52 protein-coding genes and 1 pseudogene (1 of these 53 cut by a window edge) are annotated in these 57,274 nt (G+C 62.0%); 13 read left to right on the forward strand and 40 right to left on the reverse strand.

Annotated elements, in window-relative coordinates; translation table 11 throughout:
* The 3 genes and pseudogenes from M3I54_RS26530 to M3I54_RS26540 all read right to left on the reverse strand — a co-directional run.
* Positions 1–317, reverse strand: a pseudogene (locus tag M3I54_RS26530) (NAD(P)(+) transhydrogenase (Re/Si-specific) subunit beta); the annotation flags it as partial.
* Positions 318–373: 56 nt separating this feature from the next.
* Entirely contained in the window at positions 374–1,615 is a 1,242-nt protein-coding gene (locus M3I54_RS26535; RefSeq protein ID WP_254341422.1) for a CaiB/BaiF CoA-transferase family protein, read from the reverse strand.
* 48 nt (positions 1,616–1,663) lie between these two features.
* The gene (locus M3I54_RS26540) at positions 1,664–2,458 is read right to left on the reverse strand and encodes a crotonase/enoyl-CoA hydratase family protein (protein WP_254341607.1); all 795 of its coding nucleotides are present in this window, start codon (positions 2,456–2,458) and stop codon (positions 1,664–1,666) included.
* A gap of 220 nt (positions 2,459–2,678) precedes the next feature.
* On the opposite strand from M3I54_RS26540, the gene M3I54_RS26545 reads away from it, so the two are divergent.
* The 5 genes from M3I54_RS26545 (at position 2,679) to M3I54_RS26565 (ending at position 8,276) form a co-directional block, all read left to right on the forward strand.
* Positions 2,679–3,455: an enoyl-CoA hydratase gene (locus M3I54_RS26545; protein WP_254341424.1), complete on the forward strand. Its 777-nt coding sequence runs from the start codon at positions 2,679–2,681 to the stop codon at positions 3,453–3,455.
* A 105-nt stretch (positions 3,456–3,560) separates the two neighbouring features.
* Positions 3,561–4,547, forward strand: a complete 987-nt coding sequence (locus M3I54_RS26550) for a nitronate monooxygenase family protein (RefSeq protein ID WP_254341430.1) — start codon at positions 3,561–3,563, stop codon at positions 4,545–4,547.
* Entirely contained in the window at positions 4,544–5,740 is a 1,197-nt protein-coding gene (locus M3I54_RS26555) for a CaiB/BaiF CoA-transferase family protein (RefSeq protein WP_254341432.1), read from the forward strand. The genes M3I54_RS26550 and M3I54_RS26555 overlap by 4 nt, the downstream gene beginning before the upstream one ends.
* A 13-nt stretch (positions 5,741–5,753) precedes the next feature.
* Complete coding sequence (locus M3I54_RS26560) at positions 5,754–7,046, forward strand: acetyl-CoA hydrolase/transferase family protein (protein WP_254341434.1); 1,293 nt, start codon at positions 5,754–5,756, stop codon at positions 7,044–7,046.
* Positions 7,047–7,079: 33 nt separating this feature from the next.
* Positions 7,080–8,276: an acetyl-CoA C-acetyltransferase gene (locus M3I54_RS26565; protein ID WP_254341436.1), complete on the forward strand. Its 1,197-nt coding sequence runs from the start codon at positions 7,080–7,082 to the stop codon at positions 8,274–8,276.
* A gap of 49 nt (positions 8,277–8,325) precedes the next feature.
* Here M3I54_RS26565 and M3I54_RS26570 read toward each other — a convergent pair whose 3' ends face one another.
* Positions 8,326–8,496: a rubredoxin gene (locus M3I54_RS26570; protein ID WP_090870124.1), complete on the reverse strand. Its 171-nt coding sequence runs from the start codon at positions 8,494–8,496 to the stop codon at positions 8,326–8,328.
* Positions 8,497–8,529: 33 nt separating this feature from the next.
* Positions 8,530–9,732 (reverse strand): cytochrome P450, encoded by a 1,203-nt coding sequence (locus M3I54_RS26575; RefSeq protein WP_254341438.1) that lies wholly within the window; start codon positions 9,730–9,732, stop codon positions 8,530–8,532.
* Between the two features lie 154 nt (positions 9,733–9,886).
* Between M3I54_RS26575 and M3I54_RS26580 the strand changes: the two genes are divergently transcribed.
* Positions 9,887–10,792: an SDR family NAD(P)-dependent oxidoreductase gene (locus tag M3I54_RS26580; RefSeq protein WP_254341440.1), complete on the forward strand. Its 906-nt coding sequence runs from the start codon at positions 9,887–9,889 to the stop codon at positions 10,790–10,792.
* 75 nt (positions 10,793–10,867) lie between these two features.
* Here the strand turns inward: M3I54_RS26580 and M3I54_RS26585 are convergent, their stop codons facing one another.
* The 6 genes from M3I54_RS26585 to M3I54_RS26610 form a co-directional block, all read right to left on the reverse strand.
* On the reverse strand, positions 10,868–11,689 hold the full coding sequence (locus M3I54_RS26585) for a CoA ester lyase (RefSeq protein WP_254341443.1): 822 nt from the start codon (positions 11,687–11,689) through the stop codon (positions 10,868–10,870).
* A 64-nt stretch (positions 11,690–11,753) separates the two neighbouring features.
* Positions 11,754–12,611 (reverse strand): MaoC family dehydratase N-terminal domain-containing protein, encoded by an 858-nt coding sequence (locus tag M3I54_RS26590; RefSeq protein WP_254341444.1) that lies wholly within the window; start codon positions 12,609–12,611, stop codon positions 11,754–11,756.
* Between the two features lie 8 nt (positions 12,612–12,619).
* Complete coding sequence (locus tag M3I54_RS26595) at positions 12,620–13,786, reverse strand: serine hydrolase (protein WP_254341446.1); 1,167 nt, start codon at positions 13,784–13,786, stop codon at positions 12,620–12,622.
* Between the two features lie 38 nt (positions 13,787–13,824).
* Positions 13,825–14,010 carry a hypothetical protein gene (locus M3I54_RS26600; RefSeq protein WP_254341448.1) on the reverse strand — a complete coding sequence of 62 codons (186 nt, stop codon included), beginning with the start codon at positions 14,008–14,010 and terminating at the stop codon, positions 13,825–13,827.
* Positions 14,007–15,608 carry a GMC family oxidoreductase gene (locus M3I54_RS26605; protein ID WP_254341451.1) on the reverse strand — a complete coding sequence of 534 codons (1,602 nt, stop codon included), beginning with the start codon at positions 15,606–15,608 and terminating at the stop codon, positions 14,007–14,009. The genes M3I54_RS26600 and M3I54_RS26605 overlap by 4 nt, the downstream gene beginning before the upstream one ends.
* Before the next feature lie 114 nt (positions 15,609–15,722).
* Positions 15,723–16,967, reverse strand: a complete 1,245-nt coding sequence (locus M3I54_RS26610) for a cytochrome P450 (RefSeq protein ID WP_309249643.1) — start codon at positions 16,965–16,967, stop codon at positions 15,723–15,725.
* A 166-nt stretch (positions 16,968–17,133) separates the two neighbouring features.
* Here M3I54_RS26610 and M3I54_RS26615 point away from each other — a divergent pair, with 166 nt between their 5' ends.
* The 4 genes from M3I54_RS26615 to M3I54_RS26630 all read left to right on the forward strand — a co-directional run bounded on the left by M3I54_RS26615 (position 17,134) and on the right by M3I54_RS26630 (position 20,362).
* Positions 17,134–17,862: a TetR/AcrR family transcriptional regulator gene (locus tag M3I54_RS26615; RefSeq protein ID WP_254341455.1), complete on the forward strand. Its 729-nt coding sequence runs from the start codon at positions 17,134–17,136 to the stop codon at positions 17,860–17,862.
* A 113-nt stretch (positions 17,863–17,975) separates the two neighbouring features.
* The gene (locus M3I54_RS26620; protein WP_254341456.1) at positions 17,976–19,238 is read left to right on the forward strand and encodes an NAD(P)/FAD-dependent oxidoreductase; all 1,263 of its coding nucleotides are present in this window, start codon (positions 17,976–17,978) and stop codon (positions 19,236–19,238) included.
* A 21-nt stretch (positions 19,239–19,259) separates the two neighbouring features.
* Positions 19,260–19,580 carry a 2Fe-2S iron-sulfur cluster-binding protein gene (locus M3I54_RS26625; RefSeq protein WP_254341464.1) on the forward strand — a complete coding sequence of 107 codons (321 nt, stop codon included), beginning with the start codon at positions 19,260–19,262 and terminating at the stop codon, positions 19,578–19,580.
* Between the two features lie 5 nt (positions 19,581–19,585).
* A complete protein-coding gene (locus M3I54_RS26630; protein WP_254341466.1) occupies positions 19,586–20,362 on the forward strand; it encodes an SDR family oxidoreductase in 777 nt (258 codons plus the stop codon).
* A gap of 22 nt (positions 20,363–20,384) precedes the next feature.
* Here the strand turns inward: M3I54_RS26630 and M3I54_RS26635 are convergent, their stop codons facing one another.
* The 15 genes from M3I54_RS26635 to M3I54_RS26705 form a co-directional block, all read right to left on the reverse strand.
* Positions 20,385–20,963 carry a nuclear transport factor 2 family protein gene (locus tag M3I54_RS26635; protein WP_254341468.1) on the reverse strand — a complete coding sequence of 193 codons (579 nt, stop codon included), beginning with the start codon at positions 20,961–20,963 and terminating at the stop codon, positions 20,385–20,387.
* Positions 20,960–21,793, reverse strand: a complete 834-nt coding sequence (locus M3I54_RS26640) for an SDR family oxidoreductase (RefSeq protein WP_254341470.1) — start codon at positions 21,791–21,793, stop codon at positions 20,960–20,962. The genes M3I54_RS26635 and M3I54_RS26640 overlap by 4 nt, the downstream gene beginning before the upstream one ends.
* Before the next feature lie 17 nt (positions 21,794–21,810).
* Entirely contained in the window at positions 21,811–22,953 is a 1,143-nt protein-coding gene (locus M3I54_RS26645; protein WP_254341478.1) for an acyl-CoA dehydrogenase family protein, read from the reverse strand.
* A gap of 2 nt (positions 22,954–22,955) precedes the next feature.
* Entirely contained in the window at positions 22,956–24,158 is a 1,203-nt protein-coding gene (locus tag M3I54_RS26650) for an acyl-CoA dehydrogenase family protein (RefSeq protein ID WP_254341480.1), read from the reverse strand.
* 79 nt (positions 24,159–24,237) lie between these two features.
* Positions 24,238–25,065: an enoyl-CoA hydratase/isomerase family protein gene (locus M3I54_RS26655; RefSeq protein ID WP_254341482.1), complete on the reverse strand. Its 828-nt coding sequence runs from the start codon at positions 25,063–25,065 to the stop codon at positions 24,238–24,240.
* Complete coding sequence (locus tag M3I54_RS26660; protein ID WP_302059143.1) at positions 25,049–25,942, reverse strand: crotonase/enoyl-CoA hydratase family protein; 894 nt, start codon at positions 25,940–25,942, stop codon at positions 25,049–25,051. Before M3I54_RS26660 ends, M3I54_RS26655 begins: the two co-directional genes overlap by 17 nt.
* Before the next feature lie 36 nt (positions 25,943–25,978).
* A complete protein-coding gene (locus M3I54_RS26665) occupies positions 25,979–27,508 on the reverse strand; it encodes a class I adenylate-forming enzyme family protein (protein ID WP_254341486.1) in 1,530 nt (509 codons plus the stop codon).
* A 21-nt stretch (positions 27,509–27,529) separates the two neighbouring features.
* Positions 27,530–28,357 (reverse strand): 2-oxo acid dehydrogenase subunit E2, encoded by an 828-nt coding sequence (locus M3I54_RS26670; RefSeq protein ID WP_254341488.1) that lies wholly within the window; start codon positions 28,355–28,357, stop codon positions 27,530–27,532.
* Between the two features lie 49 nt (positions 28,358–28,406).
* Complete coding sequence (locus M3I54_RS26675) at positions 28,407–28,637, reverse strand: lipoyl domain-containing protein (RefSeq protein ID WP_254341490.1); 231 nt, start codon at positions 28,635–28,637, stop codon at positions 28,407–28,409.
* A 44-nt stretch (positions 28,638–28,681) separates the two neighbouring features.
* Positions 28,682–29,674, reverse strand: coding sequence for an alpha-ketoacid dehydrogenase subunit beta (locus M3I54_RS26680; protein WP_254341492.1), 993 nt, complete (start codon positions 29,672–29,674; stop codon positions 28,682–28,684).
* Complete coding sequence (locus M3I54_RS26685) at positions 29,671–30,657, reverse strand: thiamine pyrophosphate-dependent dehydrogenase E1 component subunit alpha (RefSeq protein ID WP_254341494.1); 987 nt, start codon at positions 30,655–30,657, stop codon at positions 29,671–29,673. Before M3I54_RS26685 ends, M3I54_RS26680 begins: the two co-directional genes overlap by 4 nt.
* 16 nt (positions 30,658–30,673) lie before the next feature.
* On the reverse strand, positions 30,674–32,383 hold the full coding sequence (locus M3I54_RS26690; protein ID WP_254341496.1) for an FAD-binding protein: 1,710 nt from the start codon (positions 32,381–32,383) through the stop codon (positions 30,674–30,676).
* Positions 32,383–33,741, reverse strand: coding sequence for an SRPBCC family protein (locus M3I54_RS26695; RefSeq protein WP_254341504.1), 1,359 nt, complete (start codon positions 33,739–33,741; stop codon positions 32,383–32,385). Before M3I54_RS26695 ends, M3I54_RS26690 begins: the two co-directional genes overlap by 1 nt.
* A 186-nt stretch (positions 33,742–33,927) precedes the next feature.
* Positions 33,928–34,860 carry an electron transfer flavoprotein subunit alpha/FixB family protein gene (locus M3I54_RS26700; RefSeq protein WP_254341506.1) on the reverse strand — a complete coding sequence of 311 codons (933 nt, stop codon included), beginning with the start codon at positions 34,858–34,860 and terminating at the stop codon, positions 33,928–33,930.
* A 2-nt stretch (positions 34,861–34,862) separates the two neighbouring features.
* Positions 34,863–35,612 (reverse strand): electron transfer flavoprotein subunit beta/FixA family protein, encoded by a 750-nt coding sequence (locus M3I54_RS26705; protein WP_254341508.1) that lies wholly within the window; start codon positions 35,610–35,612, stop codon positions 34,863–34,865.
* Between the two features lie 137 nt (positions 35,613–35,749).
* Here M3I54_RS26705 and M3I54_RS26710 point away from each other — a divergent pair, with 137 nt between their 5' ends.
* Together M3I54_RS26710 and M3I54_RS26715 are read left to right on the forward strand one after the other, a co-directional pair.
* Positions 35,750–36,775, forward strand: a complete 1,026-nt coding sequence (locus M3I54_RS26710; RefSeq protein ID WP_254341510.1) for an NAD(P)-dependent alcohol dehydrogenase — start codon at positions 35,750–35,752, stop codon at positions 36,773–36,775.
* Positions 36,776–36,792: 17 nt separating this feature from the next.
* Positions 36,793–37,575 (forward strand): SDR family oxidoreductase, encoded by a 783-nt coding sequence (locus tag M3I54_RS26715; RefSeq protein WP_254341512.1) that lies wholly within the window; start codon positions 36,793–36,795, stop codon positions 37,573–37,575.
* A gap of 129 nt (positions 37,576–37,704) precedes the next feature.
* On the opposite strand, the gene M3I54_RS26720 is transcribed toward M3I54_RS26715, so the two are convergent.
* From M3I54_RS26720 to M3I54_RS26740, 5 genes are all read right to left on the reverse strand, one after another.
* Positions 37,705–40,188, reverse strand: a complete 2,484-nt coding sequence (locus tag M3I54_RS26720) for an RND family transporter (RefSeq protein WP_254341515.1) — start codon at positions 40,186–40,188, stop codon at positions 37,705–37,707.
* A 12-nt stretch (positions 40,189–40,200) separates the two neighbouring features.
* On the reverse strand, positions 40,201–41,265 hold the full coding sequence (locus tag M3I54_RS26725) for a YCF48-related protein (protein WP_254341517.1): 1,065 nt from the start codon (positions 41,263–41,265) through the stop codon (positions 40,201–40,203).
* 125 nt (positions 41,266–41,390) lie between these two features.
* The gene (locus M3I54_RS26730) at positions 41,391–42,752 is read right to left on the reverse strand and encodes a DUF1329 domain-containing protein (RefSeq protein ID WP_309249642.1); all 1,362 of its coding nucleotides are present in this window, start codon (positions 42,750–42,752) and stop codon (positions 41,391–41,393) included.
* 144 nt (positions 42,753–42,896) lie between these two features.
* Positions 42,897–44,246, reverse strand: a complete 1,350-nt coding sequence (locus tag M3I54_RS26735) for a DUF1329 domain-containing protein (protein ID WP_254341527.1) — start codon at positions 44,244–44,246, stop codon at positions 42,897–42,899.
* Positions 44,247–44,263: 17 nt separating this feature from the next.
* The gene (locus M3I54_RS26740; RefSeq protein WP_254341529.1) at positions 44,264–45,961 is read right to left on the reverse strand and encodes a DUF1302 domain-containing protein; all 1,698 of its coding nucleotides are present in this window, start codon (positions 45,959–45,961) and stop codon (positions 44,264–44,266) included.
* A 1,370-nt stretch (positions 45,962–47,331) separates the two neighbouring features.
* Between M3I54_RS26740 and M3I54_RS26745 the strand changes: the two genes are divergently transcribed.
* Positions 47,332–47,991 carry a TetR/AcrR family transcriptional regulator gene (locus M3I54_RS26745; protein ID WP_254341531.1) on the forward strand — a complete coding sequence of 220 codons (660 nt, stop codon included), beginning with the start codon at positions 47,332–47,334 and terminating at the stop codon, positions 47,989–47,991.
* Positions 47,992–48,057: 66 nt separating this feature from the next.
* Here the strand turns inward: M3I54_RS26745 and M3I54_RS26750 are convergent, their stop codons facing one another.
* The 9 genes from M3I54_RS26750 to M3I54_RS26790 all read right to left on the reverse strand — a co-directional run.
* Positions 48,058–49,287 (reverse strand): cytochrome P450, encoded by a 1,230-nt coding sequence (locus M3I54_RS26750; protein ID WP_254341533.1) that lies wholly within the window; start codon positions 49,285–49,287, stop codon positions 48,058–48,060.
* A 75-nt stretch (positions 49,288–49,362) separates the two neighbouring features.
* Entirely contained in the window at positions 49,363–50,496 is a 1,134-nt protein-coding gene (locus tag M3I54_RS26755; protein ID WP_254341542.1) for an acyl-CoA dehydrogenase family protein, read from the reverse strand.
* A gap of 9 nt (positions 50,497–50,505) precedes the next feature.
* Positions 50,506–51,714, reverse strand: coding sequence for an acyl-CoA dehydrogenase family protein (locus M3I54_RS26760; protein WP_254341544.1), 1,209 nt, complete (start codon positions 51,712–51,714; stop codon positions 50,506–50,508).
* Positions 51,715–51,735: 21 nt separating this feature from the next.
* Complete coding sequence (locus M3I54_RS26765; RefSeq protein ID WP_254341547.1) at positions 51,736–52,605, reverse strand: MaoC/PaaZ C-terminal domain-containing protein; 870 nt, start codon at positions 52,603–52,605, stop codon at positions 51,736–51,738.
* A gap of 19 nt (positions 52,606–52,624) precedes the next feature.
* Positions 52,625–53,431: an enoyl-CoA hydratase gene (locus tag M3I54_RS26770; RefSeq protein ID WP_254341549.1), complete on the reverse strand. Its 807-nt coding sequence runs from the start codon at positions 53,429–53,431 to the stop codon at positions 52,625–52,627.
* Between the two features lie 17 nt (positions 53,432–53,448).
* Positions 53,449–54,615, reverse strand: coding sequence for an acyl-CoA dehydrogenase family protein (locus tag M3I54_RS26775; protein WP_254341551.1), 1,167 nt, complete (start codon positions 54,613–54,615; stop codon positions 53,449–53,451).
* 34 nt (positions 54,616–54,649) lie between these two features.
* Positions 54,650–55,804 carry an acyl-CoA dehydrogenase family protein gene (locus M3I54_RS26780; RefSeq protein WP_254341559.1) on the reverse strand — a complete coding sequence of 385 codons (1,155 nt, stop codon included), beginning with the start codon at positions 55,802–55,804 and terminating at the stop codon, positions 54,650–54,652.
* A 31-nt stretch (positions 55,805–55,835) separates the two neighbouring features.
* Positions 55,836–57,035, reverse strand: a complete 1,200-nt coding sequence (locus tag M3I54_RS26785) for an acyl-CoA dehydrogenase family protein (protein WP_254341561.1) — start codon at positions 57,033–57,035, stop codon at positions 55,836–55,838.
* Positions 57,036–57,078: 43 nt separating this feature from the next.
* A protein-coding gene (locus M3I54_RS26790; protein WP_254341563.1) for a CaiB/BaiF CoA-transferase family protein crosses the window boundary here: on the reverse strand, positions 57,079–57,274 show its 3' end. The gene runs 947 nt beyond the window's last position; 196 of the gene's 1,143 nt are visible here — the last part of the coding sequence; its start codon lies off the right edge, out of view; its stop codon occupies positions 57,079–57,081.

A 57,274-nucleotide genomic window follows, 5' to 3' on the forward strand; every position in this document is an offset into this window, starting at 1 on the left:
GCCGGATTCACCACGTCGTTCGCACCGAGCACGAGCACGACATCGGTCTGGCCGAACTCGTTGTTGATGTCCTCCATCTCGAACACCATGTCGTAGGGCACCTCGGCTTCCGCGAGCAGCACGTTCATGTGGCCCGGCATGCGGCCCGCCACCGGGTGGATCGCGTAGCGCACGTCCACGCCCTTCTCCACGAGCTTGTCGGTAAGCTCCTTCAGCGCATGCTGCGCGCGCGCCACCGCGAGGCCGTAGCCCGGCACGATCACGACGCTTTCCGCATTGCCGAGCATGAACGCGGCATCGTCAGCCGAACCCGACTCGGAAAACCATGAAAAAGCGAGCCCCGAAGGGCTGCGCTTCGCAAGATTCTCGCTTTCTACAGCACTTTCTTTTCGCGCAGGATATCGATTTCCGATTGCGACATGTCCAGCACATCGCGAAGCACCGCGTCCGTATGCTGACCGAGCATCGGCGGCGCTCCGTACGAATCGATAGGCGTGCCCGACATCTTCACCGGATTGGCGACCATACGAACCGCCTCGTCGGTGAGCGGATGCGCGACTTCAACACACATCGCGCGCGCCTGCACATGCGGATCGGCGAACACTTGCTCCAGATTGTTGATCGGCCCCGCCGGCACCCCAGCGGCGTCGAGAGCCGCCAGCAGTTCATCGCTTTGCCATTCGGCGATCAGCGGCTCGAACACTTCGCCAAGCGCGCGACGATTCTTCACTCGCAGTGCAATCTCGCTGAATCGCGGGTCGCCGGCGAGTTCAGGATGCCCGAGGACCTGACACATCCGCGCGTATTGTTCGTTGTTGCCCGCCACGATCATGATGTCGCGATCGGCACAGCGGAACATGCGCGACGGCATGCCGCCGTTCCCCTCTGTACCGCGCCGGCTCGGAACCTGACCTGAAACGAGGTACTGGCTTGCATAGTGCGATGTGGCGGCGATCATCGCGTCCAGCAGCGCCAGGTCGATGTACTGCCCCTCCCCGCTGCCGCCTTGCGCCGCGTCGCGATGATAGAGCGCGGCGATGATCGCGGACGCCGCGTACTGGCCACAAAGGATGTCCGCGAGACTGGGCCCGGTTTTCATCGGTCCGCCGCCCGGCACGTCGTCGCCGTTACCCGTGACGCTCATTAGACCGCCCATCGCCTGGAAAATCGAATCGTATCCGGGGCGCGGACTGTACGGTCCGGTTTGTCCGAACCCCGTTATCGAGCAGTAGATCAGGCGTGGATTGACGAGCTTGAGGCTCTCATAGTCGAGCCCATAGCGCTTGAGGTCGCCGACCTTATAGTTCTCGAGCAATACGTCGCACTGCGCCGCCAGCGAGCGGATCAGCGCCTGGCCGTCGGGCGTCGAAATATCGCATGTGATCGACTTCTTGCCGCGGTTCGCGCTGATAAAGAACGTCGACTCGCGCGTGACCTTGCCCTCCCGATCCATGAGAAACGGAGGGCCGAACTGCCGCGAATCGTCCCCTTTGCCCGGACGCTCTACCTTGATGACCTCCGCGCCGAGATCCGCCAGCATCTGAGCCCCCCAGGGCCCCGCGAGAATGCGGCTCAGGTCGAGTACGCGAACCCCCGTCAACGCGCCTTTTGTCATATCAAACTGTCCTCTTGAATTCATGCCGGCCGCGCCGTAAGCCATGCATCAGCGTCCGACGAACTTCGCCGTGCGTTTTTCGACGAAGGACTGAACGCCTTCCTTTGCGTCTTCCGTGTTGTAGAGAAACTGCTGGGTCGACTGAATCGTCGCGTAGGCATCCTGCCAGCCTTGCCCCAGTGAGACGCGCGCGTTCTGCATCGTGGCCTGAACGGCGAGCGGCGCCTGCGCGGCGATTCGCTCCGCGATAGCGAGCGCCCGGTCGAACTCCTGGCCCGCCGGCACAACGTCCTGCACGAAGTTCATGTGGCGCGCCTCCTCTGCGGTGAACTCGTCGCCGGTGAGCAGCACCTTCATCGCGTTGCCCCAGCCGGCACGCTGGACCATCCGGAACGTCGCACCACAACCTGCCATGATCCCCCGCTTCACTTCAAGCTGGGAGAAACGGCAGTTATCGGCGGCCACGGCCACTTCCGATGCCAGCATCAATTCGACCGCGACCGTAAAGCAGATGCCTTTGAGAGCGATGACGACCGGCTTTGTGCGCAGCGGCGCGCGCAAGTTGAACGGATCGACCTCGCCCTCCGGAAGCAAGGGTTTGCCCTCACGGCGCAACGGCGCGATCTTCGGCATGTCGAGCCCCGCCGTAAAGTGGTCGCCTTCGGCATAGACCAGACCGCAGAACAGATCGCTGCTGTTCTCGAGCCGCGTGTAAGCGGCGGCCAGTTCCTTGAACATCTTCGGCGTAAAGCCGTTGCGCTTTTCCGGCCGGTCGATCCCTATCAAAAGCAGGTTCCCGCGTTGTTCAACGCGAATCTGTCCGTCCTCGTGACGAGTCGTCATGCACTGTCTCCTCGCGGTGTTTTCCGTTAGCAAATCCGACCATGGGCTCAATTGACAAAGCCGGGTCACACATTCAGAATCATAAACGTCGTTCACAAATTTGGCAACGCGCGGCACGACCCGACGCAGTCTGAATGGGGCGCCACAGCCAACGCAACTATGGCCGAGCAGATACCGATGCTGGCTTAAGTGTTCACCCTGATTCCCGCAAGGAAAGACCATGGCCTATGAGACGATCATCGTCGAAATTCACGGCAAGACCGGCTTGATCAAGCTGAACCGTCCGCAAGCCTATAACGCGCTGAACAACCAGCTGATGGACGAGCTGACGGCCGCACTCGACGGCCTCGAAGCCGATCCGGCCATTGGCGCGATCGTGCTCGCCGGCAGTGAAAAGGCGTTCGCCGCCGGAGCCGACATCAAGATGATGGGCGAATGGACGTACATGGACGTCTACAAGAATCAGTTCATCACGTCGAACTGGGAGCGCACCTCGCGTTGCCGCAAACCGGTCATCGCCGCCGTCGCCGGTCTTGCGCTGGGCGGAGGCTGCGAGCTGGCCATGATGTGCGACTTCATTCTGGCCGCCGACAACGCGCGTTTCGCCCTGCCCGAAATCACGCTCGCAACCATTCCCGGCGCTGGCGGCACGCAGCGCCTCACGCGCGTGCTCGGCAAATCGAAGGCGATGGAGATGATCCTCACCGGCCGCAAGATGGACGCTGTCGAAGCCGAACGATGCGGGCTCGTGAGCCGCATCGTTCCCGTCGATACGCTCGTCGGCGAAGCGCTGAAAACAGCCGACGAAATCGCGCGATTCTCGCAACCGGTCGTGGCGATGGCGAAAGAGTGCGTCAACCGTGCCTACGAATCGAGCCTCGCCGAAGGCATCCTGTTCGAGCGGCGCATGGCGTATTCGACTTTCGCCACCGAAGACCGCAAGGAAGGGATGGCAGCCTTCGCCGAAAAACGCAAGCCGCAGTTCCGCGATTGTTGAATCACTGAGAAAAAAGGCCACTTCTGCCGTGGCGAACTGAGCACGCCAGGCCGCGCGTCCAGCGCCCCTCTGGCACACACTTCCTACCCAAACTACGGGCACGCGATGAAACCCTACGTCAATCGCATTACTGAATTACTCGGCATTCAATACCCTATCATTCAAGGCGGCATGCGCTGGGTGGCGCGCGCCGAACTGGCAGCGGCCGTAGGCAACGCGGGCGGTCTTGGCTTCCTCTCCGCGCATACGCATGCAAGCGCCGACGCGCTCGCGCGTGAAATCGACAAAGTGCGTTCGCTCACGGACAAACCGTTCGGTGTGAACCTGACCGTTCTCGGCGCAAATGTCGGCCTCGACTATGACGCGTATGTGCGCACGATCGTTTCGCAGGGTGTGCAGGTCGTGGAAACGGCAGGCAGCAATCCCGCGAAATACATCGCCGAATTCAAGGCGCGCGGCGTCAAGGTCGTCCACAAGTGCGTCACGGTCCGCCACGCGGTGAAGGCCGAATCGCTCGGCGCGGACGCCGTCAGCATCGACGGGTTCGAATGCGCGGGGCACCCGGGCGAAGACGATATCCCGGGACTGATCCTGATTCCCGCCGCCGCCGACAAGCTGAAGGTGCCGATTCTCGCCTCCGGTGGCTTCGCCGATGGGCGCGGTCTGATGGCGGCTCTGGCGCTCGGCGCGGAAGGCATCAATATGGGCACGCGCTTTATGCTCACGCAAGAATCGCAGGTACACCCGGCGATCAAGCAACGTCTGCTGGAAGCGACCGAGCGCGATACGCTGGTGGTCGGCCGCTCGCTCGGCGATTCAAGCCGTGTGATCAAGAATAGCGTGAGCCTCGCCGCGCTCGAACTGGAGCGCAGCGGGCAGGTGACGCATGCCGACCTCTACGCGCTGACCGGAGCTAAGCGTTGGATGGACGCATTCGTCACGGGAGAAGTCGAAGGCGGCGCGTTCCCCGCCGGGATCGTGACCGGTCTCATCCACGACCTGCCTACCTGTGCGGAACTGATCGGACGCATCGTGAAGGAAGCTGCCGCGATCGCGCAACGCCAGCTCGGCTTCGGAGCCGCTCTCGCATGAAACTGACCGGTCTTCGCGTGGTGGATCTGTCACAGTTCATGCCGGGTCCGTTCCTCGCCGGCAACCTCGCGGAACACGGCGCGCACGTCATCAAGATCGAACCGGTCACCGGTGACCCCACACGCGGCGCACCGGGCACGGATGGCGCGTTCTTCGCCGCGATCAACCGCGGCAAGCGCAGCATCGCCCTCGACCTGAAGCATCCCGATGGACGCGAGGCGGCGCTCAAGCTGATGAACGAGGCCGACGTGGTGATCGAATCGTCACGGCCGGGGGTGGCCGCCCGCCTTGGCATCGACTACGACACGGTGAGCCGGACGAACCCGCGACTCGTTTATTGCGCGATGACCGCATTTGGACAGAATGGCCCGCTCTCTCAACTGCCCGCTCATGATCCGGTGATTCAAGCGCTTGCGGGAACGCTGCCGCGCGACAGCCGCGGGATGCCCGTTACCACAGGGCCGTCGCTCGCCGCGCTTGCCGGTTCGTTGACGGCGTTGTCCGCTGTGTTGATGGCACTACTGCGCGCGCGGGAAACGGGGCTCGGCGACTACATCGACATCTCGCTCTTCGATGCGGCGCTCACTGCACAGCCTTATCTGAGTGGCCGCTTGCTCAACACGCCGGACGTTTCATCCGAGGAGACGCCGGATGACGACAGCGGACTCGCACTGCTCAGCAGCTATGAGACTGCCGATTCGAAATGGCTCTGCCTCGGCGGCCGGGAGCGCAGCTTTGCCACTAACCTGCTTACGCCACTCGGCCGCCCTGACCTGGTCGGCGACGCCATCGGTCCGGCCGGCGAAGCTCAGACGCGGGTGTGCGCATTCCTGACGCGTACCTTCCTGACCCGCACGCTCGATGAATGGCTCGACTGGTTCGAGGGCCGAAACATCAGCGTCGCGCCTGTGCTCTCGCTCGCCGAAGCGCTCGACCATCCACATGCGCATGAGCGCGCGATGATTCAAAGCGATCCGTCCGGACGCAAACACGTTGCAAGCCCGATTCATTTCCGCACGGAGCCTGCAGCGCCGCCGCTCGCCGTTCCGCGCCTTGGCCAGCATACGGAAGACGTACTGCGCAGCATCGGATACAGCGAAGAGCGGATCGCGGAACTCATCGCTTCGGGCGCCGTGCGTGGGCAGTACGACGAGACCCATGCCGTTGCGCAAATGACTCAAACTACGCACTGACGCGAACAACATCATGCCCTTACTGCTAGAGGCGGACTCCGTCGACTTCGCATCCGTCGTTCGTTCTGGAGATACCGTTGCGTGGGGTCAATCGAACGCGGAGCCCCTCCCGCTCACGAGAAAGTTGCTAGAGCAACGGCACAGCATTGGCGCATTTCGGATTTTTTTGGGCGCCAGCAGTTTCGACACCTGCCGCCCGGAGCACGCGGACTGCATCGATTTCGTTTCGTACTGTGGCACAGGCGCCAACCGCGCTTTGGCCAAGGCTGGCGCACTCGATATTCTTCCGTGCCACTACTCGCAGTTTCCACAGATGATGGAGTCGGGCCAGTTTCCCATCGACGTCTTGCTGCTGCAGTTGGCGCCGCCCGATTTGCAGGGTCGCTATAGCCTGTCCATTGCGCATGAGTATCTGATTCCGGCACTGAAGCACGCGCGCGTCGTCGTTGCGGAAGTGAATGAGCAGGCGCCCTGGACATACGGCGAGCGCTACCTCCGCGACGACGAGATCGACTTCATCCTGCCGACGTCACGCGTTTTGCCCGAAAGTTCGCCCAGCGCAGCAAGCGCAACGGATCTGGCGATCGCACAGTACACGGCAAGTTTGATCGAAGACGGCGCCACGATTCAACTCGGTCTCGGCGCGATTCCAGAGGCGATCCTTGCGTGCCTCACCGATCGTCGAGACCTCGGCATTCATTCCGGCACGATCGGAGACCAAGTCGCCGATCTCATGCAAAGCGGCGTGATCAACAATGCGCGCAAGACCATCGACATGGGCAAGACCATTGCCGGCGTGATGATGGGCGGCCGTCGCATTCACGAGTTCGCGCACCGCAACGACGCCATCGAGTTTCGTTCGACCCGCTACACGCACGACCCGCACGTGCTCGCGAGCATCGATCGCTTCGTCGCCATCAACTCGGCGGTCGAAGTCGATCTGAGCGGGCAGATCAACGCCGAAATTGCCGGGGGAGTATACGTGGGAGCGGTGGGCGGCGCACTGGACTTCCTGCGCGGCGCGCGGCGCTCCCGTGGCGGCGTTCCCGTCATCGCACTGCCCTCCACGGCGGGTAAAGGCGCCTCGCGCATTGTCGCGTCGTTGAACGGCCCGGTCAGCACGCCGCGCAGCGACGCGGGCATCGTCGTGACGGAATATGGCGTAGCCGACCTGCGCGGACTGACGTTGCGCCAACGGCGCGAGTGCATGCTGACAATCGCGCATCCGGACCATCGTGGCGCGCTCGATCAGATGGCGGGCGCCCGGCCGTCCAATCGCTCCGGTAATGCGACGCTCGTCGCCTGAATCAGAACCTCGAAACCCTGCAAGGAAATTTCCATGAAACGCGCAGCCATTGTCTCCCCCGTACGAACGCCCGTCGGCACCTTTGGCGGTAGCCTGCGCGGCGTCTCCGTCGAAGAACTCGGCGCACTCGTTGCGAACGAAACGATCCGGCGAGCGGGCCTCGATCCCGCTCGCATCGACGACGTCGTGTTCGCACAATCGTATGCGAACAGCGAAACGCCCTGCGTGGGCCGCTGGATCGCGCTGCAGGCGGGCCTGCCCGTGGAAGTGCCGGGCATGCAACTGGACCGCCGCTGCGGCGGCGGCCTGCAGGCGCTCGCCACCGCAGCGATGATGGTGCAGACCGGCGCCGCCGAGGTGGTGCTGGCCGGCGGCGTGGAAAGCATGAGCAACATCGAGTACTACAGCACGGACATGCGCTGGGGCGCCCGTTCGGGCTCCGTCCAGTTTCACGACCGTCTCGCACGCGGCCGCGAGCGCTCGCAGCCCGAATCTCGCTTCGGCTATATCTCCGGCATGATCGAGACGGCGGAAAATCTCGCCACCGACTACGGCATCAGCCGCGAGGCCGCCGACGAATTCGCGTTGCGCAGCCATCAGCGCGCGGCGGCGGCGTGGGAGTCGGGCCGCATGGCCGAAGAAGTCGTTGCGGTCAGCGTTCCCCAGAAGAAGGGCGAACCGCTCCTCTTCTCCAAGGACGAAGGATTCCGTGCGGACGCCAGCATGGAAAGTCTCGGCAAGCTTCGCGCGTTGATGCCGGGCGGCACGGTTACCGCAGGCAACTCCAGCCAGCAGAACGACGCCGCAGCCGCTTGCCTCGTCGTCGCGGAAGACCGCCTCGAAGCACTCGGCCTCGAACCCATCGCCTGGCTGACGGGCTGGGCCGCCGCCGGCTGCGAGCCGTCACGCATGGGCATCGGACCCGTGCCTGCGGTCCAGAAGCTCATGGCGCGCACCGGCCTCTCGCTCGATCAGATGGATCTCGTCGAAGTGAACGAAGCGTTCGCATGCCAGGTGCTGGCAGTCCTCAAAGGCTGGAACTGGCACGATACCGACCGGCTCAACGTGAACGGCTCCGGCATCTCGCTCGGCCACCCGATTGGCGCAACGGGCGTACGGATCATGACAACGCTCTTGCACGAACTGACGCGCCGAAAGGGGCGTTATGCGCTCGAGACCATGTGCATCGGCGGTGGCCAGGGTATCGCCGCCGTATTCGAGCGCGCTTGACTCTGGGTGACGAAGCGCACGGCCTGGCGCCGTGCACGTGCCCAAACCCTCAGGCCTCCACCTCGACCATCACGAAGTCGGCCTTGGTCGCGCCGCACTCGGGGCATGCCCAATCATCCGGGATGTCTTCCCAGCGGGTGCCGGGCGCGACGCCCTCCGCCGGAAGTCCCGCTGCTTCGTCGTAGTAAAACCCGCAAAAAATGCATTGCCACTTTTTCATGATCGCTCTATGAGTCGTTGAGGTGGGGTTGTTTCAGGGCGCTACGTCCCAGGCGAGCGGCAGATAGAGCATGCCGTTGACGGAGCCCGAGCCGCACCGTGGCTTGTCGTTCTCGCGAATGCGGAAATCGGGAATGCGTTTGAGCCATTCCTGCAGGAACACCTTGATCTCCGTGCGCGCGAGAAACGAGCCCGGGCAGCGATGCGGCCCGTTGCCGAAAGCCGCGTGCATCACCGGCTTGCGCGTAAGGTCGACGGCAAGCGGGTTGCCGAACTTGCGGTCGTCGAGACCGAACAGAGAGTTCGGCAACTGGATCTGGTCACCCTTTTTGAACTGGATGCCTTTGTATTCCATGTCCTGAGTAATGAGCCGCGCGGTATTCGCCACGCCAAAGCGCCGGATCAATTCGTCGACCGACGACACCATCAGTTCCGGATTCTCGATGAGCTGCTGCCGGTGCGCCGGATTCTCGGCGAGAAAACGTGCGATGAAACCCATCATCGAGGCGACGGTATCCAGTCCGCCGAACAGCACGACGATGAACATGCCGAACATGCGCTCGGGGCTGATCGGCTTGCCATCGATCTGCGCGTTGACGATCAGGCTCACCAGATCGCCGCCCGCCTCCGCCTTGCGCTTTTCCACCCAGGAGGCGATATAGCCGCCGAGGCGGTGCTGGGATTCGATGCGCTCTTCGAGATTGCCGCGTACGGCCCACTCCGCCCATTCGAGCAACTGCTCGCGATCGCTCAACGGAAGATCCGCGAGACGCAGAAAAATCACGATCGGCAGGATCTTCGAGAACTCCGAAACGAACTCGCATTCGCCTCGCGGCGCGATCTTTTCGATCAACTCGATTGCGAGGCTGCGTACGTCGCTCTCGAGCGATGCGATTGCCTGCGGAAGAAAGGCCGGCGTGATCAGGTTGCGGTACGCAGTGTGCTCAGGCGGGTCGAGTTCGAGCGGCACGAGCCGCGACTCGTTGAGCGGCGGAATGTTGACGCTTTGATGCGAGAAGCGCGTATGGTCCTTCTGCATCGCCTCGATATCTTCGCCTCGCGTGGCGATCCAGTGGCCGCCATAGTAAGGGGACCATACGATGTCGGGCCCCGCGTGCAGCGACTTCCATGCCAGATGAACATCGTCTTGTGCGCCAGGCGGGTTCATATAGTCGAAATCGACCACGAGTTCTTGCGGAACATGGTCCGGCACATTCCAGCCTTTCGTATGATTCATCTTGCGTCTCCTTTCATTTCGTCGTCTTCGAATGGATGAATCGCCGCACTCTGCGTCAACGTGATAGCGTTCATATTATGCAACGTCGTTCAGTTTTGATATTATACCGAGGCGAGCTTTTCTACATCAACGCCTGTATCGAACGGAGACAAGAGTGAGCGATTTCGTCAAGGACAAGGTGGTAGTGGTAACGGGTGCGGGTGCCGGCATCGGGCGCGATTTCGCGCTGCAATTCGCGGCGAACGGCGCCAAGGTCGTCGTCAACGACCTCGGTCGCAACGCCGAAACCGGCGAATTCGCCGCACAGCGCGTTGTCGCGGAGATCAAGGAGGCCGGCGGACAAGCGGTTGCCTCGACGGACAGCGTCGCCGAATGGGATTCGGCGCAGAAGATCGTGCAGGCCGCGCTGGACACGTTCGGCCGCATCGACTGTGTGGTCAACAACGCCGGCATCGTACGTGACCGCATGTTCTTCAACATGAGCCTCGACGAGTGGAAGGCCGTAGTCGACGTCCACCTGAACGGGTCGTTTTTCGTGGCGCGTGCTGCGGCTCCGCATTTCAAGGCGCAAAACGGCGGCAGCTTCGTTCATATGACCTCCACGTCGGGTCTGATCGGCAATATCGGGCAAGCCAACTACTCGGCCGCCAAGATGGGTGTCGTCGGTCTGTCGAAGTCGATCGCCCTCGACATGGCCAAATTCAACGTGCGCTCTAACTGCATCGCGCCGTGGGCATGGACCGCGATGACGGCCTCGATTCCCTCGGAAACGCCCGAACAAAAGGCGCGCGTCGAGATTCTCAAGCGCATGGAATCGCGCAAGGTCGCGCCGCTCGCCGTGTACCTCGCCTCCGACCAGGCCGCCAAGGTTTCGGGTCAGATCTTCGGTGTGCGCGCCAACGAAATCTATTTCTTCAACCAGATCCGCATGATCCGCTCGCTGCATCGCGACGGCGGCTGGACGCCCGAAGCGATTGCCGAGCAGGTCATGCCGGCGTTCGAATCGAGCTTCTTCCCGAACGTGCCTTCCATGACGCTCACGCCGTGGGATCCGGTGTAAGCAAAGTCGGACCACGCCCGCGCCACATCATGCGGTGGCGGCGCGGGCGGTGCAGCGGTCGCCCCGCCGCACCTCTTACCCTTCGACTGAACCGCGCACGCTTTCAGTCAAACCGACGATACGTCTTGCCTTGAGCAAGACCGGCAAGTCCACCATCCTTCCATCCACGGACACGGCCCCGCCTTCAGCGCGCTCATACGCCTCGACGATTCGCCGCGCCTTGGCAATTTCGACTGCGCTCGGGCTGAACGCCGCATTGACCGCTTCAACCTGGCGCGGATGAATGCACAGCTTGCCGCCGAAACCCAGCGATCGCGCCTTCGACGAGTCATCCGTGAGCTGCTGCTGGTCATCGATCGCCACGGTTACGCCATCCACCGGAGACTGAATTCCGGCTACACGCGAGGCCAGCACGATGCGCGAACGCGCGTGCAGCAACGCGTCCCATGAACCGTCGCAATCCAGATCGAGCTCGAAATCCACGGAGCCGAAAATGAGGCGCTCGACACCGCGCATACGCGCCACATCCAGCGCGTTCCAGACGCCCACGGCGGATTCGATGATCGGCCAGACGGGCTTCGCCGTCGCGGCTGCGACGGCAGTCAACGCCGCCGAATTCTCCGCCTTGGGCAACACGATGCCGTCGATACCCTCGGACGCCGCAAGTGAGAGGTCCTCCTCGAACCACTGCGTTCCAGCACCGTTGACGCGCAATAGCACGCGAACTGGTGAGGCCAAAAATGTTCGCGCCGCATCGGCGACATGAGCGCGCGCGGATGCTTTTTCCGCGTCCGCCACGGCATCTTCAAGGTCCACGATCACCGCATCGGCGCCTGCCGCGAGCGCCTTGGCGAATCGCTCGGGCTTGCTTCCCGGCACAAAAAGAAACGAACGCATAATTCTCCAGTTCAGAGCCCGGGCCGCCTGCGATCAAACATGTTGGCAGACCGGATTCAACAAATCAGGCGAGCATGGCCGATGCTTCCATGCGCAACGATCGGTCGCTGCCCGAAATCCACAAAATCACCTTGCCCGGGTCCGATTCATCCCGCTTCCCGCAGACATAGAAAGGTGACGTGTCCAGAACGGGCTTGATCGCGCGGAACGAAAACGATCCCACCCGAGCACCCGGAAATTCGGATCTCAGCGAGTCCATGAGTAGCGTGGCAAGCAGCGGACCGTGCACGACGAGCCCCTCATACCCCTCTTCGCCGCTCGCATATGGCCGATCGTAGTGAATGCGATGACCGTTCATGGTAAGCGCCGAATATCGAAACAGCAGCACGGGATCGGGAATGACCTCGCGTGCCCATTGAGCGTCTGCGGGCGCGGCCTGTGACGCGGCCGGCCTTTCGCTTGCAGCGGGATGGTCGCGATACACGATATCCTGGCGTTCGACGATCGAGAGGCCGACCGCGTCACTGACCTCGTGCTTGACCTTGACGAACACGAGATCACCGGTACGCCCCTGCTTATGCGCAACGCTCTCGATGCGCGATAGACGCGTGATCGCGCTGCCGGCCTTCAGCGGCCGCAGAAACTCGAGTTGGCTGCCCGCCCACATGCGACGAGGCAAGTCGACAGGCGGGAGAAAACCTCCACGCTTCGGATGGCCGTCCGACCCAACCATCGACTGACGATGAACCGGCAGAAAATAAAGCCAATGCCACAACGGCGGCAGGTCATCGCCAGGTGCTGCGGGTGGGTCGTCGCGGTCAAGCATGGCGCTGAGCGCCGCCATCGGCGTGAGGGTGACCTGGTCCTCCACTTGCTCCGTGCGACCTGACCATTGCTGCAAATGCGCGATATCCGTGACCATTTCGGCGATCACTCCAGATCCAGCGCGTCGCGAATCGCAACGGCGATCGGAAGAAGTGGGTCTTCTTCCGGCGTGGTCGGGTTGAACAGCTTGTTATGGCAGATTGCCACCGCGAGCCCCGTATCCGGGTCTGCCCAGCCGATCGAATTGCCCTGGCCAGGATGGCACAACGCGCGCGGCGAACGTGCCGCCGTAACCGGCGGATGGTTGCCGCCAAACCAGAAGCCACCGATCGTGATCGGGATCGGAAAGCCGAACATCACTGGGTCCGGCTCTTCGCTGTTGGCGCGCGGCGTATTGAGCGTGGCCACGAGTTCCTTCGAGAGTATCCTCACGCCGTCCAACTCGCCGCCGCATGCCAGCATCGCCCAGAAACGCGCTTCACTACGCGCATTGAAGATGCCGCCAACACCCGCCACTTCCGCGCGCCGCACGTCCGGGCGCTCGAACACCTGTGGCGTCAATGCGACCTGTTGCGGCATCGAGCGCAGAAACAGGGGCGGCAGGTATTCCGCAGGTACCGGCACCATCGCATCGGTGAGACGTGCGATGCGAGGTTCCACTTCGTCAGGAATGCCAATCCACAAATCGGCGATATCGAGCGGATTCGCAATCTCTTCCTGGACAAAACGGCCCAGTGAGCGTTTCTTCGGATCGGCGCGCCGCACCAGCTCACCAACGATCCAGCCGAACGTCATCGAGAGGTAAAGCGTCTTCGTACCAGGCTCGGCGAGTGGTTCCAGGTTCGCGATGGCGCGCGTCATCCATTGCCAGTCGCACATCAGTTCCGGTGTCACGCCTTCCGGCATCTGCGGCACGCACGCGCGGTGAGTCAGGACATCGCGCACCGTCGTTCTATCCTTCCCGTGTGCAACGTACTCTGGCCAATAGCGCGTCACCGGCGCATCGTATTCGATGAGCCCGCGGTCCGCCAGGATATGCAGCGCGGTTGCCGCGACCGCCTTCGTCACCGAATAGACGTTGAAGAGCGTGTCGCCGTCAACGGGGCGCCCAGTGGACGGATCGGCCAGGCCGCTCCATGCGTCTATCACGAGCTTGCCGTTCAGATAGGCCGCCACCTGCACGCCGATCTCACCACCTTCCCGCGTGGCGCGGTCGAGCGCTTGCTGGACAAGCGCATTTCGCTCGGATAATGCTTGCACTGCGAGGTTCATATCGTGTCTCCCATTCGTGAACATGTCGCTTCGACGGGCTATGTCTTGCCAGACTGCACGGCAACACCGGCAAGCCCTTCAAGCGCGAGCCCGTAGCCCAGTTCGTCGACCATGCGACGCTTGAACGGCCCGCCATTCGTGTGCAGGCGCACCTGTAGAACGCCATCGCGTTGCTCGAATTCGATGTTTATAAAGCGCCCGCCATAGTCTTCAAGACGGCTCATCGTGCGTCCTCAAGGATCAGGCCGGCGGCGCGCCACGCCATTGCCATCATGGGGCCATTGGTGTTGCCGGAAATCATCGTGGGGGTCACGGAGAGATCCATTACGCGCAGGCCTTCAACGCCCCGCACGCGCAGCCGCGAGTCGAGCACGGCAAGCGGATCGGAGCCCATCTTGCAGGTGCCACAAGCGTGATAGCCGGACTGGCCCTCTCGGCGGTAGAGGTCGAGAATCTCAGCGTCGGTCTGAACGGCAGGGCCTGGACGCGTCTCTCCTTCCAGCAGGCTCGCGAGCGGCTCAGCGGCCAGCACGTTGCGCATGAGCCGGAATGCGTTGACGGCCATCCGCTGGTCGTACGGGTCGGCAAGGTAATTCGCGACGACTTCGGGCGGCACGCGATTATCCGCGGACTGAATCTTGACATGTCCCTCGCTGCGCGGACGCAGTGGATAGCTGAAGAGCTGCATGCCAGGGAACGTCTCGAAGGCATAGCTGGCGGCGCCGAAATCCATCGAGTACGGCGCCATCATCAGTTGGACGTCCGGACGCTTCGCATCGGGAGCGGTCTTCACGAAGCCACCCACCTGATACGAGCCGAGCGACATCACCCCACGGCGGAACAGGAAATACTGCATCGCGTTGCGCCATAGACGCAGGCCGCTGAACTGCCGGTTCTGCGAATCGTGCCAATGCTGCAGGCGCGCCTGCACCATATACAGATAGTGCTCGCGCATGTTGAGTCCAACACCCCGACTTGCCGCCACGACCGGAATGCCAAGCGACTGCAGATGATCGGGATCGCCAATGCCCGATAACTGTAAAAGCCGCGGCGACTCGATCGCTCCAGCCGATAGCACGACTTCGCGGCGCGCGCGGTAAGCGATCTGCTGCCCTGCGCTTTCGCATTGCACGCCGGCTGCGCGCGTACCGTCAAACACGATGCGCGCGGCCTGCGTCGCAGTGACGACCGTGAGGTTCTTGCGCGAACGAGCGGGTTTCAGAAATGCGTCGGCCGAGCTTTGCCGCTGCCCGTTGCGTATCGTGTAGATCAGATAGGCCATGCCCTCGTGATCGAGCCGGTTGATGTCCTCCACGCGCCGAATGCCAAGCGACCGGCACGCCTCGAGAACAGCGTCGCCAATTCGGTTGCGCTGCGCATATGGCGAGACTTTCAGTGGACCGCCCGAACCCCGCAGCTCGTCGGCGCCGAGCGCGTGATCCTCGATCTGCCTGAAGCACGGCGCCAGGTTCTGCCAGCTCCAGCCCTCCACGCCCAGCTCGCTCCATCCGTCGTAGTCCACAGGATGTCCGCGCATGTACACCATGCCGTTGATGCTGCTCGAACCTCCGAGCATCTTGCCGCGAAGCCAGATTTCATTGCGGTGCCCGTTGCCGTCGTCGGGCTGTACGGGGATGAACCAGGCGTGAGCCGGATCGCCCAGCAGCTTTCCGAATCCCTTGGGCATCCGGATCAGGGGACTGCGGTCCTCGGGTCCTGCTTCGATGAGCAGCACCGTATGGCGCCCGCTTTGCGAAAGACGGTTGGCGAGCACGCAACCCGCAGCGCCCGCGCCAACCACGACATAGTCAAACTCCGTCATCAATGCGTTCTCCACCGTCCGTGCGAGCTGGGCAACTCAACGCACGAGTTGCCCAGCGACGCTTGCCTTGTCGGTCGGCCTCGTGCACAGCACTTGAGGCCGGCTTTGTTCTGGTTAGCCGAAGACGACGGGAATCGAATGCGGAACGCGCATCATGATGCCGTTGATCTGCGGAGCCGGCGCGTCCGGATCGAGGCGAAGATTGGGCAGGCGGTCGAGAATCGCGTTGAGCGCACGCGTCATCTCCACGCGCGCGAGGTGTTGACCAATGCACACGTGAGGGCCGTACGCAAACGCGAAATGCCGGTGAGCCGGTTTGCGATAGATGTCGAACTTGTCCGGATCGGGGAAGCGGCTGGGATCGCGATTGGCGCTGCCCGCCAACACATCGAGAAATGCGCCCGCGGGAATCTCGACACCACCGAGCGTGACGTCACGCGCCGCCAAGCGCGACTGCATCAACACGGGGCCGTCCCAGCGCAGGGCCTCTTCGATCGCCTGCGCGACCAGCGTTCGATCGTTGCGCACCGCTTCGAGTTGCGCGGGATCGCGCAGCAGCGCGAGCAGCAACACGCTGGTTGCGCGATAGGTGGTGTCGCCGCCCGCATTCACGAGTTGGCGCAGGAACGAAATAACGACCTCGTCCGGCAGCAATTCGCCATCGACTTCCGCGGTGGCCAGCACGCTGACGAGATCGTCGCCGGGCTTGCTGCGGCGCGCCTCGACGAGTTGCGCGAAATAGGCGCCCAGCTTCGTCGACGCCTCCACGCCGTGCGCCACGTCGATCGAGACCAGGGTCTGTGCGATCGCCAGTTTGTGGAAGATCTTCACGTCTTGCGGCGGCAACGCCAGCTGGCGGTAGATGATATTGAATGGATAGTGGAGCGTGAACTCGTTGACGAGATCCGCATGCCCGCGATCCACGAACTTCGACATCAGTTCGCTCACGACAGGATCGACCAGCGTATCGCCCCAGGCGGCTACGGTGTGCGGCAAAAACGCCTTCTGGAAGATGCGGCGGTAGCGCGGGTGCTCGGGCGCGTCCATCGTCGAAATGCTGCGTCCGAAGCTGATGCCGATATTGCGCTCATAAGACTTGTTCGAGAACGTGGCCGGATCGCCCAGCACCTGCGATACCTCGTCGTAGCCGAATACGCAGTAGTGCGCGACATCGGACATCGTCAGATCTGCCGCACCGCCCATCAGCACACGATAGTCCCCCTCCTGCACCGCGCCCTTTTCGCGCATCTCGGCAATGCGCGGATATGGGTTGGCATCGGCTCCGTAAGCGAGCGAATCCTCGAAAAAGGGGTTGAACGTCGGATCGTCGAAGTCTTCAAGTCGCAGCGCGCCAGCCATGGTTCCAGTCTCCATTAGTCGTTCGTTTGCCGGTACCCAGCCTTGCCGAAAGTACCTATAGTTGAACTATGTTCGCTTTTGCACGATTGTGCAAGAACGTTCTATCATTCGCGTATAGGGGCCGCCGGCGCGTGGCCGGTTCGCGCCCCGCAATGAAAGGGAAACTATGCCGTCGAGGAATACACGAGCCGCCAGCAGCCCGGCGGCCGATATCAAGGAGCCGCACGCTTCGGCTCGCAGCACAACGCCCGAGCGCATTCTCGATACCGCCGAAAGGCTGTTCGCGATGCACGGTTACTTCGGTACGTCGATTCGCGACATCATGCAGGGCTGCGGCATGGAACTGAGCCTCGCGCGTTATCACTTCGGCAGCAAAGACGCCCTGTTTCAGCAGGCGATTGGCCGCCGCGCGGCCGTGATCAGCCAGCAGGTGATCGAGTCGCTGGAAGCGGCGCTCGCTCCGTTGCATGCCGAACGGCCCGATGTAGAAGCGATCGTGACCGCGCTTTCCGCGCCGGCATTCGCGCACCTGAAAAGCGGCGACCCCGGGTGGCAAAACTACCTGCGCCTGCTGACCCAGATTGGCTGCCTTCTGGAGCGCCCCGACCTCACGGCGCCGTTCTACGATCAATACGCGCCAGCGGCTGCGCGCTACCGCGACGCCTTCGCGAAGGCGCTCCCCCGCGCCTCACGGGAAACCGTCGAACTCGTGCAGCATTTCGTCGAGTCCGTGTTTCACCTGGTGCTCAACGAGCTGTACGCGAAGGAAGCGCGGTCCGGAACACGCGCACTCACGGCACAACATATCGAGCGTATGCGCACCTATTTGATCCGCTTTGCGGTTGGCGGCATCGAGGCGATGGTCAACTCCGCGCCGGCCCAACGGGGTTCGTGAGCGGGGTTGATTGGCATTGACAGCCGCGCCGACCGTCGTTCACAATTTAGAACATTATTCAGAATAACTGGGGCCGCGTGAAGTCCGCGGCCGTGCGAGACGGAGTTCGCTTTATGACAGCTATAGACGCAGAAAACACCGCGCTGATCGTCGGCGCGGGTCATGCTGCGGGAGAGTGCGCGACCGCGATTCGCGAACAGGGATGGACGGGGCGCATCGTGATGGTGGGCGAAGAGCCGCATTTGCCGTACCAGCGGCCGCCGCTGTCCAAGGCGTTCCTGTCGGGCGAATCGACCGCCGAGCAGCTTTACCTGAAACCGCTGTCGACATACGACAAGGCACGCGTCGAGTTCATACCCGAGACGCGCGCGGAGCACATCGACCGCGAGGCGAAACGGGTCACGCTTTCCAATGGCAGCGAAATCGGCTACGCGAAGCTTGTTCTGGCCACCGGCGGTCGCGCGCGGCGCCTCGCGTTGCCGGGTATCGAAGCTATCGAGAAGCTGCAGAACTTTCACTACCTTCGCACGCTCGATCACGTCGCGCGCATTCGAAACCAGTTTCATGCTGGCTCGCGTCTCGTGATCATCGGCGGCGGATATGTCGGCCTCGAAGTCGCTGCCGTGGCCGTGAAGCGCGGTTTGCACGTCACCGTGCTCGAAGCGTTGCCGCGCGTACTCGCGCGCGTCACGGCGCCGGAGCTTTCCACCTTCTACGAGAAAGTGCACCGCGAGGCCGGAGTCGACATCCGCACAAATGCAATCGTGAGCGGATTTGAACTCGACGCATCCGGTGACGCCGTTGCCGCCGTGTGCTGCGCGGACGGCACGCGCGTCGCAGCGGATCTCGTCATCGTCGGCGTGGGACTGGAGCCCGCCACCGAACTCGCGCAAGCAGCGGGTCTCACCGTCGACAACGGCATTGTGGTGGACGAGCATACGCGCACCTCCGATCCAGATATTTTTGCGGTCGGCGATTGCACCAACCATCCCAATCCCGCGCTTGGCCGCCGCCTGCGTCTGGAGTCGGTGCCCAACGCGCTGGAGCAGGCCCGCACCGCAGCAGCGTCGTTGTGCGGCAAGGAGCGTGTTTATAACAGCGTGCCGTGGTTCTGGTCCGATCAATACGATCTGAAGCTCAAGATGGTCGGGTTGTCCCAGGGCTACGACGAGTTCGTCCTGCGCGGCAGTTCCGAGACCCGCTCGTTTTCGGCGTTTTACCTCAAGGATGGCGTGATGCTCGCAGCCGATACGGTGAGCCGCGCGCCCGAATTCATGCTGGCAAAGCGGTTCGTCGCCGAGAAGATTCCGGTTCGTGCGGCCGATCTCGCCGACGAGTCGATCCCGTTGAAAAGTCTGCTTCCCCAGTCCAACTAATTTTTCAGAGGTCCAGAAGCCATGCCGCTCATTCGATTCATCCAGCCGGACGGCAGCGAAGCCAGCGTAAGCGCCAATGTTGGCGACTCGGTCATGCAAACCGCCGTGAACAACCAGGTCCCGGGCATTCTTGGGGATTGTGGCGGCAGTTGCAGTTGCGCCACCTGTCACGCCTACGTCGACGAAGGCTGGCGCGGCCACATGCCGACGGCCGAGTCCTACGAAGTCGACATGCTCACCTGCGCAATGGACGTGCGCGAAAACAGCCGTCTGACGTGTCAGATCTTCATGACGCCGGAGCTGGACGGCCTCGTGGTGCGTCTGCCCGGCTCGGCGGCTTGAGCGTCATGAGTACGAATACGCCCCGCACGACGCTGATCACTGGCGCCGCTTCAGGCATGGGCGCCGCGCTCTCCCGGCATTTGACGGTGCTCGGCGAACGGGTGATTGGCGTCGATCTGAGCAATGCGGAAATTTGCGCGGACCTCGCTGACCCGGCGCAACGCGCAGGGCTCCTCGCGCGCGTACAACAGATCACGCCGTCGATCGACGCGGTGGTCGCGTGCGCGGGGGTGTCTCCGCCGGTGGCTGGCGATACGCTGGTATCGGTCAACTACTTCGGCGTTGCCGATCTGCTGCCGCGACTGTTGCCGCTCCTGCATCGCGCAGAGCAGCCGCGCGCGGTGGTGATCTCCTCGCTCGCATCGCTTCATCCCGTCGACACACGCCTCGTCGAGATGTGCCTCAACGGCGACGAACTCGCCGCGCGGGAACAGGCCGCGAAAATCGGCCCGCAGTGCTATGCGTCGTCCAAACGCGCGCTGACGCAATGGATACGGCGCACGGCAGTGCTGCCCGGCTGGGCGGACCAGGGTGTGTTGCTAAACGGGATCGCGCCTGGCATCGTGAAGACGCCGATGGTCGCGCCGCTGCTGGAAACCGCCGAGGGCCGCGAGGCGCTTGCTGCAGGCGTGCCCACCGCCGTGCGGGACTATGCAAGCGCTGAGCAGATCGTTCCGCTCCTTGCGTTTCTCGGCAGTCCGGCCAACGGCTACATGGTGGGCCAGGTTCCGTTCGTCGACGGAGGCGCCGATGTGCTCTTGCGCGGGGAAGCGGCGCTGTAACACACTCGCGCAAGCAAGGCGCTTACGGCGCCTTCGTCAACGCGTCGATGGCGCGCTGTTCGCTCTTGCTCCAGAACGCCGCCCACGTCGGAAAGCCTTGCGGAAGACGCGGCTGGTACCGGTCGCCTTCATATTTGCCTGGCCAGTTTTGAAAGCGCGGCGCACCGGGACGTGAGAGCCAGTCCGTCGAATACCAGTGCTGCTCTTCACGGCGCTCGAAATACCATCGCCCGTCGCGCCGCACGTAGTGATCGAAATAGCAGATCGCCATCACCACCCATGAGCCGTTGTCCTCGTGCTCCGCGCGGCAATAGACGCTTCCGGTGGCATGGTCGGCATCGATGAAGTCGACTGCGTGGCCGCAGATCTGGTGAATGCTGCGATAAAAACCCCGCAGAATATGCTCGGAACCGTAGAACGTCTTCAACGCTGCGCGCCCCACGCCCCATCTGCCGCAATTGACGTCTTCGGCAAACAGTTGCACGAGGCTGTCCAGATCGCGCGAATCGACCGCCAGCGCGTAGCGTATCGGCAACTGTTGAATGGCAAGCTGCGCCTCGATACGTTCGATACGCGCAAGCAGAGCGGAATCCGTCGTCATGCCGCCCCCTTCGCCGCGTTGGCCGTGGCGGCCGAGCGTGCGCGGATTTCGTCGGCATAGTACGGCTGGTGCGAAAGCAATCCGCCGTCGACGTTGAACACCTGGCCCGTGACGAACGCCGCTTCATCCGAAGCGAGATACACGAGCGCGTGTGCAATGTCCTCGGGCAGCCCAAGGCGAGGCGTGAGATGGTGGCTCAGCATCATTTCGCCGAGCTCGCCCGCGTAGTACGCCTGAGTCACCGGCGTGACGATCAGCCCGGGAGCGATCGCGTTGCAGCGTATGCCCTCCTTGCCGTGCTGCGCGGCGATGTAGCGCGTCAAATTATCGATACCGGCCTTGCAGACGCCATAGGCGCTGTACCCCAACGCACCCGCCTGGGCGGAGCCCGAAGAGGTATTGATGATCGACCCGCCGCCGCGCGAGCGCATGAGCGGCAGCGCACGCCGCGAAGCCAGCATGGTGCCGCGAAGATTGATGCGCATCGTGTCGTCCCAGACGGCGACGTCGATGGCCTCGATCGCCGCATCGACCGTACTGGAGAGCGACGTGGCGGCGGCGTTGTTGTGCAGGATATCGAGGCCGCCCCACGTCTTGAGCGTGAGATCGAACAACGCATCGATCGAGCTTTCGTCGCCGATATCGACACGCGCCGCCACCGCCTGGCCGCCCGAATCCTTGATACGGCGAACCTGCTCTTGTGCCCCTTCGAAATTCAGGTCCGCCACCACCAGCAAGGCGCCTTCCTGCGCGAGCCTCGCGGCACAGGCAGCGCCGATACCGGATGCGGCCCCGGTCACAATCGCAATCTTTTCCTTCACGCGTTGCACGATCTGCTCCTCCCGGATCACGCCGTTACCGGTATCCGGTTGCTTGCCGCAACGCGGTCGAGATGAAAGTCGATATCGCCGAACATCTTCTCCATCATCGTCATCTTGCGGAAGTAATGGCCAACCGGATATTCCTCGGTGAGCCCCATACCCCCGTGCAACTGGATGCCCTGCGCGCAAACGAAGCGAGCGGCGCGCGCGGCAACCGCCTTGGCCGCCGAGATGGCGCGGCTACGTTCGGCCGCCGGACGGTCGAGATGCGCGATCCCGCAGTACAACATCGAGCGCGCCTCCTGCGTGGCGACGAACATCTCGGCCATGCGATGTTGCAACGCCTGAAACTTGCCGATGGGCTGGCCGAACTGCGAGCGCCCCTTGATGTACTCCGAAGTGATTGCCATCACCGCTTCCATCATGCCGAGGCTCTCGGCCACGCTCGCGAGAATGGCGAGCTCCGTTGCCTGCGTGAGCACCTCCAGCGCGCGCTCCGGTCCGACGATCAATGCATCGTCGCCGACCTCGACATTGTGCAGGTCGACATCCGCGGCACGTGAGCCGTCGAGCAAGCGATACGACCGGCACGTGACGCCCGCAGCCCGACGGTCGACAAGAAAGACGCCTACGCCTTGCGATGCGCTTTCCACTCGCGCGGTCACGAGCAGTTGATCTGCCGAGTCACCGGCCACCACCAGCGTTTTCGCGCCACTGATCACGTAACCCGTGGCCGTCTTGCGAGCATGGGTTCGTGCGTGGCAACCCACCTTGTATCGGCTGCCCGCTTCGCTATCCGCGAGCGAAAGCAGCAGCTTGCCTTCGATGACGGCGGGCAGCAGCGTCTCGCGCTGTGTCCGCGCATCGCCGCGTTCGATGATCGTGGCGCAAAGCAGCGCCGTTTGCACGACCGGTTCGAGCGCCATGCCGCGACCGAGCGCCTCCATCAGGATCGCCATTTCGACAAACGAGCACCCGAGGCCGCCGATGTCTTCCGGCATGGTCAGCCCGAGCCAGCCTAGCTCGGCGTAGGCGCGCCAATGCTCGCGGCTGAAGCCCTCCTGCTGCGCCGCGATGTGCGTGCGCGCCTCGAATCCATACTCCTGCTGGACGTAGCGCTCCGCGCCATCCTTCAGCATCAATTGTTCTTCGGAGAAGTTGAAGTCCATGGCTACAGTCCAAATGCGAGTTTGGCGATGATGTTCTTCTGCACTTCGCGCGCGCCCCCATAAATGGTGGATGCGCGAGCGATGAGATAGCCCGACGTGCGGCCGCCCACGTAGTCGGGCCAGCTTTCGTCGACCGCAGGATCACTATGCGCGCCGCTGTGGTCGTCGAAGCGCATCACGCGGGGACCCAGTGCATCCATCTGGAGTTGCGTCACACGCTGTTGCATTTCCGATCCGCTGATCTTCAGCGCGGACACCACGGCATCGAGATTGCGCTCGCTTTTCTCCTCGGCAAGGATGCGCAGCACGGACCACTCGAGCGCCATAAGATCCGCTTCGATATCTGCAACCTTGCGCGCAAACCCGGGTGTATCGATCAGCCGCACGCCATCGACCGTTTCCTGCGCCGCAATGTCCTTCGCGCGTTGCAACTCACGTTTGTTGAAATACAAAAACGCGCTCGTCGTGCGCTCCTTCTCGAGCAGGTACTTCGCATAGGTCCAGCCCATGCCGGCCTCACCCACGAGATGAGCCTTCGGTACACGGACGTTTTCGAGGAACACCTCGTTCAGTCCCCTGCCGCCCTCGATCGACACGATCGGACGCACGGTGATACCCGGCGTGTCCATCTTGACGAGCAGGAACGAGATTCCTCGCTGCGGCTTGACGGTCGTATCGGTCTTGACGAGAAAGAATCCCCAGTCGGCAATGGTCGCGTCGCTCGTCCAGATCTTCTGGCCGTTGATGACGTACTCGTCGCCGTCGAGTATCGCGGTGGTTCTCAATCCGGCGAGGTCGGAGCCCGCGTTGGGTTCCGAGAAGCCCTGACACCAGAACTCGTCGCCACACAGGAGCGGCTTCAGGAAGCGCTCCTTTTGCCAATCCGAGCCGAACGCGATGATGACGGGCGCGACCATATGCGTGGACTGCCAGCTATAGTCCATGGCGTCGGCGTTGTACAGCTCTTCCATGAAGATATGCTTGCGAAATCCGCTCCAATCGGTGCCTCCGTGCGCCGCCGGCAAATGCGGCGCCCCCCAGCCGCGCTCGAACAGAATGCGCTGCCACCTGCGAATGTCATCGCGCGCAGGTGGATGCACGCCCACCCGCCACCGGTGTGAAATATCGGCGGGCGCATGCTCCTTGAAGAACTGCCTCACTTCCTGACGAAACGATTCGTCTTCCTTGCTAAAATCAAAATGCATGCCTGACTCCTGAATCTCTTACGCTCTCGTATATCAGACTGGCCGGACGCGCCGTGCTCGCGCGAATGGAATGCTCCGCCTAGTGGCCCCTGAAGGCAGGCGCTCGCTTCTCTCTTGCCGCCAGCCGGCCCTCCGCCGCATCTTCCGAATTCACCGCGAGCGCTACCGCGTTCAGTTCCTGGGCCAGAAACTCCTCCATGCTGCCGGTGTTCAACCGGAACAACTGTTTCGTCAAGCCAAGCGAAAAGGTCGGGCCTGCGGCGAGTTCGCCGGCCAGCTTCGAGGCCGCCGCGTCGAGATCGCCGTCCTCGACGAAGTGACTGGCGAGACCCGTATCGAGCGCTTCCTTGCCAGTCAGCCTGCGATTCAAATACATGATTTCCTTTGCGCGAAACTCGCCGCAATGACGCGCGAGCAGATGCACCATGCCGCCTTCGGGCAGCGTGGCGCGCATCAGGAATGCGGGAATGAACTGCGCCGTATCGGAAACGATCAACTGGTCCGCACAAAGCGCGAAACTCCATGCGATACCCACGGCCACCCCTCGTACGGCCGCGACCATCGGCTTGTTCAGGTTGTAAAGCCTGAGCGCGATCTTCTGATAGATAGCCATCGACGCGCGCGCATGCGCGACGCTCATCTGCGCCGGCGCGGCGCCGCTGCCCTTGATGTCGGCACCCGCGCAGAAGGCACGGCCTGCTCCGGTGAGAACGACGGCGCGAATCTCCGCGTCCTGCTCAATGCGATCGAGGTGGCCGAGAATCAGCTCCAGCATCTCCGGCGTCAGCGCATTGAGCTTTTCGGGGCGATTCAGGCACAGCGTCGCAACCGCGCCATTCAATGTAAGTTCAACGTCCATGATGTTCGGATCTTCGTTCGAGTTGGGTTCGTCAACTGCCACGTGCATGCAGGCGGATCATTCCGTCACCGAAAGGCTCGTCGCGGCGCTTGAGCGCTTCCTTGAGCCCAACCGCTTCCATGTCTTCCTTGAACTGCGCGCGGCGCGGCCCCTGGCTCTGGTGAGCCCGCGAGTCGTTCTCCACCGCGAGCCGCTGAAGTGTGCGCGACCCTGCCAGCTCCAGTCCAATGTTCACGATGCGCTTGTTGGCCGCCAGCAGATCGGCATCGACAAAAGACAAGCGGCGTGCCAGTTCGCCTACCTCCGCTTCGAGCTGCTCCGCCGGCACCGCATCCATGACGAGACCGATTTTCGCCGCGTCGCGTCCGTTGAGCGAGTCTCCGGAAAGCAGCAGACGTTTCGCCCACTGAGGGCCGACGTGATAGAACCACATATGCGCAGGGGGCGAGCCGTTGGCGCGCGTGGCGGGAAAACCGATTCTCGCGTTGTCGGCAGCGATCACCATGTCGCATGCGAGCGCGAGATCCGTGCCGCCTGCAAGACAGTTGCCGTGAACCTGCGCGATGATCGGCTTGTGGATTTCGGCCATCAGATTGACCGTCTCCGCCTGCCGCTCCATCGACCAGCAGTCATCGTCGAAACTGCGAATCGTGCCGCGATACTCACCCGGATCGACAGCTTCCGCCGCCCGGTCCGTATACGTCGTCACGAGGTCGTAACCTGCGCAGAAGTCGCGGCCGGCTCCCGAAAGCACGATTACGTTGACCGACTTCAGGTCATCAGCTTCGAGCAACGCTGACTTGAGTTCCTGCAGAAGCGGATTGTTGATGGCATTGCGCTTGTCCGGGCGATTGAGCGTGATGCGCGCAACGCGCTCCGCGACTTCAAACTGCACGCACTCCGTACTCTTGAGCCATTTGGCCATAATCGATTCTCTCTGATTGAGGCGATTCCCGGTTCATCAGGCAAACTGCCTGCGCAGAATCACCTTGCTGATCTTGCCCGTCGGCAACCTCGGTAGTTCGTCGACAAATGCGATGGCTTTCGGGCACTTGTAGCTCGCGATCAGGTCACGACAAAATTCGATCAGCTCGGCTTCGCTCGCTTGTTCGCCCCGGCGCAGAACGACAATCGCCTTGACGCATTCTCCCCACTTCTCATGTGGAACCCCGATCACGGCCACATCTACCACTGCGGGGTGCTCCGCCAGTGCATCCTCAACTTCACGGCTGTAGATGTTTTCGCCGCCCGAAATGATCATGTCCTTCTTGCGGTCGACGAGGAAGATATAGCCGTCCTTGTCCTGGTAGCCCATGTCGCCGGAGCGATACCAGCCGTCTCGCAGTGCTTCCACCGTCGCGACGCTGTTGTTCCAGTAGCCGCTCAGTTGCGTCTGCGAGCGCAGCCATACCTCGCCCGTCTGACCTTGCGGCAAGTCGTTGCCGTGGTCATCGACGATGCGTAGTTCGATGCCGGGGCACGGCCGCCCGACCGATGCGAGACGCCGAACCTGTTCCGGGGAGCCGTGCGGCTTGACCTCGTGAGAAGGCAGCCAGCATGCGTTGCTCTCGGTCATGCCGTACTGGACCGAAAACACGGGGCCGAGCACCCGAATGCCACGTGAAAGCAGCGGCGGCGGCACGGGTGCGGCCGCAGTGACGATGTTCTCGATACTCGATACGTCGTAGCTCGACAGTTCCGGCACGTCGAGCACCGCCTGGAGCATGGCGGCCACCATGAACGTGAAGGTGATACGTTCTTCGGCGATCGTTTCGAGCATCTGCTTCGGCTCGAAGCCGCGATGCACGACAGTCGTGCCGCCCATCCAGGCCACCGAATTGACGAAACCAATTCCACCGACATGGAACGCCGGCGTCGTTTGCAGCACGCGCGTGTTGCCGGAGAACTCCGTAACGAGCGCGCAACTTTCCGCGGTGACGCACATGGCGTGGTGCGTGCGCACGACACCCTTGGGACGCCCAGTGGTGCCACTCGTGTACATCAGGTAAGCGTAGTCTTCCGGGTTCGAACGGATCGGCGGTCCTTCTACAGGGCCTTCGTCCATCACCGTTTCGAATGAAACACCCCACTGCGGCGCGTCCCCAATGCAGATGTACTGCTCGATTTCCGGCAATTGCGAACGCAGCCCATCCACGACATCGGCGTACTGCGCCTCGAAGACGAGCGCCTTGGGCGCCGCATCCTTGAGGATATAAAGAATCTCCGCAGGCGCCAGCCGGAAATTGACCGTCGCCAGAATAAAGCCTGCCCACTCGCATGCGCGATAACTCTCGTAGTACTCCGCGCAATTCATCGCGAGGATCGCAACCCGGTCCTGGCGCCGCAGGCCGCGCTCATACAGCGCTCCGGAAAACCGGCGCGCCCGCTCCGCTAGCTGAGCGTGCGTCAGACGGCGCTCGGCGTACACGAGTGCCGTGTGGTCGGCATGCAAGCGAGCGTTTCGCTCAATCATCTCGCCAAGGGTTCTCATCTCAGTCCCGTCGTTGTTTTGTCACGTCGTTTTTGAGCCCGCCAGCGCCTGCGGATCGGCCAGCACGGTCCCGATGAATGCGGCGAAGCGCGCCGCGTCGGCTCCGTTGATCACGCGATGGTCGTAGCTCAGCGAGAGGGGCAGCATCTTTCGCCAGCTAATACCGCCGTCTTCCGCGGGCGCAGCCGCGAGTCGCGTTTTGGTCACGCCGAGAATCGCCACTTCCGGCGCATTGACGATAGGCGTAAAGCCCGTACCCCCAAAGCCGCCAAGCGAGCTGATCGAAAAACAACCGCCCGACATCTCCGCCATCGAAAGGCCCTTTTCGCGCGCCTTCTGTGAAATCGCCGCGAGTTCGATTGCGAGTTCTTCAACGCTCTTCTTGTCGCAGTCGCGCAGCACCGGCACGAGCAGTCCGAAGCGGGTGTCGACAGCGACTCCAATGTGGAAATACTTCTTGAGGACGAGGTTCTTGCCATCGCCGTCGAGCGAGGCATTGAATTGCGGGAACTCCTGCAAGGCGCGCACCACCGCCTTGATGAGAAAGACGAGCGGTGTGAGCTTCACAGCCGCATTCGCTTCGTTGCGCGCCTTGCGCCAGGTTTCGAGCGATGTGACATCCGCGTCGTCGTGGTGCGTCACATGCGGAATCGTCAGCCAGTTGCGTGACAGGAAAGCCCCTGTGAGCTTCTGGATGCGCGAGACCGGCTTGACCTCCACCTCGCCGAATTCGGCGAAGTCGACCTGCGGCCAGGGCGGCAAATTGGCACCAAATGCGGGCGTTACGGGTTCGCCGGGTCCGGCATTCGCATTGGCCTGCGGCCGGTTAGCAACGGATTCGACACTCATCGCGGATGCCTCTCAAACAACCTTTAAGTACTTGACGGCGTGAAGCCGATCAGCCGATTTCCGCCAGCAGGGTGCCGACGGGATACACTTCGCCAACCTGCGCAACGATGCGCAGCGTGCCCGACGCAGGCGACTCGACTTCCTGAATCGATTTGTCGCTCTCTAGCGCGTAGAGAATCTGGCCTTCGTTCACGGTCGCGCCGTCTTCGGCCAGCCATTCGGCCAGCGTGCCTTCGTTCATCGAAAAACCCAGTTTGGGAAGCAGAACTTGTGTGGTCATGACCTTGCTCTATTGATAATGAAAATCCTTGGGGTGCGCCGCTGTTATTTCAGCGTGGCGCGAACCGCCGCTTCGATTTCGGCCACGCCCGGAACGAACGCGTCTTCGAGCGGCTTGGAGAACGGCACGGGGCAGAATTGCGCGCCGACGCGCTGCACCGGCGCCTTGAGTTCGCGGAAAAGGGCTTCGTAAATGCGAGATGCGATTTCCGCACCCACGCCGAACGGCTTGACCGCCTCATGCACGACGACGGCGCGCCCGGTTTTGGCAACCGAAGTCAAAATCGTTTCGGTATCCAAAGGAGAGACAGTGCGCAAATCGATCACTTCACAGGCAATGCCGTCCTTCGCAAGCGCCTCGGCCGCAACCATGACCTCTTGCACGCGGCGGCTGTAGCTGATCACCGTCACGTCGGCGCCTGCGCGCACCACGTTGGCCTTGCCAAGCGGAATCGCCACGCCGCGCTCCGGCGCATTGCCCGGATTCCAGTAGGTCGGCATGTTCTCGATGAAGAGGCACGGGTCGTCGTCGCGGATGCAGGACAGCATCAGGCCATAGGCATCGGCGGGGTTGGAAGGCACGACGACCTTGATGCCCGCAACGTGCGCGAACCATGCCTCCAGGTAGTCGGCGTGCTGGCCGCCCGTGCCGAATCCCGCGCCCGTCATGGTGCGAATGACAATCGGCACGTTGGTCTGTCCGCCGGACATGAAGCGCAACTTCGCGGCGTGATTGACGATCATGTCCATCGCGACCGTCGTGAAGTTCATCAGCATGATTTCCGCAACGGGACGCATGCCGACCATCGACGCGCCGATCGCCGCGCCAATGATGGCCTGCTCCGAGATCGGCGTCGAACGCACGCGCGACGTGCCGTATTTCGAAGAGAGTCCCTTCGTCACGCCGACAATGCCGCCTTCCTGACCATCGGCAACGTCTTCACCCAGCACGATCACATTGGCGTCGGAGGCCATTGCGTCGTCGAGCGCGTAGTTGACGGCCTGGATGGTGTTGATGTTCGTGGGTGCCTGGCTCATGCGATCACCTCGTCCTTGAAGATGTCGCGCCGAAGCTCCGCAACATCGGGATATTCGCTCGACAACGTGAATTCGACAGCAGCATCGATCTGCGCCTCGTGATCGGATTCCATCGCGGCCAGTTGCTCTTCGGTTGCGTGCTTCGCGTCGATGAGCCACTGCCGGAAGAGCGGCACGGGGTCCCTGGCGACCCAGGCCGCCTTTTCGTGCTTGTCCATATACGCGTCCGGGTCCCCGAACACGTGCCCCTGAAAGCGAAAGGTATTCGCTTCGATGAGCGTCGGCCCGCCGCCGTTGCGCGCGCGATCGACCGCCTCGTGTGCCGCCTTGTGCATCGCGATCGGATCGTTGCCGTTGACCGTTACGCCGGGCATCTGATAAGCGACGGCACGTTGCGCGATATTCGCCACAGAAGTGCCGTAGGCGTATTTGGTGTGCTCGGCGTAGCCGTTGTTCTGACACACGAAGATCACCGGCAACTTCCATACGGACGCCATATTCAGCGACTCGTGGAAGGCGCCGATATTCGAAGCGCCGTCGCCGAAATAAGCCACGGCCACCCGCGGCTCGCCACGAATCTGCGCTGCAAGCGCGAGACCGTTCGCAATGGGCATCGAACTGCCCACGATACCCGTGGTCACCATGACGCCGGATGCGGGATGGGTGACGTGCATCGGGCCGCCCTTGCCCTTACAGGTGCCCGTCACGCGGCCGCCGAGTTCGGCCCACAGTTCCTTGAGCGGCACGCCCTTGGCGATCATGTCGTGAACGCCGCGGTAGATCGTGCAGATGTAGTCGTCGTCCGTGAGGCACACCGACATCGCCGAGGGAATCACTTCCTGGCCGCGCGGCGAGTAATACGGCATGACCAGCCTGCCGGACTTGATGACAGCACGAAAGCGCTCATCGTTCTGCTTGATGAGTACCATGCGCCGGTATATATCGACCAGGACTTCACTGCTGGGCGGCTGATAGGCATTCATTCGTATCTCTCCTGTCTCACCAGATCTTTTGCGCGCCGCTAGCATGCAGCGCCGCGATATAACCGAATACGAACGACGCGCCGATACTGCTGCCGGCGCCCGGATAGCATCGTCCGACCACGGATGCCGTGCAGTTGCCGGTGGCGTACAGGCCGGAAATCTGCGAACCGTCGTCCCTGAGCACGCGAGCGTATTCGTCGGTCACGAGGCCGCCCGCCGTACCTACGTCGCCGGGGTACATGCGCACGGCGTAGAACGGTCCCTCTTCGATCGGCCCGAGGTTCGGGTTCGGCTTGATGGTCGGGTCGCCGTGACAGCGATCGAATGCACGCGAACCACGCCCGTAGTCTTCGTCGACGCCCGTTTCGCAGAAGCCGTTGAAGCGCTTGACCGTCTCGAGCAGACCGGCGCGGTCGATATTGCATTTCGCCGCCAGTTCTTCAAGCGTATCGGCCTTGATCATGTAGCCGCTGTCGAGCCACTTCTGTGGAATCTGCCCCGGCATGGCGGTGCCCCATGGGTAGTACCTGCGCTGCCGGCTGTCCATGACGACCCACGCGGGCACGGCCTTGCCGGTGTCCTTGTGGCGCTGGTACATGCGCTGGCCGATTTCCATGTAGGCACCCGCTTCGTCGCAGAAGCGTTCGCCATCCTGATCAACCATGATGGAAAACGGCAGCGAGAGATCGAGGTGATGCATGAACGGCAGCGGCGAACCGTCCGGTGCGCGTGCGCCCTCGGGCAACTCTTCGTTGGGGCCGAGTGACGTCACGACCCACCACGCTTCCTCCATGCAGTCCACGGCGCCGCCCAGCGCGATGGCGGCTTGCAGGATTTCGCCGGTATCGCCCGGATTCGCATTCGTCCAATCCGCTGATGAAGGCTGCGGCTGGTATTTGCGGCGCATTTCCGCGTTGTGTGAAAATCCGCCCGTGTTGAGCAGCACGCCTTCGCGAGCCTGGATGCGCATCTCGCGGCCGCTGCGGACCGCAACGATGCCAGTCACACGCCCGTCCTCGACAATGAGTTCACGCACCGGCGTGTCGGTCCAGATCGGCACGTTCGCGCGCAACGCCATCTGCAGCATGCGCCCCTGAATTGCCGCGCCGTTGGCGACCAGCTCTTTGCCCGTGATCTTCTGATACAGCATGCGGCCGCCAAGCTGCATCGCCTTGCGCTTGCCGCCCCACGTCCGCTTCATCAGAAAGAGTTCCGGATACTCGTCCGAGTTGGCCGGCATCGAAGGGCCTTTGTAGCGCGACAGGCGCGGCGCCCATTCGCCCAGCTCCTTCACGTCGAACAGCTTCGCCAGCAGCGAACGGCCACGCGGCTCGCCGCCGGGCAGCGTGTCGTAGTAGTCGGACCAGCCATCCGCGTACACGAACTGCATGCCCTGCTGCTCGAGAAACTCGGCCATTTTCGGGCCAGTGCGCAAATATGCCTCGCGTCGCGCCTCCGATGTGCCGGGGCCTTGATACGTCACCGCTGCGTCGAAATACTGGCGCGCGCGTTCATATGAATCACTCACGCCGTGGCGCTTCATCACGTGATTGTTCGGCAGCCACCACACCCCGCCCGAATAACCGGTCGAGCCGCCGACCTTCGGCAGCTTCTCGATGATGAGCGCGTCCTTGCCCACTGACTTGCATGCGAGCGCCGCGCACATCGAACCGCCACCGCTTCCGACCACCACGAAATCGTAGCTTGCGTCCCAGGTCCCCGACATCACTCCTCCTGCGCGATGAATTCGCGCAGCGCGCGATGGAAGTTCGACACCGACGTTTCCTGCAGCGGATTCGTGCGCGAACCCTTGAACCCGCGCGACTTCATGCCCTGCTGCACGTTGGTCATGTTCTGGAAGTCCTGCCACAGGATCAGGCCGAAGTTCTCCTGCGCGTTCTCCTTCCAGTCGTCCACGCCGTAATAAAACTCACGCTTCAAAGGCGGCTCCGCGCCCGGCGCGAAGCGCTGGAGCGACCAGATGTCGTAGATGCACGAATCGGGGTTGTCGCCGTCCGGCCGCGCGCGATAGAACAGCGCGCCGTCGGGGTACGGGAGAAACACGAGATTCGGAAACACGTGCCAGTCCGCACCGGCGCGACCGAGCTGCTCGAACGTGATCTCGGGCCAACCCGCGCCTTCGGCAATGGCCGCTTCGCGCTGGAATTCCATCGCTTTCCCAAGGACTTCGAACTGGTTGCCCGACGGCGACATTTCATGCATCAGGCGCTTCGCGGCTTCATAGTCGCGAGCGGTGTTGATCGCCTTGAGGGTCTCTTCCATGACACGGAAGAAGTTCACGAGCCCCTGGCGTACGTCCTCCGGCATCGGCTTACCGGTGCGCGGCGACGGCGCACCGATCATGCGCGTGGCCGTCGAGTACCCGAACATGCCGTGGCGGCCGTAGGCAAAGCTGCGCGTCACGTCGTCGCCGGCAATGTCGAGCAGTTGCGGATGCGTCGCCGCAACGTGATAGCCCTCGTTGAACGCCTCGAGCGCGACCTTCCAGTTGCACGGCAAGCGAATCGACTTGTACCAGCGGTAGCGCATCTTCTCGAACTCGAAGCAGTTCGTGATTTCCGGCACCGGATCGAGAAATTTAGCAAGCGGCTCGGCGTTCGGGTCCATGTTGATGAAAACGAAACCGCCCCACGTGTCCACCAGCACGTCGGTGAGACGGAGGTCGCCATCAGCCATTTCCGAACAGCCTTCCCAGTCTTGACGGTCGAGCACACGCGCCACGCTGCCATCCAGATTCCACTGCCAACCGTGATAGGCGCAGTGAAATTTCGCGGCCTTGCCGCAACCGTTGGTCAAGCGGCGCCCGCGATGCTGGCAGACGTTGAAAAAGGCCTTGATCTCTTCAGCCGACTTTCGCACGACGATGATCGACTCGCCCGCCACATCGAAGGTCACGTAGTCGCCAACGTTGGGAATCTCTTCCAGCCGGCAGGCAACCTGCCATACGCGCGGCCACAGGCGCTCGTTCTCCTGCTCGAGAAACTGCTTCGACAGGTAACTGTCCTTCGGGACGAAATCGAGTCGGACCGTGTGTTCACCCGAAGCGGGACCTCTGTTACCCATTGATATCTCCTTCGTGATATGGCCGGCGTAGGCGCCGGTTCCGGCTTTTTATGTAGCGGCCGCTCGACTTGCAGCCTGCTCGGTAGCCAATATGCAACTATTGGTGCAATTTCCGTGAACGGCGTTCAGATGCTAGGCTCGCGCCCGGATTGCTGTCAATCCGGGCGAACGTCAATCGGGCGAACGTCAATCGAGCGCCGCGGTCAACGCCGGCACCGCTTCGAAGAGATCGGCGGTGAGACCGTAGTCGGCCACCTGAAAAATCGGTGCCTCGCTGTCCTTGTTGATGGCGACGATGACTTTCGAGTCCTTCATGCCCGCAAGGTGCTGAATGGCTCCCGAGATGCCCACGGCGATATACAACTGGGGCGCGACGATCTTGCCGGTCTGACCGACCTGATAGTCGTTCGGCACGAAGCCGGCGTCGACCGCCGCTCGCGAAGCGCCGACGGCGGCGCCGAGCTTGTCCGCGAGCGCATCGAGCAGCTTGAAGTTGTCACCGTTCTGCATCCCGCGACCACCCGAAACGACGATGCTTGCCGCAGAAAGCTCCGGCCGGCTCGACTTCGTGAGTTCCTGACCGACAAAACGAGCCTTATCGAAGGCCGGTGCGGCGGCAACCGCGCGCGAGGGCGCAGCGCTAGAACCGGTGGCCGCTGTATCGAAAGCGGTCGGGCGAATCGTGATGACCTTGATGGCATCGGACGATTGCACCGTTGCGAGTGCATTGCCCGCGTAGATCGGGCGCACGAAAACATCGGGCGCCTTGATGGCGACGACATCGGAAATCTGCGCGCTGTCGAGCAACGCCGCCACGCGGGGCATGAAGTTCTTGCCCACGGCCGTGGACGCGGCGACCACGTGCGTATAGCTGCTGGCCACCGAAACAACGAGCGCGGCGAGATTTTCCGGCAGCCCGTGCGCGTATTCCGGCGCGTCCGCCACCAGCACCTCGGCGACGCCGGCAACGTTCGCTGCTTGTTCTACCACTGCCGCTGCACCATGGCCCGCCACCAGCACATGAATGTCGCCGCCCGCCGCGCCCGCCGCCGTGATGGCGTTGAGCGTGGCGCGCTTGAGGGTTCCATTGTCGTGTTCGGCGATAACGAGAATAGTCATGATCAGATCACCTTCGCTTCATTTCGAAGCTTTTCAATCAGCGCTGCAACATCCGTAACCATTACGCCGCCTTTGCGCGCCGGCGGCTCAGTCACTTCGAGAACCTTCAAACGCGGCGCGACGTCAACGCCCAGCGCCTCGGGGCTCAGCGTCTCAAGAGGCTTCTTCTTCGCCTTCATGATGTTGGGCAACGTCACGTAGCGCGGGCTATTCAGGCGCAGATCCGTCGTGACAACAGCCGGCAAATCGAGCGCGACGCGTTCGAGCCCACCGTCGATCTCACGCGTGACGAGCAATTGCTGCCCGTCTACTTCCGTCTTGAACGCGAATGTCGCTTGCGGCCAGCCGAGCAATGCGGCGAGCTTCTGACCGGTTTGGCCGGCGTCGTTGTCGATGGCCTGTTTGCCGAGCAACACCAGTTGCGGGTTTTCCCGCGCGGCGACGGCGCTCAGCAGTTTGGCGATTGCGAGAGGTTGCAGGTCGGCATCGCTTTCGACGAGCACTGCGCGATCCGCCCCCATGGCGAGCGCCGTGCGCAACACCTCCTGCGATTGCGCGGTCCCCGCCGATACCACGACGACTTCACTCGCGACGCCCGCTTCCTTGAGGCGCACCGCCTCCTCCACCGCGATCTCATCGAACGGGTTCATGGCCATCTTCACGTTGGCCAGATCGATGCCCGAACCGTCGGCCTTCACCCGCGGTTTCAAGTTGTAGTCGATCACGCGCTTCACCGCGACCAGTATCTTCAATTTGACGCTCCGAACGCTTTGTTGAACAATGTTCTATATTCTGAACTCATCTTTTTACGGCTGTCAACGAGAAGAATGAACAAGGCGTCGTTCGGCAACGAATTTGGCACCCTCGTTCACCACCATGGAGACGACGAATGAAGCTCTATCGATGCGAGCGTTTTGAGGGCATTTCAGGTCTGGCGCTACGCGAGGAACCCGATCCGCCGCCGCCCGGCGCTCGTGAAGTCCTCGTGCAGGTCAATGCAAGTTCGCTGAACTTCCGCGAACTGCTGCTGATGAACGGCGCATTTCGCGACTGGATGGCGCCCGACTTCATTCCTGCCTCAGACGGCGCGGGCGTCGTGCTTGCGGTAGGCCCGGGCGTTCGGCGCTTTAAGCCCGGCGACCGGGTGATGGCGAACTTCGCGGAAAACTGGCACGGCGGCGCGCGCCCGCAACACGCGGATATCCTGGGCCGCGGCGCGATTGTGGAAGGCATGCTGCGCGACAAGGCGGTGTTGAGCGAGGAAGAACTGGTTGGCGTTCCGGATCATCTGTCCGACGAAGAGGCTGCAACGCTGCCCTGCGCCGCCGTCACCGCATGGAACGCATTGTGCGAGCATGCGCCCCTTCTGCCGGGCCAAACCGTCCTCGTGCAAGGTACAGGCGGCGTATCGATTTTCGCGCTGCAGCTTGCGCGTCTGTTCGGCGCTCGCGTGATCGCCACCTCGTCGAGCGATGCGAAGCTCAAACGCCTAGCAGAACTAGGCGCCGACGCCACGATCAACTACCGCGAAACGCCGCAATGGGATGACGCCGTGCTGCACCTGACCGATGGGCTGGGCGTCGATCTCGTCGTCGAGGTGGGCGGCGCGCAAACGTTCGGCAATTCCGTTGCCGCCACTCGGGACGGCGGCCGGATCAGCGTCGTGGGGCTGCTAACCGGCGCCCCCTCTCCGGGCGAGGGATTCTTCACGCGTGGCCTGTCGATCGCGCCGATCCGCGTCGGTTCCCGTCAGGATTTCGAAGCGATGAATCGCGCGATCGGCGTGCACAAACTGCGGCCGGTCATCGACTCGGTTTATGACTTTGCACACGTACCGGATGCGCTGCGGCACCTCGAAAGCCAGCAGCATTTCGGCAAGATCGTCATTCGCCACCAGCAGGCAGCCGCTGCATGATCGATGGGAGTCAGACTATGAAACTGTTTTCACTGGAAGGACAGATTGCGCTCGTCACCGGTGCGTCACGCGGCCTTGGCTTCGCTATGGCAAGCGCGTTGGCGTCGGCAGGTGCGACCGTCATTCTTTGCGCGCGATCGCGCGAGAGCCTCGAAACCGCTGCGGAGTCGATCCGTAAGACGGGCGGCAGCGTCGACATCGAACCGTTCGATCTCACCGATCAAGACGCGATCAGAAACGGCGTGCGCAACGTCCTTGCGCGTCATGGACGCATCGACGTCCTGCTCAACAATGCCGGCATTTGCGAATGGAGCGATTTTCTCCAGTCGAGCGTCGAAATGTGGCAAAGGACGATGGATACCAACGTCACGGCCGCGTATTTGCTCGCGCAGGAAGTCGCACGTCCCATGATCGAACGTGGGCACGGACGCATCATCAACGTGGGCTCTTACGTTTCGGTGCTCGGCCGGGAGAAGCTCCAGGCGTACGTGGCCAGCAAGCACGCTGTCGCCGGGCTCACGAAATCGCTCGGCGCGGAGTTGGGCCGCCACGGCATTCGTTGCAACGGTATCTGTCCCGGCTATTTCCTCACCGATATGGCCGAGCCCGTTACATCGAATCCGCAAATGAAGGAGGTCGTCCGCTCGCATATCTCAGTTGGACGCTGGGGGAACCCGGAAGAACTCGGCGGCGTAGCCGTGTTTCTCGCCTCCGAGGCCTGCTCCTACATGAATGGCCAGATGCTGATGGTGGACGGCGGCGTCTCGGAGATCCTGAGCTTCTCGATGTCCGTGGTGTAGGCCTGCCCAGCACTGTCCGCCCCGACGTCTCCTGTCTTGCACGCAATTCGGCCCGCCATCTTCGCAGATGGCGGGCCGCTACATTCGCTCTGCGGGCATGTGCCGCGTAACGCGGCACATGCCACACGGTCACGACCGCAGTGTCGCCTCGCCGTTGCAGGCTTCGACCTGCGACGAACCCGCCGCCGCGGCTTTCGCCACTGCCTTGCGGGAAATCCCTTGCAAGAGGAAGTGCGACAGCGCCGGGATCAGGATCAGCGCGCCAATCATGTTCCACAGGAACATGAACGTGAGCAGGATCCCCATATCGGCCTGAAACTTGATCGGCGAGAACGCCCACGTCACCACCCCCGCGGCCAGCGTCACACCCACCAGCGCCACCACCTTGCCCGTGAACTGCACCGCGTGGCGGTAGGCCACCTTTAGCGGCTGCCCTGTGCGCTGGTACGCAAGCTGCACGCTCAGCAGGTACAGCGCGTAGTCCACGCCGATCCCCACCCCCAGCGCAATCACCGGCAGCGTCGCCACCTTCACGCCAATACCCAGCTTAACCATGAGCGCCTCGCACAGCACCGACGTGATGCCGAGCGGAACGACCGCCACAACCACCGCGCGCCAGCTGCGGAACGTAATGAAGCACAGCAGGATCACCGCCGCGTACACCATGAACAGCATCGTGCGGTTCGCCTTCGCAACAACCACGTTCGTCACCGCGTCAATACCTGCCGAGCCCGCCACCATCAGGAACTGGTGGTCCGCATCACTGTGCGCCTTCGCGAACTCCTCTGCCACGTCCATCACTCGCGAGAGCGTTGCCGCCTTGTGGTCCGTCAGATACGCAATGACCGGCGCCGTACCGCACGTCTGGCTGATCAGGTCCGGATGGTCCAGCAGGATCTGCCAGACCGTCTTGTTGATGATCGACGGCACACGGTCGATCGTGTACCACTTCGGATAGCCTTCGTAGAAGCCCGAGGTCATCCAGCGCGTCAGGCCACCCACCGAGGTCGTCGTCTGCACGCCCGGAACGCCGCGCAGTGCGGTCTCAAGGCGGTCCGCCTCCAGCACGAGCGGGAAGTTGTTCGCGTCGCAGGTGCCGTGCGACGACTTGCCGACCACCACGAACAGATCGCTCGACAGCCCGAAGTGCGCGTTGATGTACGCGTTGTCGAGGTTGTAGCGCGAGTTCGGGCGCAGCTCCGGTGCGCCGCTATCCAGGTCGCCGATCTGCAGGTGCTGGCTGATCGACCAGCCGACTGCCGTGAGCGCCGCCGCGCACACGATCGCGCCCACCGCCCAGCGGCGCTCGGTGAACCGGTCCAGCAGGTTCCAGAGCGCACCCGCGGACGACGTGCCGCGTTCGTCGTTCTGCTCGCCACGCACGCTGCGACGTGCCGCCGACGGACTCACACCCACATACGAGAGCAGCACCGGCAGCAGCAGCAGATTCGTGAAGACGAGCACACCCACGCCCACGCTCGCCGTGAAGGCCAGGTCCTTGATCACCGGAATGTCGATCGCCATCAGCACGGCGAAGCCGACGACGTCCGCGAGCAGCGCCGTGAGTCCGGCCAGGAAGAGCCGCCGGAACGTGTAGCGCGCAGCCACGTAGCGGTGCGTGCCGCGCCCGATGTCCTGCGTGATGCCGTTCATCTTCTGCGCGCCATGCGACACGCCGATCGCGAACACGAGGAACGGCACCAGCACCGAATACGGATCAAGCACGTAGCCGAGCGTGCTGATGATGCCCAGCTGCCAGACCACGGCGATGAGCGAGCAGGCCACCACCAGCAGCGTGCTGCGATAGCAGCGGGTGTACAGAAAGATCACGGTGAGCGCAATCGCCGCGGCGATACCAAAGTACATCGCCACCTGCTTCAGACCCGCGATCAGGTCTCCGATCAGCCTGGCGAAGCCCACCACGTGCACGCGCACCTCGCCCCGGCCTTCGGTCTTGATGACCTCGTCGATCTGGTGCGAGAGCTTCGCGTAGTCAAGCGCCTTGCCCGTATCGGCGTAGTGGTCCAGCAGCGGCAGCTGGATCATGCTCGAATGCAGGTCGTTGGACACGAGGCTGCCAACGATATTGGCCCGCGCCACGTTCGTACGCAGCTGTGTAATCGCCTGAGTCGAACTGTCGAAGCCGTCCGGCATCACGGGACCGCCCGCGAAGCCCTTCTCGGTCACCACGTTCCAGCGCACGATCGGCATCCACAGCGATTTCACACCCGGGCGATCAACGCCTGGAATCAGGAACAGGGCATCGTTGATGCGACGCAGTGCCGCAAGGTACTTCGGATCGTAGATGTCGCCGGAAGGATTCTCGACGACGATACGCAGCGAGTTGCCGAGTCCCTTCAGGTCCGCCTTGTTGGCAAGATAGTTCTTGATGTACGGATGCGAGAGCGGAATCATCTTCTCGAAACTCGCATTGACATCGAGCCGCATCGCCTGAAACCCGAGCACCGCGGTGATGATCGCGCAGATGATCATCAGCCAGGGACGCCGGTTGAAGATCAGCCGCTCGAGCGCATTGCCAGAACGCGAATCGAACTGGGCAAGATCCGCCACGACGGGCATCTTGTCGAATTGGGCATTGTTGCCGCCAGCCATGTCTGCTCCCCCTTATTGCGACTTCGCCAAATTGACCCGCGTCAGGCCGGCTGCGCCGGCCAGCACCGCGGTGTCGTCGCGCAGCGCCATGGCGAAGACCCCGCCCGGCTGGCTCGCGCCCAGTGTGTGAAACGTTGCGCCCTGATCGGTGCTCTCGAGCAGCTCGCCGGCCTGCGTGGCCAGCAGCAGACGACCATTCGGGAGCTCGGCTGAGGCGAGGATGCTCGCGCCGGTTGGCAGCGTGATCTTGCTCCAGGTGGCGCCGCCATCGGTGGAGCGGTAGGCGTTGCCGAGCAGGCCGTACACGACCATCGCGTTGCCAGCCGCGGCGAGTCCGAAGAGGCTGCCCTTCGACGGCGAGGACACCGCAACGAAGCGCTGCTTGTCGGGATCGAGTTTGAGCAGCAGGCCCTGCTCGCCCACGATATAGAGCGTCCCGTTAATACGCCGCATCGCATGCAGGTTCAGGGCGTCCGGGTTGTCGACGCGGTCAAACCATGGAACCCAGCTCTTGCCGCCGTCTTCGGTATGGAAAATGATGTTGAACGAACCGATGACCCAGCCCGAGCGCTCGTCGTCGAACCAGACGTCGAGGAAAGGACGTCCGCCCTGGTCGGCCACGAAGCGCTGGGCCTCCTCGCGCGAGGCCTTCAAGTCCGGCGAATCGCCCTGCTGCTTCGCGTAATAGTCGGTCATCAGCTTCGCGGCCTGCTCGCCGTCAAGCTGGCGCGTCCAGGTATTGCCGCCATCGACCGTATGGAGCACCTCCCCATCGTGTCCGACCGCCCAGCCCAGCGTCGCGGACTTGAAGGTCACCGCAACAAGATCGGCGCTCACTGGCACGTTCACCTGGCGCCAGTGCGCCGCGTCGTCGTCCGAGACGAGAATGACGCCGCGTGGCCCCACCGCGACCAGTCGCTGCCCGGCCTGGGCAACGGCCATCACGGGTTCGTGTGCAGCGCGTGGGTTGGTGATTGCCGGCGAGTGCATCGGGTCGGCAAACCCCGCATAAACCGCACTGCTCGCGAGGCCTGCTGCCGCCACCAGGGCGAGCCAACGAAACATGGTATTGCGCATTGCGTCTCCTTCACAGTTACTGCCGATCGACTCCGCGAACTGTCCTGGGCTTTATGTAATTTTGGCGTGCAGTGCCGGGTCGGACCGGCACTGCAAGTTTGCTGCGCTTACTGCTTTACCGCGTACTACCGGATACCGCTTGACTGCATGTGCTCTGGCGTAAAGAAGTCATGCGAAAAGCTGCTATTGAAGAAGACGCCTGGCGACTCGGCCGGATGGCTTCCGAAGATATACACACCGCTATTGAAGTCGTAGAACCAGTTGCCCAGCGAATACGGCACTTTGTAATCGTACGCAGGCACCGTAGTCTGGAAGCCCCCACGATAGAGCTTGCCCGACTGGTCGTACGCGTCCATCATTCCGCCGCCGCCGTCCTCGTCGAAGTACATCGTCTTCTTGCTGTAGATGTGGCGCGAGCCCGGCTTGAGCGTCAATTCCACAACCCACACCCGGTGCAGTTCCCAACGCACATCGTCGGGATTCACGAAATGCGGCGTCAGGATCTTGCTCGCAGGCGTCTCGTACTGTTGCTTGTAGTCGTTGTACGGGATGTACATCTCCTTCTTGCCGATCAGCTTCGCGTTCCAGCGATCGATCTTCCCGTAGAACAACTGAATGTCGTCCATCGTGATCGCGCCCGAGTAGCCGGGGTTCGGAGTGTCATAGGCCAGGTCCGGCGCCACTCGTACGCGACGCTGACCGGGGTTGTACTCCCACGATTGCTGGTCGTGATCCGCAGTGTCCGTGAAGAACCAGTAAAGCGTGGTATCACCAATCATTCGCGCCGGCGCTACGAAATCATTGTTGATGTACTGCCAGACGGCAGTGCCACCCTTCTTCTTGAATGCATCTTCCTGTTTGAGGTCGAAATACGGGTAGTAAATCGAACTCTTGAATTGAGCCGCGAGGATCGGCGTGCCGCTGGTGTCGACGAGCCACGTCTTTACATTGTTGCGCTGCGCCGTACCGACGTAGCGCAGTTCCCAGTCCCACATCGCTTCCTGCCCATTCTTGGGCACAGGAAACGGCTTTCCGCCGAATGCGTCTGCCACGAACAGACCGTTCTTTTCGAGCTTCGCACTCTGCGCATTCTTTTCCGAATTCGCCAGATACCAGTCCGGGTACGAGACGGAACGGTGCGTCGGGTAAACATCCATGCGGTACGTCGGGTAGCGCTTGAACAGCTCGACCGAACTGGCACTCAATTTGTCGGCGTATTGCTGGTAGTTTTGTGCCGTTATCTGCATCGTCGACTTCTCACCAGCAAACGGATCCGCCCACTTTCCCGAGTCGGGCTTAAAACCCGCCGGCGCCTGCGTAATTCCGCCCGTGTACGCAGGAATCGCCCCGTCCTTGCTGCCGGCAATTTGCGCGCCGAATGGCGTCATCCCGTTCTCAAGCGCGCCAGCCATCGGCGCCATGCAAACAGCCGCTGCAAATGCTAGCGCCTTCATCAACATCCGGGGCTTCTTCAAAGCCTTCACCATCCCTTTCCTGAATAACTCAGAACCAAAAGCAACAACGCTACTTTCGATACCCAACACCCATGTAGAACTTCGTTGCCGAAGCGTCCTGCCCGGCGGGGCCAGGCAGGACGCTACTAATTACCTCACCCCTACATCGGCAGGCAATTAGCGCACACCCGCAGACTGCATGCGTTCCGGTGTGTAGTAGTCGGACGGGAAGCTCACGTTAAAGAGAATCCCCGGCGTCTCAGCAGGGTGACTGCCGAAGATGTAAATGCCGCTATTGAAGTCGTAAAACCAGTTGCCGAGTGAATACGGAACCTTGTAGTCGTAGGCGGGCACCGTCGTCTCGAATCCACCGCGATAGAGCTTGCCCGACTGGTCGTAAGCGTCCATCATCCCGCCACCGCCATCTTCATCCAGGTAGAGCATCTTGCGGCCGTAGACGTGGCGCGCACCCGACTTGAGCTTCAGGTCAACGACCCACACACGGTGAAGCTCCCAGCGTACGTGATCCGGATTGACGAAATGTGGTGTGAGGATCTTGCTCGCTGGCGTTTCATACTGCTGCTTGTAGTCGTTGTACGGGATGTACATCTCCTTCTTGCCCACGAGCCTGGCGTCCCAGCGATCGATCCGTCCATAGAACAACTGGATGTCATCCATCGTGATTGCCCCCGAATAGCCGGGGTTCGGCGTATCGTAGGCGAGATCCGGCGCCACCCGCACACGACGCTGCCCCGGGTTGTATTCCCAGGACTGCTGATCATGATCCGCCGTGTCCATGAAGTACCAGAAGAGGGTCGTATCGCCAATCAAGCGCGCCGGTGCCGCGTAGTCGTTGTACACGTAATACCAGTTTGCGAGGCCCGCTTTTTTCCGGAATTCATCCTCCTTCTTGATATCGAAGTACGGGTAATAGAGGGAGCTCTTGAATTGCGCCGCAAGGATCGGCGTACCACTCGAGTCCACCAACCACGTTTTCACGTTATTGCGTTGGATCGTACCGACGTAACGCAACTCCCAGTCCCACAACGCTTCCTGCCCATTCTTCGGCACCGGAAACGGTTTTCCGCCAAATGCTCCGGATAGGTAAAGGCCGTTCTTTTCAAGCTTCGCGGTTTGAGCGTTCCTGGTGGAGTTCTCCAAATACCAGTCGGGATACGAAACGCTGCGGTGAGTCGGATAGACATCCATCCTGTAAGTCGGATAGCGTTTGAATAATTCGACTGCCGACGCACTTAATTTGTCCGCGTATTGCTCGTAGTTTTGTGCCGTGATCTGGAGAATGGGTTTTTCACCGGGAAACGGATCCGCCCATTTTCCTGAGTCCGGTTTGAATCCGGCCGGAGCCTGCGTGATGCCCCCAGTATAGGCAGGAATTGTCCCGTCCTTGTTTCCTGCGATCTCGGCGCCAAACGGCGTCAATCCGCTATCGGCGGCTAGCGTGTATGGCGAAGCCCAGATTGCCGCAAGAACCGCAAGCGTTTTAAGAAGCTTTGGGAATCTTTTCACAGCTGTCTCCATCTTTATCAAAACGTTGTCTGATACGTGATACCGAGCCAGGACTTGTCGCTGTAGGGCGCGCCGAGAGCCGTCGCGGCGCCCGCCGTCGAGTACCCCTTCTTGTTCATGTAATAGGTGTAGGTGATGTCCACCTCGTGCTTGTTGTAGATCGTGAAGTCGAGCCCGACCACGAACGTATTCTGGCCTTGCGCCTCGGCGGCCGGCGAGATAACGGACGAGTAGCCCTTCAGGTTCAGATTGACGAACAGCGGCATCGTCAGGTCGACCCCAGGGAATACCTGATACCACTGCGGGCTCGCACCGATGCCGAGACCGGCCCAGAAGCGCGTCGAGCAGTTATTGAATGCAGAATTGCCCGATGCCGAACACTGGCCCGTGGTGTCATAGCTGGAATTAGCGAAATTTCCCGCATTCGACTGCACGCTCAACAACTGATTGAACGAGAATTCCGCCTGCAGGAACATGTTGTCCCACAACGGCGACTTGCCGAACGACTGCGTAACGTTCAAAAGACCATGCAGCGTACGGCCAGTAGGCGCGTCGTTGACCGTCGTCGTGTTGACTGCATTGAGCGGCATGTTCCAGCGGTATGAGACTTCGCCAGCCACGGCGGCATTGCCGATAGCACTATTGAAGCCCAGACCGATCAGGTTGACGTCGTTGCCGTATTTCGCCGTGACGCCCGGCAGATTGGTGCCCGGGAAGAGTTGCGGCCCAGCGCCCGGCACGAGCACGGCCGCCCAGGGCATCTTCATGGCGAAGTGGCGATACGTCAATTCGTAGGTCGTCGCGATCGAATCGACACGCCACTTGCCGTCAAGACCGATATCACCGATCTGACCTTTGGTCGGCGGTACACGCGGAATCGCGAACGTGCCCAGTCCAGGAATCGTCGTGTAGCTGGCCACCGGCGGCCCATAGAGAATCGGATCCGCACCACCGAAATACGTGCCGCCTTCGGGCAGGCGATCGTGGTTCCACTCGAAGGTGTATTGTGCCCCGAGGGTGATCGTATCCGTAATGTTCGTCGTCACGTCAGCCTGAGCCGTCGGCAACACGATTTCCTTGAGCGAAGCGCTCGGGCTCTGCGTCAGCTTCATCAGGTCCAGCGGCGCCTGGCCGATCGCCACCGAGTTGGCGCCACCCAGCGTAGCAAACGCCGACTGGCCCCAGGTAACTGCCGTGCGGCCGAGCTTGACGTTGACGGAGTGACCGCCAAGGTCGAACGTGTTGAACACGAACGCATCACGCAGCTCCGCGCTTGGCCCCTGGTAGTACTTCTTGATGTAGCTTGTATACGCGTTGTCAGGATAGTTCGGCGGGAACGCAGGATTGCTCGTATTGTGATTCTTGAACGTCGGGTCGTACCACGCGTCCATACTGATGCGGAAGCCCGACGTATCCTTGTACTTGAAATCGAACTCGCTGTAGAGATTCAGCATCGCCTGGATCGTGCTGAACTTCGGCGTCGACAGATCGCCTTCGTCGTAGGTCGGACTGTTCGTGTAGAAGTGATCCGGGTTCTGAAGCCGAATGTCGTAATCCGCACGCACCGTGTTATCCCATTCCATGTCGATGTCCGGGTTCGGCACATCAAAGTGAAATGCATTGGCGTTCGCGCTCCACAACCCGCAAGCCGCCGCGATACAGGTTGCGTGCACGCCAAGGCTGATCGCACTTGGCTTCAGGCTCTTCTTTTTCATGCGTCTCCTCTTTTCTTTGTCGAACTGCCGCAGAAAAGGCCAAGGCCGTTGGACTGCCGCAGACTTTTAGCAATGAAGCGAAACCGGCCTCCCTACCTCGTCAGCATCGCGCCTTGGGGTCCCCCCAGCGCATCACCAGAATGCGAATGCTGTTCGCAAAGATAAACGCTCGAAACCTGACTGTCAACGCTCGCTCACCCCTATGGGGTACATTTTCTCGAACGCCGTTCACAAACCTGGGTAAACGAGAGTTCGATTTTTGTCATCGGCTTAACTCAGTACATGCATGCCTTGGCCAATGTGGCGCCGACTGCATACGGCGCGCGTTGTGCTAATGAGTGTTGGCGGCGCTTGCATTTGCGGGGCATCCGCCTCGCCTGCGCGGGTTGGCGACGCAAACCATGGGAGCTTTCGCGCAACAAGCCGGCGGCGGTTCATGAATCGACATGCAGGCCGGACGCGGCCAAGTATCGCCGCCCCAGAGCGGTACGTGGTACCGGTCATGGACGACGCGGCGTTTAGTCTTTCGATTCAATGGTGAACGGAGGAAGAACTGCGCGAGCGACCGAAGCGCTTACGGGACCAGGCCATCTTCCTTTGCAGTCCTTCCATATATGCCGGCTGTCGGCCGCGACTTTCGCAATCTGCTATCCCGTTCCTGCGCTAGCGTGCATTGCTGGTTTTCGGGGAGCAGGAGGGAACACGCGCCAGGCCCCATCGTCATGCCGAAAGAAGAATATCGAAAGGTCCCCCTTCGAGGCGGACGACCGCGCGAGCACACACCTCGTCTGGCTCGAATACGCGAAGGTACATCGGGTCACGTGCACCGGGGTGGTCGCAGTGGGTGCGAACCATTTTTCGATGAGCGCGCGCAAAGAACTTTCTCCAAGCTTCATGCCCTGCTCCTTCAACCGCTCTGTGCGCGCCTCTGACGATCACACTCACGAGTGCAAATGGAGGCACTACCCAGTCAGCCCAGACACCCGTGTTCCTCGTGCTCCGGTTGCCGTCGCAGGAGGATCCGTGTGATGCAGACGCAAATGTGTCTACTGACTAAATATTAGTAGTCAGTGGACACATTATCAAGATCCAACGGCACCAGGGGAAATGCCGGTATGGACAAAACCACCCTATTTTCTAGTAGCATGCGTGATGCTACGGGGCGAGAGCCGCATGTGATCTGGAATCAATTAGTCATCTGATTATTGTTTATTCGTCGCCTGACTAGCAGTATCATCAGATCAAACTCGCCGCCGTCCGATCGGAATCGGAAGACGTACATATCGGGGCGGGAACAGTTTCCAGTCTTATTCGTCTCGCCCTCACAACGCGCGCGCGAGGGACAGGAAACGCCAAGGAGAGCACAACAGATGAAAGACCTGACCATCTCATCGGCAGACCTCGACAAGCCGGCAGCGGATGCGCCTCGGCGGCGAGGGAACAGATCTACACGTGTGCCAGCCATCGTTGAAGTGGCGATCGAAGTCTTCGCATCGGAAGGCAACGCTGGATTCACGCAACGCCGCATCGCCAGCGATGCAGGCATCCGGCTGAGGACCCTGCAGCACTATTTCAGCACCCGCGAAGAACTATTGCGGGCCACGATCGAGGCATTCACGAATCGCTATTTCGAACACTATCAGGCGATCACGCAGGACAAACACCGGCCACCAGAGGCCCGGCTGGACATGATCGTCGAAGAGGCGTTCTCTGTGCTGACGGCACCCGGCGGCAATCGCGTTAGCGCCTTTGTTCTGGAAACGTGGAGCCTGGCTGAACACGAACCGTATCTCCATGCCCTGATGGCCAAATCCACTGCGGATTTCCAGGTTCTTCTGGCGGAACTGATCGCGGAAATCAACCCAACCTTGGCGTCGGCAGAATGTACGCTGCGTGGCGCCCTGCTTCTTTCCCATCTGCAAGGTCTGGTCGTCTTTCTTCGCCGGTCGGAGACGAACACACCTGAGCGGGATTCATTCCGTCACGCCATGAAGGTCGTCTGGCGTGCGCTGAGCAAAGCGTCTCCATGAACCTGAAGTTCAGGCGCGCGCAGCGTGGGTAGCAGTCTGCGCGCACCGCCTTCTGCAGATAGACGCTCAGCCGGCCACCTTCCACACAAGAGGCAAGTGGTACAGCGTGCCGTTCACCCCTCCGTGGACACCCGCCTTCTCACCCGGCTTGATCTGGAAGTCAGGAATACGCTTAAGCCATTCCTGGAGGAAAACCTTCAATTCCACGCGCGCAAGGAACGAGCCGGGACAACGATGCGCACCATTGCCGAACGTCGAATGAATCGGCGTGGGCCGGGTAAAATCGACAGTAAGCGGATCGTCGAATTTTCTCTCGTCGAGGCCATGCAACGTGGTCGGCATGATGATCATGTCGCCCTCTTTGAGCTGCACGCCCTTGTATTCGAAATCGTGAGTGATCCGCCGCCCCTGGTTGACCACCGGGAAACGCCGCAATAGCTCGTCAACGGCCTTTTGCGTCAGTTCGGGATTGTCGATGAGCTGCCTGCGGTGCGCGGGACTCCCGGCGAGAAAACTGGCGATGAATCCCATTGCGGACGCAACGGTATCGAGGCCGCCGATCAGCACGAGTCCGCACAGACCGCGAACCTCTTCGTCGGTCAAGGCACGCCCGTCGATTTTCGAATTCACGATCTTGCTGATGAGATCGTCACCCGGATTCGCGCGCCGTTCGGCGATCTTCACGCCCAGGTACTGGAAGATCGCGCCGAGCGCGCCCAGCTTCTCCTTGGCGTCCACCGGGCGCACCATCTTGTCGGCGAGGCTCAGGAGGTACTCGCGGTCCTCGGCGGGCAGCGCCACCATGTTCATGAAAATACCGATCGGCAGATGCTGCGCGAACCCGGAGACGAATTCCACTTCTCCCCTCGGGTAAAAGTCTTCGATCAACTCGATCGCCATTTCGCGCGCCTTTTCTTCGAGCTTGCTGATCGCCTGCGGCATGAACGCGGGCGCGATCAACGCGCGATACGCCGTATGCTGCGGAGGATCGAAGAAAATCGGCGGCAACGGCTGATGCTCGACCAGCGGCACGGTGAGCTGCTTCGACGAGAAGTTCTCGTAGTCCTTGAGGATGTGATAGATGTCGTCGCCGCGCGTTGCGATCCAATGGCCGCCGTTGCGAGGCGTCCAGAAAATGTCGGGAATGCCTTCGGCGTGCAGCTTCTTGAGCGAGAGATGGTAGTCGTCTTCTGCTCCGGGCGGGTGATAGATATCGATATCGAATACCCGTTCCGGCGAAACGTGCGCAGGTACCGGCGCCAGTTCCGGAGTCGCGCCATGGCCAGCTGCTGACATAAGGTTGTCTCCTTTCTTCGAATTGACCGCTATGGACGGCCGAATGAATCTTTCTTGTTACAGTGCGAGCCGCGGTTACAGGAACGCGCCGTATAGCTCGATATGGTGCTCGGTGTTTCCCCACGTCATGTCGATGCAGGTGAGGCGCTTCACATACCAACCCACCGCCAGCTCGTCCGTCATGCCCATCCCACCGTGAAGCTGCACTGCCTGCTGCGCGACGAAGCGCGCGCTGCGCCCGATGAGCGCTTTCGCGGCGGTCACAGCGCGATGAGCGGCAACGTCATCGTCTTCGCCGAGCTTGGCGGCCGCAAAATAGACGATCGATTTCGCCTGCTCCACCGCGGTCAAAATATCGGCAGCGCGATGCTGCAGCGCCTGGAACTTGCCGATCGGCGAACCAAACTGCTTGCGCGTGCGCAGATACTCGAAAGTCAGTTCGCTCAGGCGCGACATCGCGCCCACGGCTTCGGCGCACAGCGCGAAGACGCCTTGATCGACGGTCCATTCGAGCAACGGGTAACCCTGACCGATCGTGCCGATCATCGCCTGTTGGTCGACTCGCACTCCGTTCAGCACCACTTCCGCGACACGCTGGCCATCCAGTGCGGGAAACCCTTTGACACTCACACCCTGCGCGCGCGCATCGACAGCGAAAAGCGTGATGCCGTGCTTGTCCGCCTGCTCGCCTGCCGTGCGCGCCGAAACCAGCAGAATGTCCGCGCAGTCGCCGTGCAGCACGACGCCCTTGCGGCCATTGAGGACGAACCCGTCACGCGTTGCTTCGGCTCTCGTCGCTACGTTCCACAAATCGAAGTGCGCGCCAGGTTCCAGCGTCGCGAGTGCGGTCTTCAGGCTGCCGTCTGCGATACCGGCCAGCAGCTCCGCCTTGCGCGCCTCGTGTCCCGCGCGCCCGATGAGCTTCGCGCCGATCACAGCCGACGAAACGAACGGCTCCAGCACGAGTCCCCGGCCGAAGGCTTCCATCACGAGCATGGTCTCGACCGGGCCCGTGCCAAGCCCGCCGTGGTCCTGCGGCACGTTCAGCGCGAGCACGCCCATTTCGGCGAGCGTGGACCAATGCGCATCCGACCAGCCCTGCGGCGTGGCGGCGAGACGACGCCTCGCCTCGAAGTCGTATTCCTTTTCGACGAAGCGACCGACCACGTCGGCCAGCATCTGTTCCTCTTCAACCAGCGTGAAGTCCATGGCGTGTCCTCAGATGCCGAGCGCCTGCTTGGCGATGATGTTTTTCTGCACTTCGGTCGAACCGCCGTAGATCGAAATCTTGCGCCAGTCCAGGTAGTGCGCGGCCAGCGCGTTGAGCAATTCGCCGTTCGCGGTTTCGCCGCGCCAGTCCGCATCCAGCGCTTCGCTTACGAAAGGCACTGCATAGGGACCTGCGCATTCCATGATCAATTCGGTGAGTTCCTGCTGAATCTCCGAACCCCGGATCTTTAGCACCGAAGCCTCCGGTCCGATGGGACGCCCTGCGGTTTCGGCGGAGACCACGCGCAGAAGCGACCATTCGTGAGCGATCAAATCGATTTCCACCTTGGCGATGCGATCGCGAAAGCGCACGTCTTCGATAAGCGGCTTGCCGTGTTTGCGCTCGGTGCTCGCAATCTCCTTGAGACGCCGCATGAAACGCTTGCAGTTACCAAGTCCGGCAATATTGGTACGCTCGTGTCCGAGCAGATACTTCGCGATCGACCAGCCGCGATGCTCCTCTCCGACGAGATTGCTCACCGGCACTTCCACGTTGTCGAAGAACACTTCGTTGACGTCGTGACCGCCGTCCAGCGTGCGGATCGGCCTGACCGTGATACCGGGCGTCGACATATCGATCAGCAGGAACGAGATGCCTTCCTGCGGCCGGCCGCTCCCGTCAGTGCGAACGAGACAGAAAATCCAGTTCGCCCATTGCGCGAACGAGGTCCAGATCTTCTGGCCGTTGACGACGTAAAACGACTGGCCGTCACGCTCGATGCGCTCCGCACGCGTCTTGAGCGAGGCCAGATCGGAACCCGCACCCGGTTCGGAATAACCCTGACACCACCAGTCTTCCATTGATACGATGCGCGGCAGGAACCGTTCGCGCTGCGCGTCGGTGCCGAATTTTTGAATCACGGGTCCGACCATGGAAAGGCCGAACGGCATCTGGCGCGGCGCGCCGGCGGTGAAGCATTCCTCGTCGAAGATGTTGCGCTGTGCGGCATTCCATGCGGCACCGCCGAATTGCGCCGGCCATGCGGGCGCGCCCCAACCCTTCCCGGCAAGAATGCGTTGCCAACTCACGTAGTCTTCGCGCGGCACATGGCGGAAGTTCAGCACGCGCTCGCGAATATCGTGAGGCAGATGCGTCGCGACGAATTCACGCACCGTGGCGCGAAATTCCTTCTCGGCGGGGCTCTCTTTCAGGTCCATCTTCAGGCTCCAGTCGCGTTTTCAGGCAATTTCCACGATTCCGTTGTTCAGCACCGCCACATCGCGCGCATCAACGCGCGCGCGCAGATGCAGGCGTGTGTCGCTATCCCGCCAGAACTGGAAGCGCACTTCTTCGCCCGGATAAACCGGCGAAGTCAGGCGCAAGGCGAGCCGCTTCAAACGCGTGGCATCGTTGCCCGCGAAAGTGCGAATCGCGGCGTAGCCCGCCATGCCATAGGTCGCGAGGCCATGCAGAATGGGTCGGTTGAATCCCGCCTTCGAGGCCACCTCCGGATCCGCGTGCAGCGGATTGGCATCGCCCGAAAGGCGGTAGATCAGCGCGGCATGGGCGCCGGTGGAAAAGACGTATTCCGCGTCCGGCGCGCGCTCCGGCACCGGCGGAAGCGCTTCGGGCGGCACGTCGCTCACGCCCGATTCGGCGCTGAACCCTCCGTCGCCGCGCAGGAATGACACCTGCCGGACTTGCGCGAGTTGCTCGCCCGTCGAGGCGTCGACGATGTCGCGCAGAAGCTCGACGATCGCGCCCTTGCCGGCGCCTTTGTCCGAGATGCGGCTCACACGCGTCTTGCTGACGATGGTCGCAGCAACCGGCATTGGCCGCATGAAGCGCACATCCTGCTCGCCGTGCACAAGCTTCAGGTAGTCGATGCCCGTACGCGGGTCGCGCATCCACGACCTCGGCCACGCGAACGCGGCCGCGCAAGTCGGCATCGCCTGCAGGTCCTTCTCATACACGTAGCGCAGTTGGTCGGCGTCCAACGGGTCTCCGCCGAGGCCAAGGCCCAGCGAATACAGCATGACGTCGCGTTCGCTGTACGTCTGTGTGACGTCTTCGATAGGCCAGTTCTTGACGACTTCGTAGTTCAGCATGAGGGTGTCCTGTAGGTGCTCAGTAGTCCGTGAAGTTGGGCTTGCGCTTCTCGAGAAAGCTCGCCATACCTTCCTTGTAGTCATCGCACTGGTTGGCGATCGGCATGTCCAGCCCTGCGGACATCACCGCCTCGTGGGGCGTCTGGAACGGCACGTCCCAGACTTGCTCCTTCATGATGCGCATCGAGCGCGGCGAACAGTACTCCGCCATTTCCCGAGCGTAGGCGTAAGTCTCCTCGACGAGTTTCTCCGCCGGGATCGCTCGATTGACGAGTCCCATGCGCTCGGCTTCGCGCCCCTTGATCTTGCGGCCCGAGAGCAGCAGGTCGAGTGCATGCGCCTGGCCAACGTGGCGCGCGAGTATCCACGCCATGCCGTATTCGGCGGTCAGACCGCGGCGTGCGAACGCCGTGGTGATGGTGGCGTCTTCCGACGCGAACCGGATATCGCAAAAGAGCGCGTGAATCAGGCCAATGCCGACGGTCGCACCATTGAGCATGGCGATCACCGGCTTCGGAATGGCCGGGTAATACGAACAACGCGTCTGCCAGTCCGCGCGCTTGCGCATGTCGAACGGGCGCGGCAGCTTGGTCATGAGCGCGGCGGGGTCGCCACCGAAGCTGTGAATATCGCCGCCCGCGCAAAACGCCTTCCCCGCGCCGGTCAATACGATGACACGCACGCCGCGGTCCGCACCCGCCGCCTGCATTGCCTCGTACACCTCCGTCGCCACCTGGTCGTTCCAGGTGTTCATGTGTTCAGGACGGTTGAGCGTGATCGTCGCGATACGGTCCTTGACGTCGTACAGAATGGTCTCTAAGCGCATGAGATCCCCCTCGATGTTCAGAATGAACGCGGCAGGTCGAGCACGTGCTCGGCGACGTAGGACAGAATCAGGTTCGTCGAAATCGGCGCCACCTGATAAAGCCGCGTTTCGCGGAACTTGCGTTCGACGTCGTATTCGCAGGCGAAACCAAAGCCGCCATGCGTCTGCAAGCAGGCATTCGCCGCTTTCCACGAAGCCGTGGCCGCCAGATGCTTCGCCATATTCGCTTCCGCGCCGCATGCCTGATGGTTGTCGAACAGTTCGCAGACTTTGTAGCGCATGAGATCCGCCGCGCGCACGTCGATGTACGCCTCGGCGATCGGAAACTGGATACCCTGGTTCATGCCGATTGGCCGGTCGAAGACGATACGCTCGCCGGCATATTTCGATGCGCGCTCAACGAACCAGTAGCCGTCGCCAATACACTCGGCCGCAATCAGCGCGCGCTCGGCGTTGAGCCCGTCGAGGATGTACTTGAAGCCCTTGCCTTCCTCGCCAATCAGGTTCTCTTCGGGAATCTCGAGATTGTCGAAGAACAGTTCATTCGTCTCGTGATTGACCATGTTGGGAATCGGCCGCACGGTCAGACCGTTGCCAATAGCCTGGTGCAGATCCACGAGGAAGCACGACAGCCCATCCGACTTCTTCCTCACATCCGACAAGGGCGTGGTACGCGCGAGCAGGATCATCATGTCCGAATGCTGCACGCGTGAAATCCATACCTTCTGGCCGTTGACCACATAGCGGCCGTCTTTCTTCACGGCGGTGGTCTTCAGCTTCGTGGTGTCCGTTCCCGTGGTCGGCTCGGTCACACCCATCGACTGCAGGCGCAGTTCGCCGCTCGCGATCTTCGGCAGATATTTGCGCTTTTGCGCTACCGAGCCGTTACGCAGCAGCGTGTTCATGTTGTACATCTGGCCGTGGCAGAACCCGGAGTTGCCGCCGTTGCGGTTGATCTCCTCCATGATCACGGACGCCTCGGTCAGCCCGAGGCCGGAACCACCGTATTCCTGAGGAATCAGCGCAGCCATCCAGCCAGCCTTCGTCAATGCGTCGACAAATGCCTCCGGGTAGACGCGCTCGTGATCGATGCGGCGCCAGTACTCATCGGGATATTCCTTCGAGAGGTCACGCAGGGCATCGCGCAGTTCCTGATATTGATCGGGAGGGGTAATTCGGCTCATGAATGGTTTCCGTATACTTGGCTGGACGCTCGGCTCACGCTGCTGCATCGATCAGCCCGCCGGCATTGGCAAGCTGGGTCAGATGATGTTCAGTCGAGCCGAACTGGATATCGATCACGCTCAGGCGTCGCAGGTAGTGGCCGATCTTGCACTCCTCGGTCATCCCGATGCCGCCGTGCAGTTGCACGCCTTGCTGGCCGACGAAGCGGCCCGAGCGCCCGATCTGCACTTTCGCCGCGGACATGCTGCGATCGCGCTCCCCCGCATCCGGTTCCTCGCTCATCATGGTCGCGAAGAGCGCCATGCTGCGCGCCTGCTCCACCATGACCAGCATATCGACGGCCCGATGCTGGAGCGCCTGAAATGACCCGATAGGCACGCCGAACTGCTTGCGGACCTTGAGATACTCGATGGTTTCATCGTGCGCGGCGGCCATTGCGCCGACTGCTTCCGCGCTCACCGCGGCGATTGCGTGTGCAACGACCGTTTCGATGAGCGGGAACGCAGCACCCGCGACTCCCAGCACGTCGCTATCTGGAACGTGCACGCCCGACAACTCGACGTCTGCCGCGCGCAGCCGGTCTTGCGTCGGATACGCGCGCCGTGTCACGCCCGCCGCGTCGCCCCTGACCACGAACAGGCCGATGCCGTCACGCTCGCGCCTGCCGCCCGACACCCGCGCCGACACCACGAGGCGATCGGCGCCGCCGCCGTGCAGCACCACGCGCTTGGCGCCATCGATCACCCATCCGTCGCCTTCGCGCCGCGCGGTGGTCGCCACGTCCGCCAGGTCGTACCGCGACTGCGCTTCGCTGTGCGCGAAGGCCATCAGCAGTTCGCCCTGCGCAATCTGCGGCAGAATCGCCGCGCGTTGCGTCGCATTGCCGCCAAGGCGCACAAGCCCGCCGCCCAGCACGACCGTTGCGAGGTACGGCTCGACCGCGAGACCGCGGCCCAACGCCTCCATGACGATCATCGTTTCAACAGGACCGCAATTGCTGCCGCCGTATTCCTCGTCGAATGAAAGGCCCAGTAGCCCCATCTCGGCATAGCGTGCCCATTGCGCGCGGCTGAAGCCGTCCGGCTCCGCGAGGTACTTCGCACGCTGCTCGAAACCGTACTCGTCCTTGACGAGCCGCTCGACGCTATCCTTGAGCATGCGTTGCTCATCGGTGAAATCAAAGTCCATAGCCCATGCTTCTCCGCTGTTCGACCGTCGCTCAAAGTCCCAATACCGACTTGGCGAGAATGTTCTTTTGAATCTCGTTGGAGCCGCCCACAATCGAAACGTGACGCGCAAAGTAGTGGTTCGGCGCGATCGTAAGCGCCCATTCGGGCTCGCGAACCGCGTCGCCAAGACCGCGCAGGAAGTCGATATCGAGCGGCAACGCATCCGGGCCCGCCACTTCCAGCAGCAGTTCGGCAGAGAGTTGCTGAAGTTCCGAACCCTTGATCTTCAGGATCGAAGTCTTGGGGTCCGGCACATGGCTCTCTTGCGCACTGCTTTCGGCGATCACGCGCATCTGCGTCATTTCCAGCGCCTTCAACTCCACTTCCACGGCCGCAACCCGCTCCCGAAAGCGCGGGTCGTCCCAAAGCACGCCGTCACCGCAAGGCACGCGCTTCGCGAGATCCTTTGCGTGCCGCACGCGCATCTTCGAGACGCCCACACGCGCAATGCCGCTGCGCTCGTTGCCGAGCAGATACTTCGCGTAGTCCCAGCCCTTGTTTTCCTCGCCAATGCGATTCGCAACCGGCACGCGCACGTTGTCGAAGAACACCTCGTTGGTTTCGTGGTGGCCGTCGATCGTGATGATCGGGCGCACCGTCAGACCCGGTGTCTTCATGTCGATCAGCAGGTAGGTAATGCCCTGTTGCTTCTTCCCGCTCGAATCCGTGCGCACGAGACAGAACATCCAGTCGGCGTGATGCGCCGTCGAGGTCCAAAGCTTCTGCCCGTTGATGACATAGTGGTCGTCATCGCGAACCGCATGGGTTCGCAGCGCGGCCAGATCCGAACCCGCGCCCGGCTCGGAAAAGCCTTGGCAGAACCAGTATTCGAGGCTCGCGATGCGCGGCAGGAAGTGACGCTTCTGCTCTTCGCTGCCGAACGCGATCAACACCGGGCCGATCATGTTCACGTTGAACGACAGCGTCTCGGGCGCCGGAGCCATGTGCAGCTCTTCCTTGAAGATGTATTGCTGCACGGCGCTCCAGCCCGTCCCGCCCCACGCCTTGTCCCACGCCGGCGTCGCCCAGCCGCGCTCGTAGAGAATGCGCTGCCAGCGGCGCAGGTCGGCCGCCGAATAGCGCTGCCCCAGGGTTGCCTTGCGTCGAATGTCGGCGGGCAGCGCTTCCTTGAAGAAGGTTCTCACCTCATTGCGGAACGCCAGTTCTTCGTCGGTATATCGCAGATCCATGAGTGTCTCGTTTCGTTTTTTGGGGTCGCCTGCCGTGTGCCGCTCAGGCCAGCGTTCCCGCTTCTTTCAGCTTGCCAATGTGGCCCGGTTCGAGCCACGCGGCGAGCGCGGCGTCGACCGTTGCCGCGTCGGGCGCTTCGGGCGCCGTCGGCTTCGCGGGCACAGTGGCGGAAAAGCGCGGCGCCGGAGCAGGCTGCACGATGCCGTCGACTTCGACGAACGTGCCGCGCGCCTTCAGA

It is taken from the genome of Paraburkholderia sp. CNPSo 3274 (assembly GCF_024206475.1).
Lineage (GTDB): Bacteria > Pseudomonadota > Gammaproteobacteria > Burkholderiales > Burkholderiaceae > Paraburkholderia.

Excerpts from the sequence above, each read along its gene's own strand:
- M3I54_RS26650 (WP_254341480.1), bottom strand. The coding sequence starts at position 24,158 with ATGCATTTTGATTTTAGCAAGGAAGACGAATCGTTTCGTCAGGAAGTG.
- M3I54_RS26745 (WP_254341531.1), top strand. The coding sequence starts at position 47,332 with ATGAAAGACCTGACCATCTCATCGGCAGACCTCGACAAGCCGGCAGCG.
- M3I54_RS26555 (WP_254341432.1), top strand. The coding sequence starts at position 4,544 with ATGAAACTGACCGGTCTTCGCGTGGTGGATCTGTCACAGTTCATGCCG.
- M3I54_RS26625 (WP_254341464.1), top strand. The coding sequence starts at position 19,260 with ATGCCGCTCATTCGATTCATCCAGCCGGACGGCAGCGAAGCCAGCGTA.
- M3I54_RS26700 (WP_254341506.1), bottom strand. The coding sequence starts at position 34,860 with ATGACTATTCTCGTTATCGCCGAACACGACAATGGAACCCTCAAGCGC.
- M3I54_RS26610 (WP_309249643.1), bottom strand. The coding sequence starts at position 16,967 with ATGGCTGGCGCGCTGCGACTTGAAGACTTCGACGATCCGACGTTCAAC.
- M3I54_RS26570 (WP_090870124.1), bottom strand. The coding sequence starts at position 8,496 with ATGAAAAAGTGGCAATGCATTTTTTGCGGGTTTTACTACGACGAAGCA.
- M3I54_RS26540 (WP_254341607.1), bottom strand. The coding sequence starts at position 2,458 with ATGACGACTCGTCACGAGGACGGACAGATTCGCGTTGAACAACGCGGG.
- M3I54_RS26545 (WP_254341424.1), top strand. The coding sequence starts at position 2,679 with ATGGCCTATGAGACGATCATCGTCGAAATTCACGGCAAGACCGGCTTG.
- M3I54_RS26660 (WP_302059143.1), bottom strand. The coding sequence starts at position 25,942 with ATGGCCAAATGGCTCAAGAGTACGGAGTGCGTGCAGTTTGAAGTCGCG.
- M3I54_RS26750 (WP_254341533.1), bottom strand. The coding sequence starts at position 49,287 with ATGTCAGCAGCTGGCCATGGCGCGACTCCGGAACTGGCGCCGGTACCT.
- M3I54_RS26725 (WP_254341517.1), bottom strand. The coding sequence starts at position 41,265 with ATGCGCAATACCATGTTTCGTTGGCTCGCCCTGGTGGCGGCAGCAGGC.
- M3I54_RS26635 (WP_254341468.1), bottom strand. The coding sequence starts at position 20,963 with ATGACGACGGATTCCGCTCTGCTTGCGCGTATCGAACGTATCGAGGCG.
- M3I54_RS26665 (WP_254341486.1), bottom strand. The coding sequence starts at position 27,508 with ATGAGAACCCTTGGCGAGATGATTGAGCGAAACGCTCGCTTGCATGCC.
- M3I54_RS26605 (WP_254341451.1), bottom strand. The coding sequence starts at position 15,608 with ATGACGGAGTTTGACTATGTCGTGGTTGGCGCGGGCGCTGCGGGTTGC.
- M3I54_RS26565 (WP_254341436.1), top strand. The coding sequence starts at position 7,080 with ATGAAACGCGCAGCCATTGTCTCCCCCGTACGAACGCCCGTCGGCACC.
- M3I54_RS26655 (WP_254341482.1), bottom strand. The coding sequence starts at position 25,065 with ATGCACGTGGCAGTTGACGAACCCAACTCGAACGAAGATCCGAACATC.
- M3I54_RS26710 (WP_254341510.1), top strand. The coding sequence starts at position 35,750 with ATGAAGCTCTATCGATGCGAGCGTTTTGAGGGCATTTCAGGTCTGGCG.
- M3I54_RS26585 (WP_254341443.1), bottom strand. The coding sequence starts at position 11,689 with ATGCGTTCGTTTCTTTTTGTGCCGGGAAGCAAGCCCGAGCGATTCGCC.
- M3I54_RS26695 (WP_254341504.1), bottom strand. The coding sequence starts at position 33,741 with ATGGGTAACAGAGGTCCCGCTTCGGGTGAACACACGGTCCGACTCGAT.
- M3I54_RS26730 (WP_309249642.1), bottom strand. The coding sequence starts at position 42,752 with ATGGTGAAGGCTTTGAAGAAGCCCCGGATGTTGATGAAGGCGCTAGCA.
- M3I54_RS26775 (WP_254341551.1), bottom strand. The coding sequence starts at position 54,615 with ATGAGCCGAATTACCCCTCCCGATCAATATCAGGAACTGCGCGATGCC.
- M3I54_RS26595 (WP_254341446.1), bottom strand. The coding sequence starts at position 13,786 with ATGAACCTCGCAGTGCAAGCATTATCCGAGCGAAATGCGCTTGTCCAG.
- M3I54_RS26740 (WP_254341529.1), bottom strand. The coding sequence starts at position 45,961 with ATGAAAAAGAAGAGCCTGAAGCCAAGTGCGATCAGCCTTGGCGTGCAC.
- M3I54_RS26770 (WP_254341549.1), bottom strand. The coding sequence starts at position 53,431 with ATGCGCTTAGAGACCATTCTGTACGACGTCAAGGACCGTATCGCGACG.
- M3I54_RS26760 (WP_254341544.1), bottom strand. The coding sequence starts at position 51,714 with ATGGACCTGAAAGAGAGCCCCGCCGAGAAGGAATTTCGCGCCACGGTG.
- M3I54_RS26675 (WP_254341490.1), bottom strand. The coding sequence starts at position 28,637 with ATGACCACACAAGTTCTGCTTCCCAAACTGGGTTTTTCGATGAACGAA.
- M3I54_RS26785 (WP_254341561.1), bottom strand. The coding sequence starts at position 57,035 with ATGGATCTGCGATATACCGACGAAGAACTGGCGTTCCGCAATGAGGTG.
- M3I54_RS26645 (WP_254341478.1), bottom strand. The coding sequence starts at position 22,953 with ATGGACTTCAACTTCTCCGAAGAACAATTGATGCTGAAGGATGGCGCG.
- M3I54_RS26685 (WP_254341494.1), bottom strand. The coding sequence starts at position 30,657 with ATGAATGCCTATCAGCCGCCCAGCAGTGAAGTCCTGGTCGATATATAC.
- M3I54_RS26755 (WP_254341542.1), bottom strand. The coding sequence starts at position 50,496 with ATGGACTTCACGCTGGTTGAAGAGGAACAGATGCTGGCCGACGTGGTC.
- M3I54_RS26715 (WP_254341512.1), top strand. The coding sequence starts at position 36,793 with ATGAAACTGTTTTCACTGGAAGGACAGATTGCGCTCGTCACCGGTGCG.
- M3I54_RS26600 (WP_254341448.1), bottom strand. The coding sequence starts at position 14,010 with ATGAGCCGTCTTGAAGACTATGGCGGGCGCTTTATAAACATCGAATTC.
- M3I54_RS26630 (WP_254341466.1), top strand. The coding sequence starts at position 19,586 with ATGAGTACGAATACGCCCCGCACGACGCTGATCACTGGCGCCGCTTCA.
- M3I54_RS26615 (WP_254341455.1), top strand. The coding sequence starts at position 17,134 with ATGCCGTCGAGGAATACACGAGCCGCCAGCAGCCCGGCGGCCGATATC.
- M3I54_RS26575 (WP_254341438.1), bottom strand. The coding sequence starts at position 9,732 with ATGAATCATACGAAAGGCTGGAATGTGCCGGACCATGTTCCGCAAGAA.
- M3I54_RS26780 (WP_254341559.1), bottom strand. The coding sequence starts at position 55,804 with ATGGACTTTGATTTCACCGATGAGCAACGCATGCTCAAGGATAGCGTC.
- M3I54_RS26535 (WP_254341422.1), bottom strand. The coding sequence starts at position 1,615 with ATGACAAAAGGCGCGTTGACGGGGGTTCGCGTACTCGACCTGAGCCGC.
- M3I54_RS26560 (WP_254341434.1), top strand. The coding sequence starts at position 5,754 with ATGCCCTTACTGCTAGAGGCGGACTCCGTCGACTTCGCATCCGTCGTT.
- M3I54_RS26720 (WP_254341515.1), bottom strand. The coding sequence starts at position 40,188 with ATGGCTGGCGGCAACAATGCCCAATTCGACAAGATGCCCGTCGTGGCG.
- M3I54_RS26680 (WP_254341492.1), bottom strand. The coding sequence starts at position 29,674 with ATGAGCCAGGCACCCACGAACATCAACACCATCCAGGCCGTCAACTAC.
- M3I54_RS26765 (WP_254341547.1), bottom strand. The coding sequence starts at position 52,605 with ATGCTGAACTACGAAGTCGTCAAGAACTGGCCTATCGAAGACGTCACA.
- M3I54_RS26690 (WP_254341496.1), bottom strand. The coding sequence starts at position 32,383 with ATGTCGGGGACCTGGGACGCAAGCTACGATTTCGTGGTGGTCGGAAGC.
- M3I54_RS26620 (WP_254341456.1), top strand. The coding sequence starts at position 17,976 with ATGACAGCTATAGACGCAGAAAACACCGCGCTGATCGTCGGCGCGGGT.
- M3I54_RS26670 (WP_254341488.1), bottom strand. The coding sequence starts at position 28,357 with ATGAGTGTCGAATCCGTTGCTAACCGGCCGCAGGCCAATGCGAATGCC.
- M3I54_RS26550 (WP_254341430.1), top strand. The coding sequence starts at position 3,561 with ATGAAACCCTACGTCAATCGCATTACTGAATTACTCGGCATTCAATAC.
- M3I54_RS26590 (WP_254341444.1), bottom strand. The coding sequence starts at position 12,611 with ATGGTCACGGATATCGCGCATTTGCAGCAATGGTCAGGTCGCACGGAG.